Origin of the sequence: Streptomyces sp. NPDC093065 (genome assembly GCF_044754585.1) — a bacterium.
Classification (GTDB): Bacteria; Actinomycetota; Actinomycetes; order Streptomycetales; family Streptomycetaceae; genus Streptomyces.
In genome coordinates this window covers 225938-283608 of record NZ_JBIVPJ010000008.1, presented here as the reverse complement: position 1 = coordinate 283608, position 57671 = coordinate 225938, and the positions used below count along the sequence as shown (strand labels likewise).

The 57671-nt window shown below is 71.5% G+C and carries 48 protein-coding genes (2 of these 48 running past the window's edge); 27 read left to right on the top strand and 21 right to left on the bottom strand.

Going from position 1 to position 57671, the window contains the following annotated elements; all coding sequences use genetic code 11:
- The 6 genes from ACIQFU_RS17180 to ACIQFU_RS17155 all read left to right on the top strand — a co-directional run.
- Positions 1-1593: the 3' portion of a TOMM precursor leader peptide-binding protein gene (locus ACIQFU_RS17180; RefSeq protein WP_402552279.1), read on the top strand. The gene continues 669 nt to the left of window position 1, outside the view; 1593 of the gene's 2262 nt are visible here — the last part of the coding sequence; the start codon falls outside the window, past its left edge; it ends in the stop codon at positions 1591-1593.
- A gap of 188 nt (positions 1594-1781) precedes the next feature.
- Positions 1782-2387, top strand: a complete 606-nt coding sequence (locus ACIQFU_RS17175; RefSeq protein WP_402552277.1) for a DNA-binding response regulator — start codon at positions 1782-1784, stop codon at positions 2385-2387.
- A gap of 151 nt (positions 2388-2538) precedes the next feature.
- Complete coding sequence (locus tag ACIQFU_RS17170) at positions 2539-3312, top strand: BTAD domain-containing putative transcriptional regulator (protein ID WP_402552276.1); 774 nt, start codon at positions 2539-2541, stop codon at positions 3310-3312.
- Positions 3313-3598: 286 nt separating this feature from the next.
- The gene (locus ACIQFU_RS17165; RefSeq protein ID WP_402552275.1) at positions 3599-4660 is read left to right on the top strand and encodes a glycosyltransferase; all 1062 of its coding nucleotides are present in this window, start codon (positions 3599-3601) and stop codon (positions 4658-4660) included.
- A gap of 458 nt (positions 4661-5118) precedes the next feature.
- Positions 5119-6663 carry an acyl-CoA carboxylase subunit beta gene (locus tag ACIQFU_RS17160; RefSeq protein ID WP_402552350.1) on the top strand — a complete coding sequence of 515 codons (1545 nt, stop codon included), beginning with the start codon at positions 5119-5121 and terminating at the stop codon, positions 6661-6663.
- Positions 6660-6947, top strand: coding sequence for an acyl-CoA carboxylase epsilon subunit (locus tag ACIQFU_RS17155; RefSeq protein WP_402552273.1), 288 nt, complete (start codon positions 6660-6662; stop codon positions 6945-6947). Before ACIQFU_RS17160 ends, ACIQFU_RS17155 begins: the two co-directional genes overlap by 4 nt.
- Before the next feature lie 30 nt (positions 6948-6977).
- Here the strand turns inward: ACIQFU_RS17155 and ACIQFU_RS17150 are convergent, their stop codons facing one another.
- Positions 6978-7970 carry an MBL fold metallo-hydrolase gene (locus ACIQFU_RS17150; RefSeq protein ID WP_402552271.1) on the bottom strand — a complete coding sequence of 331 codons (993 nt, stop codon included), beginning with the start codon at positions 7968-7970 and terminating at the stop codon, positions 6978-6980.
- A gap of 71 nt (positions 7971-8041) precedes the next feature.
- Positions 8042-9619, bottom strand: coding sequence for a class I adenylate-forming enzyme family protein (locus ACIQFU_RS17145; RefSeq protein WP_402552270.1), 1578 nt, complete (start codon positions 9617-9619; stop codon positions 8042-8044).
- A gap of 188 nt (positions 9620-9807) precedes the next feature.
- Between ACIQFU_RS17145 and ACIQFU_RS17140 the strand changes: the two genes are divergently transcribed.
- Positions 9808-10284 (top strand): nuclear transport factor 2 family protein, encoded by a 477-nt coding sequence (locus tag ACIQFU_RS17140; protein WP_402552268.1) that lies wholly within the window; start codon positions 9808-9810, stop codon positions 10282-10284.
- An 84-nt stretch (positions 10285-10368) separates the two neighbouring features.
- Here the strand turns inward: ACIQFU_RS17140 and ACIQFU_RS17135 are convergent, their stop codons facing one another.
- Positions 10369-11148, bottom strand: a complete 780-nt coding sequence (locus tag ACIQFU_RS17135; RefSeq protein ID WP_402552267.1) for a cyclase family protein — start codon at positions 11146-11148, stop codon at positions 10369-10371.
- Positions 11149-11376: 228 nt separating this feature from the next.
- Here ACIQFU_RS17135 and ACIQFU_RS17130 point away from each other — a divergent pair, with 228 nt between their 5' ends.
- Complete coding sequence (locus ACIQFU_RS17130) at positions 11377-11847, top strand: nuclear transport factor 2 family protein (protein WP_402552265.1); 471 nt, start codon at positions 11377-11379, stop codon at positions 11845-11847.
- Positions 11848-12018: 171 nt separating this feature from the next.
- On the opposite strand, the gene ACIQFU_RS17125 is transcribed toward ACIQFU_RS17130, so the two are convergent.
- From ACIQFU_RS17125 to ACIQFU_RS17090, 8 genes are all read right to left on the bottom strand, one after another.
- Positions 12019-12282 (bottom strand): acyl carrier protein, encoded by a 264-nt coding sequence (locus tag ACIQFU_RS17125; protein ID WP_402552263.1) that lies wholly within the window; start codon positions 12280-12282, stop codon positions 12019-12021.
- Positions 12283-12308: 26 nt separating this feature from the next.
- Positions 12309-13250 (bottom strand): aromatase/cyclase, encoded by a 942-nt coding sequence (locus ACIQFU_RS17120; RefSeq protein WP_402552261.1) that lies wholly within the window; start codon positions 13248-13250, stop codon positions 12309-12311.
- Positions 13251-13304: 54 nt separating this feature from the next.
- On the bottom strand, positions 13305-14096 hold the full coding sequence (locus ACIQFU_RS17115) for an SDR family NAD(P)-dependent oxidoreductase (protein WP_402552260.1): 792 nt from the start codon (positions 14094-14096) through the stop codon (positions 13305-13307).
- Positions 14066-15199, bottom strand: a complete 1134-nt coding sequence (locus ACIQFU_RS17110) for an acyltransferase domain-containing protein (RefSeq protein WP_402552258.1) — start codon at positions 15197-15199, stop codon at positions 14066-14068. The genes ACIQFU_RS17115 and ACIQFU_RS17110 overlap by 31 nt, the downstream gene beginning before the upstream one ends.
- Positions 15196-16416, bottom strand: a complete 1221-nt coding sequence (locus ACIQFU_RS17105; protein WP_402552257.1) for a ketosynthase chain-length factor — start codon at positions 16414-16416, stop codon at positions 15196-15198. Before ACIQFU_RS17105 ends, ACIQFU_RS17110 begins: the two co-directional genes overlap by 4 nt.
- On the bottom strand, positions 16413-17684 hold the full coding sequence (locus ACIQFU_RS17100; protein ID WP_402552255.1) for a beta-ketoacyl-[acyl-carrier-protein] synthase family protein: 1272 nt from the start codon (positions 17682-17684) through the stop codon (positions 16413-16415). The genes ACIQFU_RS17105 and ACIQFU_RS17100 overlap by 4 nt, the downstream gene beginning before the upstream one ends.
- Before the next feature lie 156 nt (positions 17685-17840).
- Complete coding sequence (locus ACIQFU_RS17095; RefSeq protein WP_402552253.1) at positions 17841-18887, bottom strand: ketoacyl-ACP synthase III family protein; 1047 nt, start codon at positions 18885-18887, stop codon at positions 17841-17843.
- Between the two features lie 667 nt (positions 18888-19554).
- Positions 19555-21099 (bottom strand): DHA2 family efflux MFS transporter permease subunit, encoded by a 1545-nt coding sequence (locus ACIQFU_RS17090; RefSeq protein WP_402552251.1) that lies wholly within the window; start codon positions 21097-21099, stop codon positions 19555-19557.
- Between the two features lie 185 nt (positions 21100-21284).
- Between ACIQFU_RS17090 and ACIQFU_RS17085 the strand changes: the two genes are divergently transcribed.
- The 7 genes from ACIQFU_RS17085 (at position 21285) to ACIQFU_RS17055 (ending at position 29173) form a co-directional block, all read left to right on the top strand.
- Complete coding sequence (locus ACIQFU_RS17085; RefSeq protein WP_402552250.1) at positions 21285-22418, top strand: DUF4190 domain-containing protein; 1134 nt, start codon at positions 21285-21287, stop codon at positions 22416-22418.
- A 147-nt stretch (positions 22419-22565) separates the two neighbouring features.
- Positions 22566-23318 carry a GntR family transcriptional regulator gene (locus ACIQFU_RS17080; protein WP_373902627.1) on the top strand — a complete coding sequence of 251 codons (753 nt, stop codon included), beginning with the start codon at positions 22566-22568 and terminating at the stop codon, positions 23316-23318.
- A gap of 402 nt (positions 23319-23720) precedes the next feature.
- Positions 23721-23912, top strand: a complete 192-nt coding sequence (locus ACIQFU_RS17075; protein ID WP_402552249.1) for an SPOR domain-containing protein — start codon at positions 23721-23723, stop codon at positions 23910-23912.
- A 32-nt stretch (positions 23913-23944) separates the two neighbouring features.
- Positions 23945-24376, top strand: a complete 432-nt coding sequence (locus ACIQFU_RS17070) for a (deoxy)nucleoside triphosphate pyrophosphohydrolase (protein ID WP_402552248.1) — start codon at positions 23945-23947, stop codon at positions 24374-24376.
- 55 nt (positions 24377-24431) lie between these two features.
- Positions 24432-24872 carry an ATP-binding protein gene (locus ACIQFU_RS17065; protein WP_402552246.1) on the top strand — a complete coding sequence of 147 codons (441 nt, stop codon included), beginning with the start codon at positions 24432-24434 and terminating at the stop codon, positions 24870-24872.
- 299 nt (positions 24873-25171) lie between these two features.
- Positions 25172-27802, top strand: a complete 2631-nt coding sequence (locus ACIQFU_RS17060; RefSeq protein WP_402552245.1) for a SpoIIE family protein phosphatase — start codon at positions 25172-25174, stop codon at positions 27800-27802.
- 240 nt (positions 27803-28042) lie between these two features.
- Positions 28043-29173, top strand: a complete 1131-nt coding sequence (locus tag ACIQFU_RS17055) for a glycoside hydrolase family 18 protein (RefSeq protein ID WP_402552243.1) — start codon at positions 28043-28045, stop codon at positions 29171-29173.
- On the opposite strand, the gene ACIQFU_RS17050 is transcribed toward ACIQFU_RS17055, so the two are convergent.
- The 4 genes from ACIQFU_RS17050 to ACIQFU_RS17035 are packed head-to-tail and all read right to left on the bottom strand — an operon-like array spanning position 29170 to position 33079.
- Entirely contained in the window at positions 29170-29949 is a 780-nt protein-coding gene (locus ACIQFU_RS17050) for a succinate dehydrogenase/fumarate reductase iron-sulfur subunit (protein ID WP_402552241.1), read from the bottom strand. The genes ACIQFU_RS17055 and ACIQFU_RS17050 overlap by 4 nt on opposite strands.
- A complete protein-coding gene (locus ACIQFU_RS17045) occupies positions 29946-31895 on the bottom strand; it encodes a fumarate reductase/succinate dehydrogenase flavoprotein subunit (protein ID WP_402552240.1) in 1950 nt (649 codons plus the stop codon). The genes ACIQFU_RS17050 and ACIQFU_RS17045 overlap by 4 nt, the downstream gene beginning before the upstream one ends.
- Positions 31895-32731: a hypothetical protein gene (locus ACIQFU_RS17040; RefSeq protein WP_402552238.1), complete on the bottom strand. Its 837-nt coding sequence runs from the start codon at positions 32729-32731 to the stop codon at positions 31895-31897. The genes ACIQFU_RS17045 and ACIQFU_RS17040 overlap by 1 nt, the downstream gene beginning before the upstream one ends.
- A 57-nt stretch (positions 32732-32788) precedes the next feature.
- Entirely contained in the window at positions 32789-33079 is a 291-nt protein-coding gene (locus ACIQFU_RS17035) for a hypothetical protein (protein WP_007444465.1), read from the bottom strand.
- A gap of 301 nt (positions 33080-33380) precedes the next feature.
- Here ACIQFU_RS17035 and ACIQFU_RS17030 point away from each other — a divergent pair, with 301 nt between their 5' ends.
- The 7 genes from ACIQFU_RS17030 (at position 33381) to ACIQFU_RS17000 (ending at position 44643) form a co-directional block, all read left to right on the top strand.
- Positions 33381-35657, top strand: a complete 2277-nt coding sequence (locus ACIQFU_RS17030; protein ID WP_402552236.1) for an ABC transporter family substrate-binding protein — start codon at positions 33381-33383, stop codon at positions 35655-35657.
- A 143-nt stretch (positions 35658-35800) separates the two neighbouring features.
- Positions 35801-37717, top strand: coding sequence for a translational GTPase TypA (gene typA / locus ACIQFU_RS17025; protein ID WP_402552234.1), 1917 nt, complete (start codon positions 35801-35803; stop codon positions 37715-37717).
- Between the two features lie 693 nt (positions 37718-38410).
- The gene (locus ACIQFU_RS17020; RefSeq protein WP_402552232.1) at positions 38411-39445 is read left to right on the top strand and encodes an ABC transporter permease; all 1035 of its coding nucleotides are present in this window, start codon (positions 38411-38413) and stop codon (positions 39443-39445) included.
- A 101-nt stretch (positions 39446-39546) separates the two neighbouring features.
- Complete coding sequence (locus ACIQFU_RS17015) at positions 39547-41361, top strand: ABC transporter substrate-binding protein (RefSeq protein WP_402552230.1); 1815 nt, start codon at positions 39547-39549, stop codon at positions 41359-41361.
- 105 nt (positions 41362-41466) lie between these two features.
- A complete protein-coding gene (locus ACIQFU_RS17010; protein ID WP_402552228.1) occupies positions 41467-42444 on the top strand; it encodes an ABC transporter permease in 978 nt (325 codons plus the stop codon).
- Between the two features lie 9 nt (positions 42445-42453).
- Positions 42454-43515, top strand: coding sequence for an ABC transporter ATP-binding protein (locus ACIQFU_RS17005; protein ID WP_402552226.1), 1062 nt, complete (start codon positions 42454-42456; stop codon positions 43513-43515).
- A 12-nt stretch (positions 43516-43527) separates the two neighbouring features.
- Complete coding sequence (locus tag ACIQFU_RS17000; RefSeq protein ID WP_402552224.1) at positions 43528-44643, top strand: ABC transporter ATP-binding protein; 1116 nt, start codon at positions 43528-43530, stop codon at positions 44641-44643.
- Positions 44644-44793: 150 nt separating this feature from the next.
- Here ACIQFU_RS17000 and ACIQFU_RS16995 read toward each other — a convergent pair whose 3' ends face one another.
- The 6 genes from ACIQFU_RS16995 to ACIQFU_RS16970 form a co-directional block, all read right to left on the bottom strand.
- Entirely contained in the window at positions 44794-45834 is a 1041-nt protein-coding gene (locus tag ACIQFU_RS16995; protein WP_402552223.1) for an ABC transporter ATP-binding protein, read from the bottom strand.
- Positions 45835-45860: 26 nt separating this feature from the next.
- Positions 45861-46898, bottom strand: coding sequence for an ABC transporter ATP-binding protein (locus ACIQFU_RS16990; RefSeq protein ID WP_402552221.1), 1038 nt, complete (start codon positions 46896-46898; stop codon positions 45861-45863).
- Positions 46899-46971: 73 nt separating this feature from the next.
- A complete protein-coding gene (locus ACIQFU_RS16985; RefSeq protein WP_402552219.1) occupies positions 46972-47952 on the bottom strand; it encodes an ABC transporter permease in 981 nt (326 codons plus the stop codon).
- A 97-nt stretch (positions 47953-48049) separates the two neighbouring features.
- Positions 48050-49813 (bottom strand): ABC transporter substrate-binding protein, encoded by a 1764-nt coding sequence (locus ACIQFU_RS16980; RefSeq protein ID WP_402552217.1) that lies wholly within the window; start codon positions 49811-49813, stop codon positions 48050-48052.
- Between the two features lie 74 nt (positions 49814-49887).
- The gene (locus ACIQFU_RS16975; RefSeq protein ID WP_402552216.1) at positions 49888-50916 is read right to left on the bottom strand and encodes an ABC transporter permease; all 1029 of its coding nucleotides are present in this window, start codon (positions 50914-50916) and stop codon (positions 49888-49890) included.
- Between the two features lie 729 nt (positions 50917-51645).
- Positions 51646-52098, bottom strand: a complete 453-nt coding sequence (locus tag ACIQFU_RS16970; RefSeq protein WP_402552214.1) for a hypothetical protein — start codon at positions 52096-52098, stop codon at positions 51646-51648.
- A 179-nt stretch (positions 52099-52277) separates the two neighbouring features.
- Between ACIQFU_RS16970 and ACIQFU_RS16965 the strand changes: the two genes are divergently transcribed.
- The 5 genes in view from ACIQFU_RS16965 to ACIQFU_RS16945 are tightly spaced (at most 13 nt apart) and all read left to right on the top strand, a layout consistent with a single transcriptional unit that may run on beyond the window.
- Positions 52278-53912 (top strand): ABC transporter substrate-binding protein, encoded by a 1635-nt coding sequence (locus tag ACIQFU_RS16965; protein WP_402552213.1) that lies wholly within the window; start codon positions 52278-52280, stop codon positions 53910-53912.
- 13 nt (positions 53913-53925) lie between these two features.
- Positions 53926-54849, top strand: coding sequence for an ABC transporter permease (locus ACIQFU_RS16960; RefSeq protein WP_402552212.1), 924 nt, complete (start codon positions 53926-53928; stop codon positions 54847-54849).
- Positions 54842-55822, top strand: a complete 981-nt coding sequence (locus ACIQFU_RS16955; RefSeq protein WP_402552210.1) for an ABC transporter permease — start codon at positions 54842-54844, stop codon at positions 55820-55822. The genes ACIQFU_RS16960 and ACIQFU_RS16955 overlap by 8 nt, the downstream gene beginning before the upstream one ends.
- 9 nt (positions 55823-55831) lie before the next feature.
- On the top strand, positions 55832-56815 hold the full coding sequence (locus ACIQFU_RS16950; RefSeq protein WP_402552208.1) for an ABC transporter ATP-binding protein: 984 nt from the start codon (positions 55832-55834) through the stop codon (positions 56813-56815).
- Positions 56808-57671, top strand: partial view of an ABC transporter ATP-binding protein gene (locus tag ACIQFU_RS16945; RefSeq protein ID WP_402552206.1) — the 5' portion only. 264 nt of this gene lie beyond the right edge of the window; the window shows 864 of its 1128 coding nt (coding positions 1-864); its start codon is at positions 56808-56810; the stop codon falls past the right edge of the window. The genes ACIQFU_RS16950 and ACIQFU_RS16945 overlap by 8 nt, the downstream gene beginning before the upstream one ends.

Below are 57671 nucleotides of genomic sequence, written 5' to 3'. Positions count from 1 at the left end.
CGGATGGCAGGCCATCGCACCACCGAGGCCCATCTGCGCGCCCGCCTCGGCCGCGCCGTGCCGCACCCGCCGGCCGAGACCCCCGCGAGCCTGCTGATCGGTCACCAACTGGCTGTCGCCGAGGGCCTGAAGTGGCTGGCCGGTCACCGCTACCCGGGCCAGGACGGCGTGCTGACCTTCGACACCATCGGGTTCACCAGCAGACTGCACCCGCTGCGCGCCCGCCCCCAGTGCCCGGGCTGCGGCGACCCCACCCTGATGTCCCGGCAGGTTCTCCGCCCCGTGGCGGCGGTCTCCCGGCCGAAGGCCGAACGCACCGGCAACGGACACCGGGCCGTCTCCGCGGAACGCACCCTGCGCGCCTACGAGCACCTGATCAGCCCGATCACCGGAGTGGTCAAGGCGGTGGAACGCGACCCGCGCGGCCCCGCCGAGTTCAACTCCTTCCGCGCCGGACACAACCAGGCACACGGCGCACACGGGCTCACCGGCGCCGCCGCCCGGCTGCGCAGCGAGAGCGGCGGCAAGGGGATGACCGAACTCGACGCCCGGGTGGGCGCGTTGTGCGAGTCCCTGGAACGGCACTCCGGCACCTTCGAGGGCGGGGAATCCGTCGTGCGGGCGAGCTGGGACCAGGTGGCGGACCGCGCCGTGCACCCCGCGGCCTGCCTGCTCCACCACCCCCGTCAGGGCGTCGCCCCGTTCGAGGAGTCCGCCCCCGTCGACTGGACGCCGGTGTGGTCCCTGACCGGCGGCGAGCACCGCCTGCTGCCCACGGCCCTGCTGTACTACGACGCCCCGCGCACCCCCGGGCTCGGCGCCGTGCGGGCCGACTCCAACGGCAACGCGGGCGGCACTAGCCTGGAGGACGCCGTCGTCCAGGGCTTCCTGGAACTCGTGGAGCGCGACGCGGTCGCCCTGTGGTGGTACAACCGCACCCGGCAGGCCGGCGTGGACCTCGACTCCTTCCGGGAGCCCTGGATCGACCGCATCCGCGCCGTGCACGCCGGGCTCGGACGCGAGGTGTGGGCCCTCGACGTCACCTCAGACTTCGGCATCCCCGCCTTCGCCGCGATCACCCGGCGCACCGGCGGCGCCGCCGAGGACATCCTCTTCGGCTTCGGCGCCCACTTCGACCCGTCCGTGGCCCTGTGCCGCGCGCTGGCCGAGATGAACCAGATGATGCCGGCCGTCGTGAGCGCGGGGCCCGGCGGAACGGGCTACGGGTGCCCGGACGAGCGGCTGACGCACTGGTGGGGCACCGCGACCGTGGCCGGGCACCCCTATCTGCTGCCGGACCCCGCCGCCGCGCCGCGGACCCGCTCCGACTACCGCTACACGCCGCGCGCCGACCTGCTGGACGACGTCACGGCCATCCGCGCGGCCGTCGCCGAGCGGGGCATGGAACTCCTCGTCCTCGACCAGACCCGGCCGGACGTCGGCCTCCCCGTGGTCAAGACGATCGTGCCGGGCATGCGTCACTTCTGGGCCAGGTTCGCGCCCGGCCGGCTCTACGACGTGCCCGTCGCACTCGGCCGGCTCGCCGAACCGACGCCGTACGAGCGGCTCAACCCGGTGCCGATGTTCCTGTAGCCGGCGGCCGGGCTCCGGCAAATGTTCCACTCGGCCCGGTACGTCCCGCCTACTGTTCAAAATCGCGGTAATTCGCGCAACCCGACGGCTCACGAGTCACTCTCGTCACCGGCTCCGGCACGTAGTGTGGTTTCCGGCCAACTCCGTGCGGGGGCGCGGACGGCCGTGGAGGGGGTGAGAGCGAAGTCGTGGTCAGGATCCTGATTGCGGAAGACATGCGCATGCTGAGACGGGCCCTGGTGGAACTGATCTCCATGCAGCCCGACATCGAGGTCGTCGCCGAACTGGAGTCGGGCGCCGAGATAGTCAGCCGGGTGGCGGACCTCAAGCCGGACGTGGCCGTCCTGGACATCGAACTCCCCGTCCTGGACGGCCTTTCCGCGGCCCAGGAGATGCACGACCGCGGACTGGACACCCGGGTGCTGATCCTCACCAGTCTCGGCCGTCCCAACCATCTGCGCCGCGCCCTGGACGCCGACGTCCGGGGATTCATGCTCAAGGACGCCGGACCGGACCGGCTGGCCGACGCCATCCGCGCCGTCGCCGGCGGCGACCGGGTCTTCGACCCCCAGCTGACGCTCGCCGCGCTCGACCACGCGGAGTGCCCGCTCACGCCGCGCGAGACGGATGTGCTCCGGCTCGCCGCGGCCGGTGACGACGTCGACGAGATCGCGCGGAGCCTGCACCTGTCCGTGGGCACGGTGCGCAACTACCTGACGACGGTGGTCTACAAGCTCGGCGCCCGCAACCGCGTCGACGCGATCCGCATCGCCCGCTCGTCGGGCTGGCTGTGAGCACACCCGGGTGAATCCCTCACGGCGCGGCCATGAGGGATTCACCCGGGATCCGGTTCCCGCTCACTGGCCCGCCGTGCGCGCCGCGTGCGACGGTCGGTTGAACCGGGGACCATCGGTCCGCGGAGCGACCGTCCAGGGAGGGACACCCATGAAGCTCACCGTGCTGGGCCCGTTCTCCGCCGCCATCGACGGTGTCCCGATCGTCCCCACCGCGGCCAAGCCGCGCCAGATCCTCGCCCTGCTCGCGGTCCAGGCCGGCCAGGTCGTCACCGTCCCCTCCGTCATCGAGGAGGTCTGGGGCGCCGCCGCCTCCCCGAAGGCCCACATCAGCGTGCAGACGTACGTCCTGCAGCTGCGTACGTTCATCGGCCAGGCCCTGGGCGACCCGGCCGCCGCCCGTGAGGTGCTGGTGACCCGGCCCGGCGGCTACGCGCTGCTGACCGGACCCGACGCCGTCGACGCGCACGTCTACGACCGGCTGTGCGCCGAGGCGCAGACCGCGGTGGAGCGGGGCGACGACGCCCGCGGGGCCCGGCTGTTCCGCACGGCGCTCGAACTGTGGCACGGCGACGCCTTCGCCGACGTGTGCACCGGTGCCGTGCTGGGCCTGGAGGCCATGCGGCTGCGCCAGAGCCGGACCGGTGTCCTGGAACGCCGCATCGCCGCGGAGCTGCGCCTGGGCGCGCACGAGCGGCTGCTGCCCGAACTGGCCTCGCTCACCGCGCTCCACCCGCACGACGAGGCCCTTCAGGCGCTGTACATGGCGGCGCTGGACCGGTCCGGCCGCCCCGAGGACGCCCTCACCGTCTACGACGCCCTGTGCCGGCGTCTCGACGAGCAGTACGGCCTGCTGCCCTCGCTGGAACTGCGCCGCCTGGCGGCCGGCGTGCGCCCCCGCGCGGCGACGGCCTCCCCGGCCTGAGCGCCCCGCCCGGCACGCCCACGGGGCCGACCGTCCGCTTCGTACACCGGTCCTGTCCGGGCCCGTCCCGTCGCCCGGCGGGGCGGGCGCCCGTGCACCGTCCCGGCTGCCCGCCCGCCGTCCCGGCGTCGCGGCGTCGCGGGCGTCTGCCCGGCCCTTCGTCCCACCCCCGTTCCGGGGAGGGTCTCCAGCGCCTCCCTAACGTCCCTCCAGCGGCCCCGTGTGTGCTGAGCGGTGCCGGCCCTGCGCGGTGAGAGCGCTCGGCCCCTTGCTGCGAGGGGGAGACATGCGTGTGCTGTTCGCCGCACGGCGCTCCCTGCCGCACCTGGCCCCGATGGCGCCGACCGCCCTGGCCTGCGTGGCCGCCGGGCACGAGGTGCGGATCGCGGCGCCGGTGCGGCCGGACGGCTACCTGCTCCGCACCGGGCTGTCCGTGCGGCCGCCCGAACCCGGCTGGCGCCCGCATCTGGTGGTGCGCGCGCAGGACGGGGACGGACCGGCCCCCTGGCCGCAGGACGGCCCGGTGGTGCACTGGACGGCCCTGGACCACCGCGTCGCCGTCCCCCGGCGGGACGGCGACGCCGCACCGTGGTGCGTCGACCCCTGCCCGCCCGCGCTGCGTACCGGCGCCGAGGCCGGAGCGTGGTCGGTGCGGCACGAGGAACCGGCCACGGCGCCTCCCGCGCCCCGCTGGCTCCGGACACCCCCCGCCCGCCTGCGGGTGTGTCTGCGCCCCGGCGCGGGGCACGACACCTGGCCGGTCGGCCGGGTACGCCGGGTCGCCCGCGCGGTGCACGGGCTCGACGCGGAGCTGGTGGTCGTGGTCGGCCCCCGTACGCGGTACGCCTACCGGGACGCCTTCGAGGGGCCCGTGCGGTTCGCCGACCCCCTCCTGACCGGCCCGGTGCTGGCCACCAGCGCGGGCGTCGTCCACGAGGGCGGGCCGGACGTCACCCTGGCCGCCGCGGCCCGCGGAGTCCCGCAACTCGTGCTCACCGGCGTCCGCCCGCCCGGCGACCGGCTGTACCGGATCGGCGCCGGACAGCGCCTCGCGGCGGCCGACGCCGAGGACGCGGCGGACCTGGCGGACGCGCTGCGGCTGCGGCGGCGGCTGGCCGAACTGCTGTACGGCGGCCGGGCCCTGGCCGCCGCGGAACGGATCCGGGCCGGGATCGCGGCGCTGGAGCCGCCGGACGCGCTGGTCGGCCCGCTGGAGGAGTACGCGGCGGGCGCGCGGTACACCGGCCCCCCGCACGTGACGTACCCGCCGGGAGACCGGCCGGGCCGGTACCGCGGAAGGCCCGCGGCGAGCCGCCGACAGGAACAGGAAGGTGAGCGGGCGACATGAGCACCAACGAGGCGAAACGAACCACACCCGCCCCCGCGCCACCCCCGACGCCCGCACCCGTCCCCACAGCGATCGCGGCACCTGCCGCCGTCCCCACGCCCGTCACGACACCCGCGCCCGGTCCCACGGCTCCGCCGGCGTCTGTGTCCGGTCCTGGGGCGGATGTGGCACCCGTGCCCGGTTCCGTGGCGCTGCCGGCGCCTGTGCCCGGTCCTGCGGCGGTCGTGGCGTCTGCCCCCGGTCCCGGGACGGTCATGACGCCCGTGCCCGGTTCCGCGGTTCTGCCGGCCTCCGCGTCCGGTCCTGTGGCGGGTGCGGTGGCGGTGGCTGTGTCCGGTGTTGCGGGGGGCGTGGCGCCCGTGCCCGGCCCCGTGGTTTCAGCGGTGTCCGCGCCGGGCCCCGTGGTGGTCGGGCCGCGCCGGTCCGCGTCCGCCGGTGTCGGGCAGGAGGCACCGCACCTGCGTGAACTCACCGGCAGGCTAGCCGAGTTGCGAGAGCTCGCCGTCGCGGGTCCCGGCGAGGCGGCGACCGAGGCGCAGCACCGGCGGGGGCGGCTCACCGTTCGGGAGCGGCTGGAACTGCTCTTCGACGAGGGGACGTTCCGCGAGATCGAGACCCTGCGCCGGCACCGGGCCACCGGCTTCGGACTGGAGGACCGCAGGCCGTACACCGACGGCGTGGTCACCGGCTGGGGTCTGGTGGAGGGCCGGCGGGTCTTCGCGTACGCCCACGACTTCCGGATCTTCGGCGGCGCCCTCGGCGAGGCCCACGCCCAGAAGATCCACAAGGTGATGGACCTGGCCGAAACGGCCGGCGCCCCGCTGGTGAGCCTCAACGACGGTGCCGGCGCCCGCATCCAGGAGGGCATCTCCGCGCTCGCCGGGTACGGCGGGATCTTCCGGCGCAACGTCCGCGCCTCCGGTGTCGTCCCCCAGATCAGCGTCATGCTCGGCCCGTGCGCCGGCGGTGCCGCCTACTCGCCCTCGCTCACCGACTTCGTGTTCATGGTGCGCTCCACCTCCCAGATGTTCGTGACCGGCCCGGACGTGGTGCGGGCCGTGACCGGGGAAGAGGTCACCCACGAGGAACTGGGCGGCGCCGAGGTGCACGCCGCACGCTCCGGGGTCGCCGCCTTCGTCCACGACGACGAGGAGAGCTGCCTGGCGGAGGTGCGCCACCTGCTGACCCTACTGCCGTCCAACAACCGCGAACTGCCCCCCGAGACGGAGCCCGACGACCCGGTGGACCGGCGCTGCGAGGCTCTGCTCGACCTGGTCCCGGCCGAAGCCCGCCGCAGTTACGACATCCGTCCCGTCATCGCGGAGATCGTCGACGACGGCGACTTCACCGAGGTGCACGAACAGTGGGCGCCGAACGTCGTGTGCGCGCTGGCCCGCCTCGGCGGCCAGACCGTGGGCCTCGTGGCCAACCAGCCCTCGGTGTCCGCCGGCGTCCTGGACATCGACGCCTCCCAGAAAGCGGCCCGCTTCGTGCAGTTCTGCGACGCGTTCAGCATCCCGCTGGTCACGCTCGTGGACGTACCGGGCTTCCTGCCGGGCGTGGACCAGGAGCACGGCGGCATCATCCGGCACGGCGCGAAGCTGCTGTACGCCTACTGCGACGCCACCGTGCCCCGCGTCCAGGTGATCCTGCGCAAGGCGTACGGCGGCGCGTACATCGTGCTCGACTCCCGCTCCATCGGCTGCGACCTGTCCTTCGCCTGGCCCGGCAACGAGATCGCGGTCATGGGCGCGGAGGGCGCCGCAGGCGTGGTCTTCCGCAGGCGGATCGCCGCCGCCGAGGACCCGGAGGCGACCCGGGCACAGCTGGTCGAGGAGTACCGCACCGAACTCATGCACCCCTACTACGCCGCCGAACGCGGCCTCGTGGACGACGTCATCGACCCCGCCGACACCCGCAGGGTGCTCATCGACGCGCTGGCCATGCTGCGCGCCAAGCACCGTGCGGGTCCGGCCCGCAAGCATGGGAACCAACCACAATGACCTCACGGACGACCCCTTCCACGCCTGCGCAGACGCGGGCGCCCTTCCCCCTCCCCCCGGCCGTCGCGGTCGCCGACGCGTCGGCCGTCGCGCAGCCCCCGAAGCCGCTGCTGGTCTTCCACGGCGACCCCACCCCGGACGAGATCGCCGCGGTCACCGCGGCGATCCTGGCGGTCCTGCCCCGCCGTGCCCCCCGGTCCGGGACCACAGCCCACCGCCGCGCCCGCCGGGCACGCTGGAGCCCGCCCGAGGTGCCGACGGCCTCCTGGCAACGGGCGGGGTGACGGCGTGACGCCCCGGTCGAGGACCCCGGCTCAGGGCACGGGACGCGCCGGTCCGTCCGACGCATCCGGTTCGTCCGGCAGCTCGCGGTGCTCGCCGACCGCCGGGGTCCACAGGTCCTCCGCGGCACGTCCGGCCTCCGACCAGGCGGCGCGGGCGCGTTCCACGGGCTCCGTCAGGGGCTCGCCGGAGAGCGCGAAGGTGCCCCAGTGCATCGTCGCCATGCGCGCCGCCCCGGTGTCGGCGCAACCGCGCACGGCCTCCTCCGGACTGACGTGCGCGTGGGAGAGCAGCGCGCGCGGCGCGTAGGCGCCGACCGGCATCAGGGCCAGGGAGATCGTCGGGAAGACCGCGCCGATCCGCGCGAAGTGCGGTCCGTACGCGGTGTCCCCCGCGAAGTACACCCGGGTCCGTCCCGCCGTGAGCACCCAGCCGCCCCACAGGCTCCGGCACAGGTCGAACGGCCCGCGCCGGCTCCAGTGCCTGGCCGGCACGCAGGCCAGCCGCACGCCGTCCAGCACCGCCTCCTGCCACCAGTCCAGCTCCGTGACCCGGACGAAGCCGCGCACCCGGAACCAGCGGCCCAGCCCCGCCGGCACGAACACGGGCGTGGTGCGCGGCAGCCGCCGTACGGTCGCCGCGTCCAGGTGGTCGTAGTGGTTGTGGCTCACCACGACCGCGTCCACCCGGGGCAGCTCCTCCCAGGCCACGCCCGGCGGCGTCAACCGCGCGCCCGCGCCGGGAATGCGCGGCGACCACACGGGGTCGGTGAGCACGGTGAGTCCCCCCAGGCGCACCACGAAGGTGGCGTGCCCCACCCAGGTCACCGAGGCGCCCGCCGTCCCGCCCAAGGACGCCGGCCCCGCGTGCACCGGGATGCGGTGCGCCTCGCTCCGGTCCGGCCGCAGCGCGCCCCGCGCCATGGCGGCCGCGACGTCCAGCGGACTGGGCAGCGGATCGACGAGCCGGTGCCGGTACCCGCCGGGCCGGTCGCAGGCGGCGCCGAGAGGGCGTTGCTCGAGCACGGGCGTTCGCGGCCCGGGGTGGGGTGCGGTCACGGGATCACCGGTTCCGGGGTCGGGGGTGTGCGGTGCGGTCACGGGGCCGTCGCTGCCGCCGGGGCCGGGACGAGGGCGCGGAGTGCGGCCCGGTCCACCTTGCCGTTGGGCAGCCGTGGCAGGGCCTCCAGGTGCTCGGCGCGGTGCACGCGCTCGGCGGCCGGGCGGCCCCGGTCCAGCTCGTCCACCAGGTCCTCCACCCCGGGACCGCCGGGGCGCGTGACGACGAACGCCACCGTCAGCGCCTCCCCGTCCGCGGCACCCTCGGCCGGTATGCCCAGCACCGCGCACTCCCGTACGTCCGGGTGGGCGCCCACGCGCCGCTCGACGCGCCCGGGGGAGACGAGTTCGCCGCCGTGCCGGTACAGGTCGCAGACCCGGTCCAGGACGAACAGCGTGCCGTCCGCGTCGAGCCGTCCGGCGTCGCCCGTGGCGAGCCAGCCGTCCGCGTCGGCGAGCGGGACGACGGCCAGCCCGCCGGCCGCGTCCGCCCGGGCGTATCCGGCCGCGACGTGCGGACCCGCCACCTCGATCGCGCCGACCTCCCCGGGCCCCAGCGGCCGCCCGTCGGCGAGGCCGACCACCCGGGTCCTGGCCCCGGGCAGCGCCGGGCCCACCGAACCGGCGGGCGCGCCCCCGGCGCCCGCGGAGTGGGCGAGCCCCGCCGTCTCGGTCAGTCCGTATCCCTGGACCAGGGGAACGCCGAGGCGTTCGGTCAGCCGCCGGACGGCCGACGGCGGCAGCGGCAGCCCCCCGGTCCCGATCAGCCGCGCCCGCGGCAGGACCAGCGTGTCGAGACGCGGGTCGGCGGACAGGCGGGCCAGCTGGAACGGCAGCGCGTAGAAGTGCGTGGCCTCGGCGGCGGCCCCGGCGCGCACGGCGTCGACTGGGTCGGGGCCGCCCGCCAGTACCTGGGTGGCCCCGGCCCGCACCGCGGCGTTCAGATGCATGGGGTGGTAGATCGGCAGCCCGTTGAGCACCACGGAGTCCGCGCCGACGCCGTGGGCGGCACCGATCTGGCCGGCGCCCGTCACCAGATTGCGGTGGGTCAGCGCGACCGCCTTGGGCCGCCCCGTGCTGCCGCTGGTGAACATGAGCGCCGCGACGTCGTCCTCGGCACCGGTACGCCCACCGCCGGCCGGCCCGGCGTCCGGCGCGGGCCCGTCCGCCGCCGGCAGCTCCTCGAAGGTCAGCACGTGCTCCAGCGTCGCGACCCCGTCCAGCGCCCGCGCCACCCGTGCCCGCACCTCCCCGCCCAGCACCGCCGCACCGGCGCCGACCGACGCGAGCAACCCCTGCCACAGGGGCGGCGGCAGCAGCGGGTTGACCGGGGCCACCACGTGACCGCTGCGCACCACCGCGTAGTACACCGCGGGGAAGTCCGGCCCGAGAACGGAGGAGACGGCCACGACCCGGCGCCGGTCGGTGCCGAGCCGGGCACGCAGGACGGCGGCGGTCGCCTCGATCCAGGCGTCGAGACCGGCGTACGTCAGCTCCGTGCCGTCGGCGGCGCGGATCGCGACCCGGTCACCGGCGCGGCGGGCCGCCGCCCGGGGGAGCGCGTCCAGCAGGACCGGCCGCCCGCTTCCGGCGGCCTGGGTGGGGGCTGTGGTCACGGTGTTCCGTCCCTTCTCGCGTGCGCGGACCCCCATCGGGACGCGCGTGGCCGCACCCTGCGCGGCCAGGCTGGAGGCCCGATCGAGCACCCCTGAACGAGAGCCGCCCGAGTCCGTGCCGAGCGGCCGGCGCCAGCCTGCCGAACTCCGCATCCACGCCCACGCCCACGTCCACGCCAGGAGCCGACATGACCATCACCCCTGACACCATCACCCGGGACACCATCACCCCCGAACACACCACCGCGGCACAGCGGTACCGCTCCCTGCTGGACTTCTACGCCCGTCAGATGCACGCCGCCGACGCGGACGACGCGGACGCCTACGCGCGGACGTTCACCGAGGACACGGTCTTCGTCAGCAACGCCCTGCCCGCCCCCGTCCGGGGCCGGGAGACCGTCCGGGAGTCGACCCGCCGGTTCGGCGCCGCGCGCGCCGCCCGCGGTGTCGTACGCCGGCACCTGCTCACCTCGATGACGGTCGACGACCTGCCGGACGGGGCGCTGGCGACCCGCAGCTACGTCCTGCTCGTCGAGACGCCGCGCGGGGGCGGCCCGCAGGCGTACCTCAGCACGGTCTGCTCGGACGAGGTGGTCGCCGCGGACGGCGGCTGGCAGGTACGGCGCCGGGCCGTGCAGCGCGACGACCTGCCGCCGCTCGACTGACCGGCTTACGCGCAGGTACGCGCACACGTGCCGCGGGGCGGGCCTCCTCACCGGAGACCCGCCCCGCGGCACGCGGACGCCCGCTCACGCCTCCGGCACGTGCGCCACCGCCCGGGTCCAGCCCGCTCCGGCCCGCGCGATCTTGACGGGGAAGCAGCTGACGGTGAAGCCGAAGGGCCGCGGCAGCGCCTCGATCCCCGCCAGCCGCTCGATCTGGCAGTACTCGGTCTCCCGCCCCGCGAAGTGCGCCGGCCACAGCACGCCCGGGTCACCGGTCTCCTGGAAGGTCCGGATGATGTGGCCGAAGGGGGCGTCCAGACTGAACGCGTCGGTGCCGATGACCCGGATGCCCAGGTCGAGCAGGAGGCGCACGGCCGAGCCGTCGAGCCCGGTGAAGTCCGTGAAGTAGCTCTGCGTGCCGACCCGTTCGGCGGCGCCCGTGTCGAGCAGGACGATGTCCAGCGGCTGCGGCACGTAACCGGTGGCCGCGATCGCCTTCTCCAGGAACGCGGCGTCGACGGTGCCGGTCCCGGCGTCGCGCAGGTCGAGGGTGAACGCCGGCCGGTGGAACCAGTCCAGCGGCATCTGGTCGATGGTGCGCGGCTCGGCGCCGCCCGGCCCGCGGGAGCCGTAGTGGGCGGGCGCGTCCACGTGGGTGCCGGTGTGCGCCGTCAGGGTCAGGAAGTCGTTGGTCAGGAACTCGCCGTCGGGCAGCACGGAGGTGTGGAAGTCCACGCCGAACGCCCGGCGCATGCCGTCGGCCATGTGCCGGGCGCCCTCCTGCGCCGACATGACGGTGTGGGTCACCGGGTCCGGCTCCCAGAACGTGCTGTCCACGGGGGACGACAGGTCGATCAGTGCCATGGGTTGCTCCTCGCGGGCGAGAGGGGGCGCCGGTGCGGCGGCGGTGGGTGTCGCGGTGGTGGTGTTCCGGCCATCCTCGGCAGCGCCCCTCGTACCTCCCTGGAGCAGTCGTGAACCCCTGGCGGTCTTCAGCGCGGGCCTAGCCGCCCTCGAGCCCGCACCGCGACCGTCGTACCGGCGGCGCGGCACGCGTGACCGCCGTCCGCCCCACCGATCGGAGGAACCGCCATGCCGACCGCACAGCCGGAGGTCGTCACGCCGGGCACCGACCCGCGACTCCGCCACGAGGTGGAGGAGTTCTACGCCCGCCACTTCCAGGCCGGGGACGGCGGCGACCCGGTCGCCTGGGCCGCCGGGTTCGCCCGCGAGGGCACCTTCAGCTCCAACGCCCGCCCGGAGCCGGTGACCGGCCGGCAGGTCATCGAGGCGGCCGTGACCCGCATGTTCGCGGACCGTGCCGCCCGGGGCGACGTGCACCGCCACATGCTCACCCAACTCACCGTGGAGCAGCGCCCGGACGGCCTGCTGCTCGCCCGTGCGTACGTCCTGGTGGTCTCCACCCGCCGGGGCGCCGACGACGGTGGTCCCACGCTGCTGGCCAGCACCGTGTGCGAGGACGTCCTCACCCGTGAGGACGGCCGGCTGCGCATCCTGTCCCGCCACGTGGACCGCGACGACCTGCCACCGGCCGCCCGTTAGACGGGCCCGCCCCTGGTCGTACGCCCCCAGCCCGTGCCCCGGTCGACGTCCCCCGCGACCGGGGCACGATCACGTCCGCAGGCCGCACCGGCCGCACACGCCACAAGCCGCATGCCGCCGCCCGCCCATCCGAATCCGAACGGTGGGCGGGCGGCGGCATGGGGGGCCGGGTCAGGCGGCGGCCTGCACGGGGCGCGTCGCGTTGACGACGGCCAGCAACTGGTACGGCGTCTCCGCCTCGGCGACGACGTCGTCGGGCAGCGCCGCACCCAGGTCGCGCTCGATGCGCCCGGTGGCCTGGAGCAGGGCCAGCGAGTCGTAGCCGAGGTCCGTGAAGGGCGTGTGCAGCACGTCCCCGGTCAGGTCCACGCCCTCCTCCTCGCCCGCGCAGTCGCGCAGGATGTCCAGCAGCTGGTTCAGGGTCAGGTGTTCCATGACGATCCTTCCGTAGTGTTCGCTGTTCAGCCGCGACGCTGCTCGGCGTACTCCTTCGCGTACCTGAGCGTCGTGGAGCTGTTGGTGCCGAGGGCGTGGCGCACCAGCGTCCTCGCCTGGGCCGTGGTCGTGTCCGCCCCGAGCTGCTCCCGGACTCCGGCCGGGTCCAGGCTCACGGTGTGCCAGGAGGTGGCGGTGACGGTGTCGCCGTGCTGCTCGACCGTCCAGCGGCCGGTGTGGCCGGTCATGACGGGCGGGACCTTGAGCTGCTTGTAGACCAGCAGGCCCCGGTCGGGGAAACTCACCCGCACCGAGCGGGTGTTGTGCACCGAGCCGTCCGGGCCGCGGGTGTCCATGTCCAGTACCTGGATGCCGCCCGGCTCCTCGGTGAAGCGCGCGGCGGCCACGTGCGGCAGCCGCTGCGGCCAGGCGTCGGCGCGGTCGAGGAAGGCGTACACGTCGTCGGCGGACCCCTGGATCTCCGCGCTGTCGCTGAAGGAGAACGTCAGCTCCGGCCGCTGCACGGCGGTCTCGGCGGCGCCGCGCAGGGCGGCCAGCTCGGCCTCGCTGTTGTGCTCCACCGCCCTGGCCACCCAGGCCGCCGCCTCCGGCTCGTCGTCGACGACGCTGTAGTCGTGCAGCAGCACCACCCGGGTCGCGTCGCCGACGGCCTCGACGCGCCACTCGCCGCCCATCCCCGCGACCGGCGGCGAGGAGACCACCTGGCGGAAGGCGACCGTTCCGGCGGACCGGTCCAGGGTGCGGCGCGAGGTCCAGGACCGGACCTCGTCGTTGGCGAACGCCCAGATGCGCAGCAGCTGTTCCCCCTCCTTCCCCTTGGACACCTCGGCGTGCACCGTGGGGCCGAACACCTGGGGCCAGCCGGTCACGTCGGCCACCAGGGCGAAGACGCGGTCCGGCGGAGCACTGGTGAGTACTTCGTGGCGGGTGTGATGGATCGTTTGCACGGGTGTTTCCTTCCAGGGGCAGAACGACGAGGGGAAGCGGCGGGCGCCCGGGGCTCAGTAGTTGCCGAGGCCGCCGCAGACGTTGAGGGCCTGCGCCGTGATGGAGCCCGCGGTGTCCGAGGCGAGGTAGCCGACCAGGCCCGCGACCTCCTGCGGGGTGGAGTAACGGCCGAGCGGGATCTTCGCCTGGAAGCGCTGGAGGACGTCCTGCTCGGTGGTGCCCCAGTGCTCCGCGTACCCGCGGCGCACCCGGTCCGCCATCGGCGTCTCCACGTACCCCGGGCAGACCGCGTTCACGGTGATGCCCGAGCGGGCCTGGGCGAGTTCGAGTCCGAGGGCCTTGGTGAAGCCGACGACGGCGTGCTTCGACGCCGAGTAGGGGGCCGCGAGCACCACGCCCTGCTTGCCGCCGGTGGAGGCGATGCTGACCACGCGACCGGCCCCGCGGTCGAGCATGCCACCGCTGGTGAGCACCTCGCGGGTGACCCGGAAGACGGCGTTCAGGTTGGTCTCGATGACGTCCTCCCACAGCGCGTCGGACAGCTCGGACGTGACGCCGCCCCCGCCGCGGCCGGCGTTGTTCACCAGGACGTGCAGCGGGCCGAACCGGTCGACGGCGGCCCGCACCAGGTCCTTGACGTCCTGCTTCGAGGTCACGTCCGCCCGCGCGCCCGCGGCCTCGTGGCCGTCGGCGCGCAGCTTCTCCACGGCCGTGTCCACGTCCTCCTGGCCGCGGGCGCACAGGAACACCGCGTGTCCCTGCTCGGCCAGCAGCTCGGCGCAGGCCAGGCCGATTCCGCTGGTGCTGCCGGTGATCAGTGCCGCACGGCGTCGGCTGGTGTCCATGACGGGTCCTCTCCTCGAACGGGGGTGGAAGCAACGGGGCGGGCGGGGCGGGCGGAGGCGGCCGGAAGGAGGGCGGGGGCGGCGGCCGGCCGCAGCCGGCGGACGGCCTCGGCCAGCTGGGCGCGGTCGCGTTCCGCTCCCGCCCGCGCCGGGGAGAGCGGGACGACCGTGCCGGCGCCCCGGGCGACGGCGGGATGGCGGCGCGCGACGGTCGACAGGCCCTGCCCCGGCCCGGCCTCCACCAGCACGAACGGTCCGTCTCCCAACGGCCCCCGCGGCCCCAGGAGATGACCGAGTGCCGCGCCGAAGTGCACGGGCCGGGAGGGCTGCATGGCCCAGAACCGCGGTTCGCACACGAGGGGCTCGGCCAGCTCCCGCCCCGTGTACCCGGACACCACCGGGGTGTGCGGCGCACGCAGGGATATCCGCCGGTAGGCGGGTACGGTCGCCGCGCAGGCACCCGCCACCGAGGGGCTGTGGAACCCGGTGGTGGCCTTGGCCGGCATCCACGGCGTCCCGTCCTCGGTGAGCGCCGCGGTGACCTCGCCGAGGTCCGGGTCGGGACCGGCCAGCATCACCTGGGACGGCGCGTTCACGGCGGCCACCACGACCTGCGCGGTGAGCCGGGGCGCGACCTGGGCCGCGCTCGCCGCCACCGCGACCATGCCGCCGGGCGGGGCCCCGGCCAGGGACTCCACCCGCGCGGCCAGCACGTCCACGGCGTCGTCCAGGCTCATGATCCCGGCGAGCACGGCGGCCGCGTACTCACCGGCGCTGTGCCCGAGATAGGCGGCGGGCCGCACCCCCCACGAGGTGAGCAGCGTGCCCAGCGCCACGTCCAGCCCGAACAGCAGGGGCTGGGCCCGGCGCACGTCGTCCAGCGGGACGGCCGGGGTGTCGCCCAGCCAGTCGTCCCTGGTCCGCGCGCCCTCCTCGCCGAGCAGCTCGAACACCTCGTCCAGGGTCCGGGTGAACACCGGCTCGGTCCCGTACAGCCCGCGCAGCATGCCCGGGTACTGCGAGCCCTGGCCCGGCAGCAGGACGGCCACCGAAGGCACGGCGCCGCCTCCCGCTCCCGCGTCGGCTTCCGCGAGGGCGCTCATCGTGCCCCGCCCCCGCACAGCACCACGGCGCTGTTGAAGCCGCCGTCGCCGCGGGCCAGCACCAGCGCCGTGCGCAGCGGCAGCTCCCGGGCGGCGCCCGTGACCAGGTCGAGGCCGTAATCGGGGTCGGCCCGCGACACGTTGGGCGTCGGCGGGACCACCCCGTCGCGCAGGGCGAGCAGCGCGGTCGCCGCGTCCAGCGCCCCGCCACCGGCGAAGAGCCGGCCGGTGCCCGCCTTCGGCGCGGTGACCGGTACGCCGCCCGGCCCGAACACGGCGGCCAGCGCGGCGGCCTCGGCGCGGTCCCGCCCGACGACCCCGGACGCATCGGCGAACACCACGTCCACGTCACCCGGTGCGACACCCGCGTCTGCCAGGGCGGTGCGGATCGCGCGCTCCAGCCCGAGAGGCCGCCCGGAACCCGGACGCGGGTCCAGCGTGGCCGCGTACCCGGCGATCTCCCCGTACACCCGGTGCACCCCGCGGGCGCGGGCCGCCTCGGCGTCCTCGACGACCAGCAGGGCACCGCCCTCGCCGGGCACGTAACCCGGTGCGCCGGGCGCGAACGGCAGGTACGCCCGGCCGGGGTCGTCCACCGTGCTGAGCTGCCCGGTGGACACCTGGGCCACCCAGCCCCAGGGGCACAGCGCCCCGTCGACCCCGCCGGCGACGACCAGCGGTGTCCCGCGGCGCAGATGCCGCCGGGCCTGCCCCAGGGTGTCCAGACCGCCGGCCTGCTCGGTCACCAGCACCCCGCTGGGGCCGCGCAGCCCGTGCCGGATGGAGATCTGGCCGGTATTGACGGCGTAGAACCAGGCGAAGGACTGGTAGGCGCTGACGTACTCCTTGCCCCGGTTCCACAGGTTCTGCAGCTCGCGGTGGCCGAACTCCACGCCACCGCCTGAGGCCGCGGTGACCACACCCATGCCGTACGCGTCCTGCGAGGCGGTGTCCACGCCCGCGTCGCCGAGGGCCTCGTCCGCGGCCACCAGCGCGAGCCGTGTCATGTGGTCCGTCTGGGGCAGCAGCCGGCTGGGCAGGTGCTCGGCGGGCTCGAACCCGTCGACCTGGCCGGCGACCCGGGTGGGGTACGAGTCCGCGGTGAAGCGGGTCACCGGGCCGATTCCGCCGCGCCCGTCGAGCGCGGCCTTCCAGTGGGCCCCGGTGCCGAGGCCGCTCGGCGCGGCGACACCGAGCCCGGTCACGACGGCTCTCACGGCTGCCTCCTGTCCGGTGCGGCGAGCACCATCGCCGTCTGGAACCCGCCGAACCCGCTGCCCACGCTGAGCACCACGTCGGTGTCGTGGTCCCGCGCGGTCAGCGGTACGTAGTCGAGGTCGCAGTCCGGGTCGGGTTCGTGCAGGTTGGCGGTGGGCGGGACGACGTCGTGCTCGATGGCGAGCGCGCAGGCCGCGATCTCAAGGGCGCCGATCGCGCCCAGCGAGTGCCCGATCATCGACTTGACGGAGCTGACCGGCACGTCGTGGGCGTGCGCCCCGAGGCTCCGCTTGAACGCGGCCGTCTCGTGCCGGTCGTTCATCTTGGTGCTGGAGCCGTGCGCGTTGACGTAGTCGACGTCCTCGGGTGCGAGCCGTGCCTCCTGGAGGGCACGGTCGATGGCCTCCGCCATCTCCACGCCGTCCGGCTTCAGGCCCGTCATGTGATAGGCGTTGCAGCGCGAGGCGTACCCGGCGATCTCGGCGTACACGTGCGCGCCGCGGCGGCGCGCGCTCTCCAGCTCCTCCAGGACGAGTACGGCCGCGCCCTCCCCGAGCACCAGTCCGTTGCGGGTGCGGTCGAACGGCCGGGAGGCGTGCTCCGGGTCGTCGTTGCGCGGGGTGGTGGCGTGGATGGCGTCGAAGCAGGCGGCGGTGATGGGGGAGATCGGCGCCTCCGTCGCACCGGCGATCATCACGTCCACGGAACCCTCCCGGACGAGTTCCGCCGCGTGGCCGAGGGCGTCCAGGCCGGAGGTGCAGCCGGTGGAGACGACGGCGGCGGGACCCTCGGCACCGGCCTGCCAGGCCACCTCGGCCGCCATCGAACTGGGCACGAAGTGCCGGTAGAGGGCCGGTACGGCGTACTCGTGGTCGACTTCCCAGGTGCGCCCGCCGTCGCTGACGACGACGTACTCGCGTTCCAGGCTGGTGGTGCAGCCCACCGCGCTGCCCAGCGTGGTGCCGATCCGTCCGGGATCGGGGTACGCGGCCGGGTCGAGACCGCTGTCCTGGAGCGCCTCGCGGGCGCTGACGACCGCGAACTGCGCGGCGCGGTCCAGCCGTCGGATCTCCTGCGGGCCGAGTCCCGCCGCGCGCGGGTCGAAGTCGACCTCGGCGGCGACGCGGGAACGGAACGGCGACGCGTCGAAGTGGGTGATGGTGCGGGTCGCGGAGCGGCCCGCGGTCAGCAGTTCCCAGTAGGCCTTCAGGCCCACGCCGCCCGGCGCGACCGCTCCCATGCCGGTGATCACCACGCGGCGGGTCATCGGCGCACCGCCGTTCGGTGCTGGATCCGTCTCATGTTGCTCAGTCCTTCCGCTGGTGCGGGCGCGCGGAGGCGCGCGTCGTCGGGCCGGCCGCGGCTGCGGCGTGGGGGGAGGTGGCATGAGGGCAGGGTGGGACGCAGTGGGGGAGGAGGGGACTCAGGCCTCGGGAGCGGCCGGTGCGGGCGGGGTGTCGACGATCCGCAGGACGGCACAGGACCAGGTGAACCCGGCTCCCACGCCGACGAGCAGGACCAGTTGCCCGGGGGTCAGCCGGCCCTCGGCGGCCAGGTGGGCGAGCGCGGCGAACTGGTCGGCGGCGCCGAGGTGTCCGACCGTGCCGGCCCAGTCGAGGACGGTGCGCTCCAAGGGAATGCCGAACGGCTGGAAGAAGGCCGCGTCGAGCCGCCGTCGCCCGAGGTGGGGCAGGACGAACAGGTCGATCTGCTCCAGCTCCACGTCGGCCTGTGCGAGGGCGTTCTTCAGCGCGGCGCGCTGTCCCGCGGAGACCCGGATCACGCAGAACGACATGCCGTTGCGGGTGACGTAGGCGCGCTTGAGCGCCTCCAGGTCGACCACGGGGCGCCGGTCGAACGGGGCGACGCCGAAGGAATCGTCGCCCCGGTGCATGCCTTCCAGTTCCGGGTCGGAGACCGTGGCCAGGCTCAGCAGCCGGGCGAATCCGGAACGGCGGGACAGGACGAGGGCGGCGCCGGCGTCGCCGTAGAGCGTGCCGGGGTCGGAGCGCCAGCGGTCGAAGGCCGGGGCGCAGAACCGGTCGCCCGCGGTGAGCAGCGCGGCGGACCGGTCACCGCCGCCGAGCAGGAAGCCGGCGGCCAGCTCCAGCGCGGCCATCCCCCCGTTGGACATCTGCCGGATCTCCATCGCGGGGCAGGCGTCGGCGCGGACCGCCCGCTGCACGTACGAGGCGGGGGGCCACAGGTCGTGGCCCTGGTAGTGCACACTCGCGTGCAGCAGCAGATCGAGGTCGACGGCACCGAGCCCGGCGTGCGCGAGCGCCGCGCGCCCGGCCTCGGCAGCGAGCTCCGGTCCCGCCGCGCCCTGCGACACGGCGACGCTCTCCATCCGCGTCTGGCGTGCCGTCCGCTCGTCGAGCAGGCCCGCCGCCACGGCCTCCCGCACCGGGTGGAGCGGGGGCAGCACACCGGCGACACCGGCGACAAAAACGTCCTGTTCGTACCTCATCCCAACCTCACCTGAACCTCCTCCTCGCACTCGCACAACCCCACCCCTGCCACCCGCCCCGGTCCCGGGAGACCTGGCTCTTCCGGCCCTTCCGGGCCCCGGACTTTCACGGTCCCGGGCTGTGGGACCCCCCCCTTCCGAACCTCGCGTTCTCACCGGTCCCGGGCTGTGGACCTACGGTCCTTCCGGATCCCGGATCCCGGGTCCTTCCGGATCCCGGTGCTTCCGGCCCCCGACCCTCGTGACTCCCGGCCCCCTGCCTCGGGCCCTTTCGGACCTGGGGCTTCTCCGGACCCCGGTTTCTCCGGACCCGGGTTCCTCCGGAATCGCGCCCCTGGGGCTCCGCGACCTCGACCGCCGGGACCTACGGCCCGTACGAACCTCAGGCTTCCGCGCCCCCGGGCTCCTGCGATCCCGGGCCTTTCCGGACCCCGGGTTCTCCAGGGGCACTTGTCGGTGCTCGGGTCTTCTGGAGGCTTCGGTTGCTTCGGTCGCTCCGGGGCCCAGGGGTGTCCCGGGCGGCCTGCCGTAGCCGTCGGGGTGTGCTACCGGAGGCGGGGCGAACTGCCCCGCCGTCGAGTCCGTTCCGTCCGGCGGTCGTGGGTCCGCTTGCCGTGCCCCCGGGGGGGGCACCGCAGGGCCGTGGTCGCCCGGAGGGCTTCCGTGGTCAGCCGCGCAGGCCGACCGGGGACTCCGCCGCGGCGGCGGTGTCGGGCACCGGCCCGGTCGCCGCCGGGGCGGGCGTCGTGGCGGCGCCGCCGGAGAACTCCGCGTCGGTGCCGGCCGGCCCGGAGTCCGCGCCGGTCCCGGACCCGGGCGTGCGTCCGCCCAGCCACAGCGACCACACCGCGGCCGCGGCCACCGCGCCCGCTCCCAGCCAGACCGCCGCCCGCATACCGGTGACGAAGGCGTGCCCGCTCTCGTAGCCGCCCCGCGCGGCGAACACCGCGCTGAGCACGGCCACGCCGAACACGCCGCCGAGTTCCCGGATGGTGTTGTTCACCCCGGACGCGATGCCCTCCTCCGTGCGCCGTACCGCACCCAGCGCGAGATTGGCCGCGGGGCCGAAGTACAGGCCCATGCCGAGGCCGTTGAGGACGAAGGCCGGCAGCAGCGTCAGGAACCCGGAGGACTCCGTGACCGTCAGGGCGATGACCACGAGCCCCGCCGCCTGCAGCACCATGCCGGTCAGCACGATCGGCCGGCCGCCGATCCGGTCGGAGAGCACCCCGCCGATCGGGGCCGCGATCAGGGTCATACCGGTCCAGGCCAGCAGCCGCAGCCCCGCCCCGAGCGGCGACGCGCCCTGGACCGTCTGGACGTACTGCATGACCAGGAAGATGGACCCGAACATGCCGAAGTACATCAGCAGCGACACACCGTTGATCGCGTTGAAGCCCCGGTTGCGGAAGAAGCGCAGCGGCAGCATCGGCGCCGGCGTGCGGTGCTCCCAGCCGAGGAAGGCGAGCAGCGCCACCGCGCCGAGCGTGAGCGCACCCGTGACCCGGACGCTGCCCCAGCCCGCGGAGTTGGCCTCGACCAGGCCGAAGACGAGCCCGAGTACGGCGAGGCAGCCCAGCAGCGTGCCCACGACGTCCAGCGGCTTGCGTTCGCCGCGGCTCTCGGTCAGCCAGCCCGGCGTCAGGGCCAGCAGTGCCACCCCGATCGGCACGTTGAGCCAGAAGATCCACTGCCAGGACAGATAATTGATCACCACGCCGCCCACGACCGGGCCCAGCGCCACGGCGAGACCGCCGACCGCCCCCCAGATGCCGAGGGCCGCACCCCGCTGCTGGGGCGGGTAGGCCGCCGACAGCAGGGTCAGCGTCAGCGGGAGCACGATCGCGGCGCCCACGCCCTGCACCGCCCGCCCGGCGACGAGCAGTTCGATGCCGGGGGCGAGCGCGCAGAGCACGGAGCCGAGCGTGAAGACGCCGATGCCGATCGCGAACAGCCGCTTGCGTCCGAAGCGGTCGGCGACCGCGGCGGCGGACAGCAGCAGCACGGCGAACACGAGGGTGAAGGAGTTGACCGTCCACTCCAGCCCGGCCAGGCTCGCGTCCAGGCTCTCCCGGAGTTTCGGAAGGGCGGTCGTGACCACCAGGTTGTCCAGGGACACCATGAACACGGCCACCGAGGTGACCGTGGCGGTGCGTCCCGGATGGCCGCGGGTCTCCACGGAGCCGGGTGTTGCTGCGTCGGTGGCTGCCATCGCCGTAGGTCCTCTCTCGCTGTGGGGTGCGGGGCGTTCCGCACAGGAGAGTCACGGCAGCGGATAGCGCAGGGGTGGAGAAGCTCTGAAGAACCGGCCGTCCGGGCCGCCGTACGGGCCGCTCACCGCACCTGCCGGACGCGCCCGCGTGCCGCCGCCGCGCGTGCCCCGCTTACCATGAACCCGTGTCCATGCCGCCACCGCCGGGACCCCGGGGGCAGTACCCGCAGGGGCCCTGTCCTCCGCAGTGGGGCCACCCCCTCCCGCCGTATCCCCGGCAGGCTCCCGTCAACGGGCTCGCCATCGCCGCGTTCGTGCTCGGCGTCCTGTGCTTCGTGCCGGCCGTCGGTCTCGTGCTGGGACTCGTCGCGCTGGCCCGGATCCGCAGGCGGGGCGAGCGCGGCAAGGGGTTCGCGGTGGCCGGATCCGTACTGTCCTCCGTGGGGCTGGCCCTGTGGGTGCTGACGCTCTCCACGGGCGCCGCCGGCGACCTCTGGGACGGCTTCCGGGACGCCGCGCGCGGCGAGGACACCGCCTACTCCCTGGAGAAGGGCCAGTGCTTCACCACTCCGGGCGGCTCCCTGCAGGGGGTGACGTACGACGTCGACGAGGTGCCCTGCGAAAAGGCGCACGACGGCGAGGTGTTCGCCTCCTTCGCCCTGCCGGACGGTTCCTACCCGGGCGACCGGGAGATCACGCGGGCCGCCGACGACCGCTGCTACGCCCTCCAGGACGCCTACGCGATGGACCGGTGGGCGCTGTCGGACGACGTCGACGTGTACTACCTGACCCCGACCGCCGCGAGCTGGCGTACCGGCGACCGCGAGATCACCTGTCTGTTCGGGAACACGGACGAGCGGGACACGCTGACCGGCTCGCTGCGCAACGACGGCGCACGGCTCGACCCGGACCAGCACACGTACCTGCTGGCGGAGGGCCACCTGAACCGGGCCATGGACGAGGTGCCCGCGGCGGAGGCCGTCGAGGACGACTTCGCCGGTTACCGGGTCTGGGCGGGGCGGGTCTCGGAGGCGCTCCGGGGAGAGATCGCGGTGCTGGACGGGCACGGCTGGTCCGCCGGCGCCGAGCGCCCGGTCGCCGAGCTGACCGGGGACCTGCGGGCGGCGCGGGAGGAGTGGGGCCTGGCCGCGAAGGCGGCCGACCTCGACGCGTTCTACGAGCACTACGGCAAGGGCTACGACCTCGTGGTGGCCGACACCACCGTCACCGCCCGCAAGGCTCTGGGCCTGGCCACCACGGCGCCGGACCACGAGAGCGGCGGCGACGGCGGGGGAGACGACACCCGCCTTGAGGTGTGAGAGCAGCCATAACGGGGAGAAAGTGCCTGCGTAAAGCCCTCGGGCCCCACAAGTCATCACATCGAGTGATTCTCTGGCCTTTACTTGCCTGGGCAAACCTACGGTTGCCACGCTGTTGCTGTCTGTACAACCTGATGGGAGCGGCCAGTGACATTCGGTGAGCAGCCGGCGTATCTGCGTGTCGCGGGTGATCTCCGCAAGAAGATCGCCGACGGCCTGCTGCCGCCCCATACCCGCCTCCCGTCCCAGGCGCGGATCCGCGAGGAGTACGGCGTCTCGGACACCGTCGCCCTGGAGGCGCGCAAGGTGCTGATGGCCGAGGGCCTGGTCGAGGGCCGCTCCGGCTCCGGAACCTACGTGCGCGAGCGGCCCGTCCCGAGGCGCGTCGCCCGCTCCGGGTACCGGCCGGCCGGTGGCGCCACGCCCTTCCGGCAGGAGCAGGCCGACGGCGACGCGCGCGGCACCTGGGAATCGCGCAGCGAGCAGGCCGAGGCGAGCGGTGCCGTGGCCGAGCGGCTCGGGATCAAGCCCGGTGACCGGGTGATGTGCACCCGGTACGTCTTCCGGGAGGCCGGTGAGGCCGTGATGCTCTCCACCTCCTGGGAGCCGCTGGACCTGACCGGGCGCACGCCGGTGATGCTGCCCGAGGAGGGGCCGCTCGGCGGTATGGGCGTCGTCGAGCGGATGGCCGCCATCGACGTCGTCGTCGACAACGTCACCGAGGAGGTCGGCGCCCGCCCCGGCCTCGCCGAGGAACTGCTGGCGCTGGGCGGCGTACCGGGGCACGTGGTGCTGGTCATCCAGCGCACGTTCTACGCCTCGGGGCGCGCGGTGGAGACGGCCGACGTGGTCGTCCCGGCCGACCGGTACCGGGTGGCGTACCACCTGCCCGTCCGGTAGCCCGTCAAGCGGCGCCCCGCCCGGGGCAGTTCACGCGGCCTCACGGTGTGAGTCGGCGCACGCCCGTCGTGCGCCTCCCGTGCTCGTTTCCTGAGCACGCACACCCGCCCGCACCTCCGCCGGCCCCTGGGCGCCCGCCCTCCGGCGCCGGAATCCGGCCGTTCCCGCAGGTCGCCTCCTCGATCTCGCCATGCCTGTGACCGGAGGCATCGGTGTGCGGAGACGGCGCGTTCCGCATCGTGCGCCCCCTGCGTTCTGGCTGGTTGCGTACCTCTTTGTGCAAAGCCGTATTCGCTCCGTGAAGGTTGGGCGTAGGCTCGGGCATATGCGGACTGCGGTTTCCTTTGCGGGCGGGGCGCGGCGAATGACGTGGGCGGCGGGAACGGGAGGTGGAGGGGCGCGATGAACGACAGCACGGTCACTCTTCCCTGGCTGGTCTTCCGGCAGGACGACAACGGCAATCGCTACCGCGTGGGCAGGTACGCGACCCGGGCCGAGGCCCAGGAGATCGCGGACACCCTCGACGGTCGCGGACACCAGCAGCTCTACTGGGTCGAGAGGCTCGGCGCGGCCGGCCCGGGTACGGCGGACTGACCCGCCCCCGGACACCCCGTAGGCTCCGGCGCATGACGGAACGGATCGTGGTGGGCGCCGCCCTGGTCGACGACGGGCGTCTGCTCGCCGCACGCCGCAGCGCCCCCGCAGAACTGGCCGGGCGGTGGGAGCTGCCCGGCGGCAAGGTCGAGGCGGGCGAGACACCCGAGGCGGCGCTCGTACGCGAACTGCGCGAGGAACTCGGGGTGACGGCCGGGGTCGGTGAGCGCGTCCCGGGTCAGTGGCCCCTGCGGGCGCCGTTCGTCCTCCAGGTGTGGACCGCCCGCCTGCTCCCCGGCTCGGCCGCCCCCGAACCCCTCCAGGACCACGACGACCTGCGCTGGCTGACCCCCGCCCAGGTCTGGGACGTGCCCTGGCTCGAGCAGGACGTACCCGCCGTCGAGGGGGTGCTCGCCCGCCTGGGACCAGACGCGGGAGGCGTGACGCGCGGTACCGCGTCCTGATCGGCGGTACCGAGCCCGGATAAAGGGTATGTGCCCATTAACCCCATGAAAAGGGATGCGATGGGGGTTGCCGGCCGGGGAAGTGATCGGCGTGAGCGACAACCAGGGCGACTGTGCCGAGTGGGTCTTCCCCGCGGCACCGGACGCCGTGCGGACCGCCCGCTCCCTGGTCCGCCGCACACTGGACGAGTGGCGGCTCGACGGCGTCGGGGACATCGCCGCCCTGCTGGTCAGCGAGCTGGTCACCAACGCCCTGCGGCATGCCACCGGGCCCATCGGTCTCCGCCTGGTGCGCGGCGACCCCGCCGGGGACGCCGGCGTCCTGCTGGTGGAGGTGTCCGACCCGCTGCCCGACCCGCCCCGCGAGCGCGTCGCCCGCCCCGAGGACGAGGACGGTCGCGGCCTGCAACTGGTCGCGTCCGCCGCCCACCGCTGGGGGACCCGCCCCGGCGAGGCGGGCAAGACGGTGTGGTTCGAACTCACCCTGCCCCACTGATGCGACGGCCTCGTGACGCACCGTTGCCGCCGCGCCGACCGCCGCCCGGAATGTACCGATATCGACCCTGACTCCGGCCGTCAACCGGTTCAGGCCGGTGGCAGTTGTGGATGAGCGTGATTCGATGCCGTGTCCGCTGGTTAGAAGACTGGAAGTGTTGTCACGGTCCGGACCGAAAACCATCGGGACCGTGCTGTGATCGTGAACACCGTGTCGTGCGGCGCCGTAGTGCTGGATACTGCGGGCAGCCGCCTCCGGTGACCGGTGCCGGACGCGGTGAGCTGGAGGGGACGGTTCGCGTGAGCGAGATACCAGCGAGGGCCGAGGAGCCCACGGAGTCCACGGAGTCCGGGGGCCCGTCGCAAGACGCGCCACTCGGTGACGCGGTGTGGCAGAGCAGCCCGCCCGGCTCCATCTACGACTACATCAAGGTCGCCTCCTTCTCCATCGGTCCCGACGGGCTCGTCGACCAGTGGAGCCTGCGGGCGGAGCAACTGCTCGGCATCCGGGCGGAAGACGCCGTGGGCACCGACCCCATCGAGACCTTCGTCGACCCCGACCTGCGCGAGCGCGGCCAGCGCAAGATGACCGAGATCCTCGACGGCCGGGAGTGGACCGGCGTGGTCCCCTTCCGGACACCGGACGACTTCCGGACGCCGGTCGGCGGCGCCGAACCCGGACCGCGCGCGACCGGACGGCGCCGACAGCGCGGGCTGGCCGAGGTGTACGTCATGCCGACGCGCACCGAGGACGGGGAGAAGGCCGCCGTCTGCATCGTCGTCGACGTCCGCGTCCTGCGCAGCATCGAGACCGACCTCGCCGCCTCGCAGGCCATATTCGGCCAGTCTCCCTTCGGTTTCCTGCTGATCGACCCCGATCTGACGGTGCGCCGCGCCAACCAGCGGTTCGCCTCCATCTTCGGCGGCACCCCCGACGACCACCGCGGCAAGGGCGTCCACGACTACCTGCCGCGCGCCGAGGCCGACCGGGTCTCCGCGACCCTGCGCCGGGTGCTGGAGACCGGCGACTCCATCACCGACATGCACGTCACGGGCTTCGTGCCGGGCTCCGAGGAACGCCGGCACTGGTCCGTCAACCTCTACCGCGTGCACAGCGGTTCCGGTCGGCCCATCGGCGTCGCCTGGCTCGGCACCGACATCACCGCCCGCCGCCAGGCCGCCCGCGAGGCCGCCAACGCCCGGCGCAACCTCGCCCTGCTCAACGACGCCGGCGCCCGCATCGGCAACTCCCTCGACCTGGAGACCACCGCCCGCGAACTGCTCGACGTCGTCGTCCCCGGCTTCTGCGACCTGGCCACCGTCGACCTCTACCAGGGCCTGCTGGCCGGCGACGAGACCCCGCCCGGTCTCGCCGACGGCAGCGCGGAACTGCGCCGTGTCGCCTTCTCCAGCGCCGTCTCCGACGCCCCGTTCCTCGGCACCGGCGAGCGGGTCAAGCTCGGCGCCGTCCACCACTACCCGTTCAACTCGCCCTGCGCCGACGCCCTGCGCACCGCCCGGCCGCGTGCCGTCCCCGCCGAGGACGGCGGCCTCGTGCAGTCCACGCTGGCCGTGCCGATGGTCGCCCACGACACGGTCGTCGGACTCGTCCAGTTCGCCCGCACCAAGGGCAGCGAGCCGTTCGGCGACCGAGACCGCGACCTCGCCGTGGAACTGGCCGCGCGCGCCGCCGTCTGCATCGACAACGCCCGCCTCTACCGGCGCGAACACGAACGCGCGCTGATCCTGCAACGCTCCCTGCTCCCGCCCGGCGACCCGGAGGCCTCCGGACTCGACATCGCCTGCCGCTACCTGCCCGGCGAGGCGGCCACCGGCCGGGCCAGCGAGGTCGGCGGCGACTGGTTCGACGTGATCGAACTCCCCGGGCACCGCACCGCGCTGGTCGTCGGCGACGTCATGGGCCGCGGCCTGCGCGCCGCCGTCGCGATGGGCGAACTGCGCACCGCCGTACGCACCCTGGCCCAGCTCGACCTCGAACCGGCCGAGGTGCTCGCCCAGCTGGACGAGATCGCCCGCGGTCTCGGCGCCCCGGGAGGCGTCCAGCAGGCCACCCGGGCCGCCCGCCGCCCCCGCGAGGCCGACCTGTCCGAGGTCTACCTGGCGACCTGCGTGTACGCCGTCTACGACTCGGTGACCAGGCGCTGCACCTTCGCCAACGCGGGCCACCTGCCGCCCGTCCTGGTCGAGCCCGGCGAGTCCGCGCTGATGCTGGACGTACCGCCGGGCCTGCCGCTCGGCGTGGGCGGGGAGCCCTTCGAGGAAGTGGAGGTCGAACTGCCCGAGGGCGCCCTGCTCGCCCTCTACACCGACGGACTGGTCGAAAGCCGCGACCACCCCCTCGACGAGGGACTCCAGGCCTTCGTCGGTGCCCTCACCGACCCCGCCCAGCCCCTGGAGGACGTCTGCGACCATGTCCTCAACACCCTCGACAGCCACCACGGCGAGGACGACATCGCCCTGCTGATGGCCCGCGTCCAGGGCCTGCCCAGCGACTCGGTCGGCGACTGGACCCTGCCCCGCGAGCCGCGCAGCGTCGGCCGGGCCCGCGAGTACGCCCGCGCCCAGCTGCTCGCCTGGGACATGGAGCCGCTGGTCGACACGACGGAACTGCTCGTCAGCGAACTCGTCACCAACGCGCTCCGCTACGGCGAGGGCGAGATCAGGCTCCGCCTCCTCCTCGACCGCACCCTGGTCTGCGAGGTCTGGGACTCCGGTCTGGTCCAGCCCCGCCGGCGCCGCGCCCGCGACACCGACGAGGGCGGCCGCGGTCTGCAACTGGTCGGCCTGCTCAGCGCGGCCTGGGGCTCACGCCGTACGCCGCGTGGCAAGACCGTCTGGTTCGAACTGCCACTGCCGGGCGCCGACACCCAGCTCACCGACCCGGCGGAGGCGTTGCTGAGCCTGTTCTGACCCGGCCCGGCGTCGTCCGGTTCCGGGTCCGCCGGGTGCGGCGCACATGCCCGTACCCGGCCAGCAGCAGGGCCGCCCCGGCCGTGACCAGGGGCGGCACCAGATCGGCGGAGATCATCGCCACACACCCCTGACCGCAACCGGAACACCGGTTCGACTCGTCCCCGGTGGCAACACGCTCGGAGCGTATGCGTGCCGCCCGGCCACCGCGACCGGGGCGGGCCACAGGGAGGGGACACCGTGGAGGACACGGAGCCGGGAAAGACGGAACGGGTAGCCGCCGACGGCGATCAGCCCCCGCAGGGGCCGGCCGCACCCGGCAACGAAGGCAGCCCGGCTGGTGCGGGTGGGAGGACAAAAAAGAAAGGGCGGCTCCGCCGCACCCGCCGCATCGCCCTCGCCGTCCTCCTCATCCTCCTCGTCCCCCTCCTCGCCGCGGAGACCGCCCTCCGCATCAACTACACGGGCGACCCCGCGGCCGGCACCACCACCCGCGACCGCGACGCGATCTGGCTCGGCCACGCCTGGGTCGACGGCCGCAAGAAGGACGCGGACCTCACGGCCCTGGCCCGGGAGCTGAAGACCACCGGAATCCGCGACCTGTACGTCCACACCGGCCCGATGGAACACGACGGCACGCTGCCCGAGTCCCTCTACCCCAGGGCCCGTTGGCTCATCGACGCCGTGCACCGGGAGCTGCCCGGCGTCCGCGTCCAGGCCTTCCTCGGCGACGTCCTCGCCACCGAGAGCCCCGACGGCATGCGCCTGGAGAAGGCCGCCACCCGCGCCGCCGTCGTCGACTCGGCCCGCCAGGTCCTGGACGCGGGCTACGACGGCGTGCACCTCGACCTGGAGCCGCTGCACTCGGGTGACGACGACTACCTCTCCCTCCTGGACGACGTCCGAGCCGTCACCCGCGCCCACGACGCGCAACTCTCCGTCGCCGCCCACCAGATCGACCCGCTGCCGGGCTTCCACTCCTTCTGGGGCACGGTCGCCGGACACCCCAAGTGGTGGTCCCAGGAGTACTTCGGCCGGGTCGCCCGCCGCGTCGACCAGATCGCCGTCATGTCGTACGACACGATGCAGCCCCTGGAGAGCCTGTACGGCGGCTACGTCGCCCAGCAGACCTCACTGGCCCTGGAGGTCACCCCGCCCACCACCCACCTCCTGATGGGCCTGCCCTTCTACCACGAGAACCGTTTCGGCCACTGGAACCGCGCGGAGACCGTCGCCGCCGCCGTCCGCGGCGTCCGCCTGGGCCTGTCCCGCACGGACGCCGACCGCGAGCGGTTCGGCGTCGCCGCGTACATCGACTTCGCGGCCACGGAGGAGGACTGGACGTCGTACCGGGACGGCTGGGTCGGCTAGGACCCGTCCCGAAACCGGCGTCCGATCTTCGAGCCCAGCCACACCAGCGGGTCGTACTTGCGGTCGACGGCCCGCTCCTTCAGGGGGATCAGCGCGTTGTCCGTGATCCGGATGCCCTCGGGGCAGACCTCCGTGCAGCACTTGGTGATGTTGCAGTAGCCGAGGCCGTGGTCGTCCTGGGCGGCGCGCGACCGGTCCAGGCCGGTGTCACCGGCGGCGTCCAGCGGGTGCATGTCCAGTTCGGCGACGCGCATGAGGAAGCGCGGGCCCGCGAAGGCGGGCTTGTTCTCCTCGTGGTCGCGGACCACATGGCAGGTGTCCTGGCACAGGAAGCACTCGATGCACTTGCGGAACTCCTGCGAGCGGTCCACGTCCTCCTGCATCATCCGGTACTCGCCCGGCCCGAGTTCGGCGGGCGGCACGAAGGCCGGGACCTCGCGGGCCTTGGTGTAGTTGAACCCGACGTCGGTCACCAGGTCCCGGATCACCGGGAAGGCGCGCAGCGGTGTGACGGTGACCGTCTCCTCGCGGGTGAACACGGACATCCGGGTCATGCACAGCAGCCGGGGCCGCCCGTTGATCTCCGCCGAGCACGAACCGCACTTGCCCGCCTTGCAGTTCCAGCGCACCGCGAGGTCGGGGGCCTGGGTGGCCTGGAGGCGGTGGATGATGTCGAGGACCACCTCGCCCTCGTTGACCTCGACCGCGAAGTCCTCCAGGCCGCCGCCCTCCACGTCACCGCGCCACACCTTGAACCGGGCCTCGTAGCCGCTCATTCGGACCGGCCCTCCAGTTCCCCGTCGGCGAGGTACTTCACCAGCTCCTCCTTGTCGAAGAGGGCGAGCAGGTCGGGCCGGATCGGCTCGGTGGTCTGCCGCTCCAGGGCGATCCGGCCGCGCTGCGGGTCCGTCGCCGCGAGGTCGCCGTCCGGGTCGGCCAGCGAGCAGATCAGGTTGGCCGGGCGCCAGCGCCGGTCCATCGACGGATGGTCCTCGCGGGTGTGGCCGCCGCGCGACTCGGTCCGCTCCAGCGCGGCCCGCGCCACGCACTCGCTGACCAGCAGCATGTTGCGCAGGTCCAGGGCCAGGTGCCAGCCCGGGTTGAACTGCCGGTGCCCCTCCACCCCGGCCCGGCGGGCGCGCACCCGCAGCTCCGCCAGCTTCTCCAGGGCCTGCTTCATCTCCGCCTCGCGGCGGATGATGCCGACCAGGTCGTTCATGGTCTGCTGGAGCTCCTGGTGGAGGGTGTACGGGTTCTCCGGGGGCCCGGCGTCGGGCTCCCGCGTCTCGGCGGAGAACGGCCGCAGCGCCTCCGCGGCGGCGGCGTCGACCTGCGCGTCGTCGACCCGGGCACGCGCGTCGTCCTCCGCCTGGCCCGCCGCGTACTCGGCCGCGTACCGTCCCGCCCGGCGCCCGAACACCAGCAGGTCGGACAGCGAGTTGCCGCCCAGCCGGTTGGAGCCGTGCATGCCGCCGGCCACCTCGCCGGCCGCGTACAGTCCGGGCACCCCGCGGGCGGCGGCGGTGTCGGAGTCGACGGCGACACCGCCCATGACGTAGTGGCAGGTGGGCCCGACCTCCATCGCCTCCGCCGTGATGTCCACGTCCGCCAGCTCCTTGAACTGGTGGTACATGGACGGCAGCCGGCGCCGGATCACCTCGGCGGACATCCGGGTCGACACGTCGAGGAACACCCCGCCGTGCGGCGAACCCCGGCCCTCCTTCACCTCGGCGTTGATCGCGCGGGCCACCTCGTCGCGGGGGAGCAGCTCGGGCGGACGCCGGTTGCGGTCCGGGTCGTCGTACCAGCGGTCGCCCTCCTCCTCCGACTCGGCGTACTTCTCCTTGAAGACGTCGGGGACGTAGTCGAACATGAACCGCCTGCCCTCGGAGTTCCTGAGCACCCCGCCGTCGCCGCGCACCGACTCGGTGACGAGGATGCCCTTCACCGAGGGCGGCCAGACCATGCCCGTCGGGTGGAACTGCACGAACTCCATGTTCAGCAGCGGCGCCCCGGCCAGCAGCGCCAGCGCGTGGCCGTCGCCGGTGTACTCCCACGAGTTCGACGTCACCTTGAACGACTTGCCGATGCCGCCGGTGGCGATCACCACCGAGGGCGCCCTGAGGACGAAGAAGCGGCCGGTCTCGCGCTCGTAGCCGAAGACGCCCGAGACCTTCCGGCCCTCCTTGAGCACCCGGGTGACCGTGCACTCCTGGAAGACCTTCAGCCGTGACTCGTGGTCCCCGGTCTCGCGGAAGTCCTCCTGCTGGAGCGAGACGATCTTCTGCTGGAGGGTGCGGATCAGCTCCAGACCCGTGCGGTCGCCGACATGGGCGAGACGCGGGTACTCGTGGCCGCCGAAGTTGCGCTGCGAGATCCGCCCGTCCTTCGTACGGTCGAACAGCGCGCCCCAGGTCTCCAGTTCCCACACGCGCTGCGGCGCCTCCTGGGCGTGCAGCTCGGCCATCCGCCACTGGTTGAGGAACTTGCCGCCGCGCATGGTGTCGCGGAAGTGGACCTGCCAGTCGTCGCCGGAGTTGACGTTGCCCATGGAGGCGGCGATGCCGCCCTCCGCCATCACGGTGTGCGCCTTGCCGAACAGCGACTTGCAGATCACCGCCGTACGGGCGCCGCGCTCACGGGCCTCGATCGCGGCGCGCAGCCCGGCCCCGCCCGCGCCCACCACGACGACGTCCCATTCCTGCCGGTCGACCACGGACATCAGAACAACCTCGGATCGTCGAAGACGCCGGACGCGACGAGATACACGTAGAAGTCGGCGAGCGCCACGCTCACCAGCGACGCCCAGGCGAGCTGCATGTGCCGGGCGTTGAGCCTGCCGACCAGCTGCCACGTCCGGTAGCGCACGGGGTGCCGCGAGAAGTGCTTGAGCTTGCCTCCCACGATGTGCCGGCAGGAGTGGCAGGAGAGGGTGTACGCCCAGATCAGCGCGATGTTGGCGAGGAACACCAGGGTGCCGAGCCCCATGTGGCCCCACGCGTAGTGCTCGTCGCGGAAGGCGAGCACGGTGTCGTAGCTGAGGATGCCGGCGACCAGGAGCGCCGCGTAGAAGAAGTACCGGTGGACGTTCTGCAGGATCAGCGGGAAGCGGGTCTCGCCGGTGTACTTCTTGTGCGGCTCGGCCACCGCGCAGGCCGGCGGGGACGCCCAGAAGCCCCGGTAGTAGGCCTTGCGGTAGTAGTAGCAGGTCAGGCGGAAGCCGAGCGGGAAGATCAGGATGATGATCGCGGGGGAGACGCCCCACCAGGTGCCGAACAGCTCCCAGTTGGGCCCCGAGCGCATCGGCTCGCAGTTCTCCGCCAGACAGGGCGAGTAGAAGGGCGAGACGTAGGGGGCCGCGTAGTAGTCGGCGTTCGCGAAGGCCCGCCAGGTCGAGTAGACGACGAAGGCCAGCAGGCCCGCCGCGGTGGCGGCCGGTGCCAGCCACCAGCGGTCGGTGCGCAGGTGCGGGGCGCGGATGGCGGCGCGCGTCGGGGTGTGGACGCCACCGCCCGGGGGACGGTCTTCGGTGGCTGGAGGTTCGGTACCAGTTGCCACTGGGCGACTCCGGTCGGTCGGGTCGGTTGAGGGCGCCTCGAGTCCGCGGAGCAGGCCCTAGGGGGCGCGGCGGTCGCGGGCGCCGAGCCCCTCGTCGTCCGAGTCCGTCCACAGCGAGCCGTCGTACGGCGTGTCGGGGATCGGGACGAGGTCCGGACGCCTGGGCGCGTCCGGCGCGGCGGCCGCCGCCCGCAGCAGCGCGAGGCTCTCGCGCAGGTGGTCGGCGTCGGTGCGGACCCGGCGGACCTCCAGGTCACCGCTGCCCAGCTGCTGTTCCAGCCGGGTCACCGTCCGGGACAGCTCGTCGAGGCTGCGCTGCACGGATGACAGATCGTCGTGCACGGACAAGACGTGACCTCACTTCCGTCGGACACGGCAGCGGCGGCCGAGTCTGGGAGCGACGCTCATGCGCCTGAGAGTGTCGCGCGTCACACTGGCCGCTGGGAAGGGATGTGCAGCGATTGGCCGGGGCGCGCCGGTGCGTGGCGGGTGGCGTTGAGCCGGACGGGTGAGGTTACGCACCGTCGTCGCCGTGTCTCCCAGTGTGGCCGAACCGTTTCCCCTTCAGTGGCCGCATCCCCGTCCGGATACAAATGATCAACTTGAATACCGCAAATACCGCAAACGCGGCCTTCCGGAGGTAGCAGAGATGTCCCACGTCGGCGTCGGACCGCGCGCGGTCATGCGTTCGGTCGCCTTTCTCACCGCGGGTGTCCTCGCGGTCCCCGCGCTGGCCGGCTGCACCTCCGAGGACCCGGCCGGCAAGCCGCTCGCCGAACAGGACGTCGCCGCCGCGAACCGCGCCCGGATCTCCGACGGCGGCACCCTGCGCTGGGCCGTGGACTCCGTACCGGACACGCTGAACGCCTTCCAGTCGGACGCCGACGCCACGACGACCCGCGTCGCGCAGGCCGTGCTGCCCTCGATGTACCGGACGGACGAGACGGGCAGCCCGGTGCGCAACGCCGACTACCTGGAGTCGGCCGAGGTCGTCGACACCGAGCCCAAGCAGGTCGTCGTCTACAAGCTGAACCAGCAGGCCGTCTGGAGCGACGGCCGGGAGATCGGCGCCGCGGACTTCGCCGCCCAGTGGCGCGCCCTGTCCGGCAAGGACAGCGCCTACTGGACCGCCCGCAACGCCGGCTACGACCGCATCGAGAAGATCGAACGCGGCGCGAACGACCTGGAGGTCAAGGTCACCTTCAGCCGGCCCTACGCCGACTGGAAGGCCCTGTTCTCGCCGCTGTACCCGAAGGACGTCACGGGCACCCCGGACGCCTTCAACGACGGCGCGCGCCGCTCGCTCAAGGTCACCGCCGGGCCCTTCACGGTCAAGAAGGTCGACACCAAGAGCGACCAGGTCGTCCTCACCGGCAACCCGCGCTGGTGGGGCGAGCCGGCGAAGCTGGACGAGATCGTGCTGCGCGCCGTGCCCCGCGACAAGCGGGTCTCCGAGCTCGTCGCCGGCAAGCTCGACCTCGCGGAGATCGACCCGGAGACCGCCGACGAGGTCACCCTGGCCGCGGCGCCGGAGGACCCGGCCACCGGCACCCCGCTCATGGGGCCGCAGGGCTCCCCGGCCGCGGGCCCGCAGGGCAGGTCCGCCGCCGAGGCGCTGCGCTCCTGGGCCGTCGCCAACGGCTCCGACGAGGAGGCCGCCGAGGAGGAGACCACCGCCCGCGAGGAGCGCCGCGAGACGGAGGCGAAGGCCCAGCGCCGGCAGAAGGCGCTGAGCGGCTTCGAGGTCCGCAAGTCGCTGGAGCCCGCCTACACCCAGCTCGCCCTCAACGGCTCCGACGGCCCCCTCGCCGACGAGCGCGTCCGCAGGGCCGTGGCCCGCGCCCTGGACCGCCGGAAGCTGGCCGAGGCGGTGCTGAAGCCGCTCGGCCTGCCCGCCGAGCCCGTGGGCAGCCACCTCGCCCTGTCCGGCCAGCCCGCCTACGCCGACGGCAGCGGCGCGCTGGGGCAGCAGAACGCCAAGGAGGCCCGGGCCCTGCTCGCGGACGCCGGGTGGGTGCCCGGCGGCCCGGTGAAGAAGACCGACGAGGGGGAGAAGGCGGCCGGCGCCGAGAAGGACAAGAAGGCCGAGAAGGACGACGACAAGAAGGACGAGAAGAAGTCCGAGGGCGACGACGGCACCTACATCGTCGGCGAGGACGACAAGAGCGGGGACGACAGGCGCGGGGACGGCAAGAACGACGACGGCGGCGACGCCAAGGACGGCGTCGACCGGGAGAGTGGCGAGAAGCACAGCAGCGGCAAGAACACCGCCCAGGGCGGCGCTCCCGGCGCATACGCCCCGAAGGGCACCGCGGCCCCGGCCGGCTCGGCGGCGGCCCCGCTCGCCAAGGACGGCAAGGCGCTCACCCTGCGCTTCGTGCTTCCCTCGGGCCCCGGCTCCGAGACCCTGCGCACCGTGGCCGACCGCGTCACGGACATGCTGAAGGAGATCGGCATCGGCACCGAGATCACCAAGGTGCCGGACGAGAGCTACTTCAAGGACCACATCGCCGCCGGCGAGTACGACCTGGCGCTCTACTCCTGGCCCGCCTCCGCCTTCCCGGCCACCGACGCCCGCCCCATCTACGCCAAGCCGGTCCCGGCCGCCGACGGCTCGCTGAACGTCGCCCAGAACTACACCCGGGTCGGCACCGACCAGGTCGACCAGCTCTTCGACCGGGCCATGGCCACCCTGGACCGGAAGGAGGCCCGTGACCTGCTGCGCAAGGCCGACTCGCGGATCTGGGCGGCGGCCGGCTCCATCCCGCTCTACCAGCGCCCCCAGCTGACGGCGGCCCGCAAGAACCTCGCCAACGCGGGAGCCTTCGGTTTCGAGACGCCGGTCTACGAGGACATGGGCTTCCTCGAGAAGGGCGCCCAGGGCTCCCGGCCCTCCGCCCCCGCCTCGCCCTCTCCGTCGTCCTGAAGCCGTCCCGAACCCTCCCGGCAAGCCGCAGTCTCCGGAGCCCCGTACCATTGGGTGAGGCCGTGGCATGTACCGCCCGGCAGGCCCGCGTGACACGGACGTCCGCGACGGCCGTCCTCACACCCTCCGGGAGTACGCCTCATATGACCGCGTCCACAACGCGTCACGACATCCGCAACGTCGCCATCGTTGCCCACGTCGACCACGGCAAGACCACGATCGTCGACGGAATGCTCAAGCAGGCCGGTGCCTTCGCCGCGCACCAGCTCGAAGGCGTCGACGACCGCATGATGGACTCGAACGACCTGGAGCGTGAGAAGGGCATCACGATCCTCGCCAAGAACACGGCGGTGAAGTACCACCCGAAGGATGGCGGCGACGTCATCACCATCAACATCATCGACACCCCCGGCCACGCCGACTTCGGCGGCGAGGTCGAGCGTGGTCTGTCGATGGTCGACGGCGTGGTGCTGCTCGTGGACGCCTCCGAGGGCCCGCTGCCGCAGACCCGGTTCGTGCTGCGCAAGGCGCTCAGCCAGCGGCTGCCGATCATCCTCTGCATCAACAAGACGGACCGCCCGGACGCCCGGATCGACGAGGTCGTCAACGAGACCTACGACCTCTTCCTCGACCTGGACGCCGACGAGGAGCAGATCGAGTTCCCGATCGTCTACGCCTGCGGCCGGGACGGCGTCGCCTCCCTCACCAAGCCCGACGACGGCACGGTCCCGAGCGACTCCACCAGCCTGGAGCCGTTCTTCTCGACGATCCTGGACCACATCCCGGCGCCCACCTACGACGAGGACGCCCCGCTCCAGGCGCACGTCACCAACCTGGACGCCGACAACTTCCTCGGCCGCATCGCGCTGCTGCGCGTGCACCAGGGCGAGCTGAAGAAGGGCCAGACCGTCGCCTGGATGAAGCGCGACGGCTCCGTGCAGAGCGTGCGGATCTCCGAGCTGATGATGACCGAGGCGCTCACCCGCAAGCCCGCCGAGAAGGCCGGCCCCGGTGACATCTGCGCGGTCGCCGGCATCCCGGACATCATGATCGGCGAGACCCTGGCCGACGTGGAGAACCCGGTCCCGCTGCCGCTGATCACGGTGGACGAGCCCGCGATCTCCATGACCATCGGCACCAACACCTCCCCGCTGGTCGGCCGCGGCGCCACCGGCAAGGGCGCCGACAACAAGGCGGTCGTCAAGGACCGCAAGGTCACCGCCCGCCAGGTCAAGGACCGCCTGGACCGCGAGCTGATCGGCAACGTCTCGCTCCGCGTCCTGGACACCGAGCGCCCGGACGCCTGGGAGGTGCAGGGCCGCGGCGAGCTGGCGCTGGCCATCCTGGTCGAGCAGATGCGCCGCGAGGGCTTCGAGCTGACGATCGGCAAGCCGCAGGTCGTCACCAAGGAGGTCGAGGGCAAGACGTACGAGCCCGTCGAGCGCATGACGATCGACGTGCCCGAGGAGCACATGGGCGCGGTCACGCAGCTCATGGGCGTGCGCAAGGGCCGGATGGACAACATGTCCAACCACGGCTCGGGCTGGGTCCGCATGGAGTTCGTGGTCCCCTCCCGCGGCCTGATCGGATTCCGGACGGAGTTCCTCACCCAGACCCGCGGCACCGGCATCGCCCACTCCATCCACGAGGGCCACGAGCCCTGGTTCGGCACCCTGACGACCCGTAACAACGGCTCGCTGGTCGCCGACCGCTCCGGCGCCGTCACCGCGTTCGCGATGACGAACCTCCAGGAGCGCGGCGTGCTCTTCACGGACCCCGGCACCGAGGTGTACGAGGGCATGATCGTCGGCGAGAACTCCCGCGCCGACGACATGGACGTGAACATCACCAAGGAGAAGAAGCTCACCAACATGCGGTCGTCCTCGGCCGACTCGTTCGAGGCGATCGTGCCGCCGCGCAAGCTCTCGCTGGAGCAGTCGCTGGAGTTCTGCCGGGACGACGAGTGCGTCGAGGTGACCCCGGAGGCCGTTCGCATCCGCAAGGTGAACCTGGACGCCCGCGAGCGCGCCCGCGCCGCGAGCCGCGCCAAGCACGGCTGACCCGCCTGCCGCCCAGGCGGCACACAGCGGAGCCCGGGTGCCCCCATCATGGGGGCGCCCGGGCTTTTTTCAACCGGTTTTCCGAGTGCCGGACGCCCCTTCGCGACCCTCCGGGCACCCCCTTGTGTCCGAAACGCGGAGATCGCCGCCCGATAGCCATGTAACACGTCCGTTTCGCGGTCTTCTCGTCCCGAACGGTTTGTCCAGATTTTGGAAGATCTACCCCGCAGCTGTGACTGAATTGAGATTTAAAGACGGTGGTCGGTTCTTCTGCTCATGGCAGATAGTTAGCCGCGTAACGCTCGGGTCAATGGGTCAAGCGCTGTGGGGACAGTGCCCGACTCACGAGCACCAGGGGGTGACTGAGCTTCCGTCAGGGGTGTCGGAAGCCAGACGCATGCCCCCTCCTGTCGGTGAACACGTGGAGTCATGAGGAGGAGTCCCATGCGAGGTGTCACGAACACCGGGTGGGTCACACGGTCCGTCGCTTCCGGCTGCGCCCGGATGGACGGCGATCGATTCTGAGGAGCGGGCCGGCCGCTGAAGTCCGGTCTTCCGGCTACGCGCGTCCGGCTGCGGGTTTCCCGCGTTCCCCGGGATGTCCAGACGCTTCTTCGTGATCCGTTCCGCGATCGCGCACACCCTGCGCCGATCGCCGGTCCGGCACACCCACACCTGTGAAATGGGCGAATTGTGACAAGTCCAATCGACATCGAGGGCAGCGGAACGTCGGCCGTCGCCGACGACGCTCCGGAGCCCGTCAAAGCCGTCGAGGCGAAGACCCACGAAGGCCGGTCTCCCGGGCAGCTGATGTGGCTGCGCTTCAAACGCGACCGGACCGGTGTCGTCTCCGCGTGCATCGTGATCCTGTACTTCCTCGTCGCCGCGCTGGCACCGCTCATCGCGAAGGCCTACGGGAAGAACCCCTACACGCTGTACGCCCAGGAGCCCGACTTCCCCTTCCTGCTGGACGACTTCGCCATGCCCACCGGCTCCTTCGGCGGCATGTCCGGCGACTTCTGGTTCGGCGTCGAACCCAAGCTCGGACGCGACGTATTCACGATGCTGCTGTACGGCATCCGGACCTCCCTCTACATGGCCGTGCTCGTCACGACGCTGTGCGTCCTCACCGGCGTGCTCATCGGCATGGTCAGCGGCTTCTTCGGCGGCCGCGTCGACTACTGGCTGGGCCGGGTCACCGACTTCTTCCTGGCCTTCCCGCAACAGCTGTTCTTCATCGCCTTCATGCCCGTCGTGACCGCGATGTTCGTCTCCCCCCAGGACGAGACCCCCACGTACCTCAGAGCCGTGGCCATCACCCTGGTGATGTGGTTCCTCGGCTGGATGGGACTGGCCCGTCTGGTGCGCGGCTCGGTACTGACGCTGCGCGAGCGCGAGTTCGTGGAGGCGGCGAAGGTGTCCGGTGCCTCTCCCTGGCGCATCGTGCGCAAGGAGATCCTGCCGAACATCGTCACGCCGATCCTCGTGCAGGCCACCTACATCCTTCCGAGCACGATCCTGTCCATCGCCTTCCTGTCGTACATCGGCGTCGGCTTCGTCGAACCGACCCCGGACTGGGGCCGCATGTTCGCCATCGGCGCCGACGTCTACGAGCAGGACCCGATGTTCATGTTCTTCCCGGGGGTGGCTCTGGTCGTCTTCGTTCTCTCCTTCAACCTTCTCGGAGATTCCGTCCGGGACGCATTCGACCCCAAGACCGGACGGTAAACGTCCATTGGTGGGTGGGGGAGCTGTCACCCCCGTGCCGGGCTTCCGGACCGTCAGGCAGCACTCGTGGACAACTATCTACAGGCAGGTGGATCGGCATCATGAAGCCCATCAGAACCCGCACCACGCGCACCACGCGCGCCATAGCCGTGGCCATCGTGGCCGGCGCGCTGGTGCTGACCGGCTGCTCCGGCGACAACGACGGGGGCGGCGGCAAGGGCAAGAGCGACGCCAAGAACCAGAAGGACGCCGCCAAGCAGCAGGACCCGGTGGCCTACGGCGACTCCGCGGCGTCCAACGGTCCGGCCGAGGAAGTCCCCGGGGCGAAGCCCGGCGGGTTCATCAACGTCTACATGCAGTCGGACCTGACCCACATGGACCCGGGCCAGATCTACGTCAGCGACGCCGGCCAGTTCGCCAACCTGATCCACCGCGGTCTGACGAACTTCCAGGAGGACGACGAGGGCAATCTGACCGTCGTCGGCGACATCGCCACCGACTCGGGTCAGTCCTCCGAGGACGGCAAGACCTGGACGTACAAGCTCAAGGACGGCATCAAGGACGACCAGGGCAACCCGATCACGGCGAAGGACGTCCGCCACACCATCGAGCGCCTGTACTCCAAGGTCATCTTCGACGGGCCGACCTTCGTGCAGTCCTGGCTCTCGGGCAACGACTACCGCAAGGCGCTGCCCGACGGCCCGTACAAGGGCAAGCACCTGCCGGACTCGGTGCTGGAGACGCCGGACGACAAGACGGTCGTCTTCCACTTCTCGCAGCCCCGCCCGGACCTCCCGCAGGCCCTCGCGATGGCCGGCTACGCCGTCGTGCCCGAGAAGCGGGACACCAAGGAGAAGTACGACACCGCCCCCGCGTCCCTCGGTCCCTACAAGATCGCCGAGTACAAGCCCGGCAAGTCCATGAAGCTGGTCAAGAACGACCAGTGGGACGCCAAGACGGACTCGGTGCGTCACCAGTACGTCGACGGCTACAACTTCACCAGCACCATCGACCAGGCCAGCCAGACCAAGCGTCTGATCGCCGACCAGGGCGAGGCCAAGAACGCCATCCAGTTCACGGACCCGGTCGACCCGTCCCAGATGTCGACCGTCATCGGCGACCCGGCGGCGAAGAAGCGGACCATCCAGGGCTACCAGATCTACGTCTGGCAGCTGACCTTCAACCTCGACCGCATCAAGGACAAGAAGGTCCGCGACGCGATCACCTACGCGCTCCCCAACCAGTCCATGGTCCAGGCGGACGGCGGACGCTACGGCGGAGAGGTCGCCGGTGGTCTCCTCGGACCGACCCTGCCCAACTTCGACCCGAAGTACGACCCGTTCGGCAAGCTGAAGAAGCCCAACGGAGACCCGGAGAAGGCCAAGGCGCTGCTGAAGGAGGCGGGAGTCAAGGAGGGCACGAAGCTCACCTACGCCTACTCCAACACCCCGCGCGGCCAGGCCCAGATGGTCATCATCAAGGACGCTCTGGCGAAGATCGGCTTCGACGTCCAGGCCAAGGAGATCGACCGGGCCAGCTTCTACGAGCAGGTCGGCAAGCTGAAGAACCCGTACGACCTCTACATGACCGGCTGGGGCCAGGACTGGCCGTCCGCCTCCACGGTCATCACCCCGGTCTACGACGGTGAACTGGTCGCCGACGGCGGGTCCAACTACTCGCACATCAACGACAAGCAGGTCAACGAGCTGATCAAGAAGGCTCTGAGGCAGGAGCCGGAGGAGGCCGCCGCGACCTGGAAGCAGGCCCACGAGCGCATCGTGGAGGAGATCAACCCGGCCGCCCCGGTCTACTACTCGAAGCAGATGCAGCTCTACGGCTCGAACATCGGTGGCGCGCGGTACAGCACCGAGTCGAACTACATCGACATCAACGACCTGTACCTGAAGCAGCCGTAGCCCTCCGGCCCGGCTGACCGTGGGGGTGCGCGCCAGGCGGAGCGCACCCCCACCGACGCCCTCCCCTTCCTGCCGCCGCGTTCCCGAAGAGAGCATCCACCTGCCATGCTTCAGTTCCTCGTTCGCAGGTTGATCGGCGCCTTCGTGATCATCTTCCTGATCGGCGCCTTCACCTTCTTCCTGTTCTACACGATCCCCCAGGACTTCGCCGAGCTGTCCTGCGGCAAGAACTGCACCCCCGAGAACATCGCGGTGATCCGTGAGAACCTCGGCCTGGACAAACCCATCACCGCCCAGTTCTGGGAGTTCATGTCGGGCATCGTGACCGGTCGTGACTTCGCCCAGGGGCACTGCTCCGCACCGTGCCTGGGCATGTCCTTCGACAGCGGCCAGTTCGTCTGGGACTCGATCATGGACCGGTTCCCGCTGACGCTCTCGCTGACGATCGGAGGCCTGGTCATCTTCCTGATCCTGGGCCTCGGCTCGGGTCTGCTCGCCGCCTGGAAGCGCGGCACCGCCGCGGACAAGGTCGTCAGCGGTGCCTCCATCGTCCTCAGCTCGTTCCAGATCTACTTCCTCGGCCCGATCGTCCTCGGTGTCCTCGTGTACCAGTCCGGGATCATGGACAACCCGAGGTACGAGCCGTTCACCGAGAACCCGTTCGCCTGGATGGCCGGGCTGCTCATCCCCTGGGCGGTGATGGCCACCATCTTCACCGCGCAGTACACCCGTATGGCGCGCTCGACCATGATCGAGCAGCTCCAGGAGGAGCACGTCCGCACCGCACGGGCCAAGGGCATGAGGCAGCGCTACGTCTTCTTCCGCTACGCCTGGCGCGGTTCGCTCATCCCGATCGTCACCATTCTCGGCATGGACCTCAGCGCGCTGCTGTCCGGGGCGGTCGTCACGGAGTTCACCTTCGACCTGGCCGGCATCGGCCGTCTCGCGGTCGACTCGTCGCTGACCAAGGACCTGCCGGTGACGATGGGGGTCATGCTGTTCGGGGCCTTCTTCATCCTCCTCCTGAACATCGTCGTGGACCTCGCCTACGCATACATCGACCCGCGCGTGCGGCTCAGCTAGGAGAACACCGTGAGTACTCTGACCAAGACCGAAGGCGAGACGGCCCCGAACGGGCCGGAGTCCTTCCTCTCGGTCCGCGACCTCCGGGTGCGGTTCTCCACCGAGGACGGCATCGTCAAGGCGGTCGACGGCCTGTCCTTCGACGTCGAGCGCGGACGGACCCTGGGCATCGTGGGGGAGTCGGGCTCGGGCAAGTCCGTCACCAACCTCACCGTGCTCGGCCTGCACAACCCCAAGACGACCACGGTCGACGGCGAGATCGTCCTCGACGGCAAGGAACTGGTCACGGCGACCGAGAAGGAGCTGGAGCGGCTCCGCGGCAACAAGGTCGCCATGATCTTCCAGGACCCGCTGACCGCGCTGTCGCCGTACTACACGGTGGGCCGGCAGATCGCCGAGCCGTACATGAAGCACACCGGCGCCTCGAAGAGGGAAGCGCGGGCACGGGCGATCGAGATGCTGACCAAGGTCGGCATCCCGCAGCCGAAGTCCCGCGTGGACGACTACCCGCACCAGTTCTCCGGCGGTATGCGCCAGCGCGCGATGATCGCCATGGCCCTGGTCTGCGACCCCGACCTCCTGATCGCCGACGAGCCGACCACCGCCCTGGACGTGACCGTCCAGGCACAGATCCTGGACCTGCTCAAGGACCTCCAGCAGGAGTTCGGCTCGGCCATCGTCTTCATCACCCACGACCTCGGCGTCATCTCGGACATGGCCGACGACCTGCTCGTGATGTACGCGGGACGGGCCGTGGAGCGGGGCAGCGCCGCCGAGGTGCTGCGCGGCCCGCGACACCCCTACACCTGGGGCCTGCTCAGCTCGATGCCACGCCTCGGCGGCAGCCTCGACCAGCCGCTCAGCCCGATCCCGGGGTCGCCGCCCAGCATGCTCAACCCGCCCTCCGGCTGCCCCTTCCACCCGCGCTGTGCGTTCACGGACGAGGTGGGCGGCGACCGGTGCGCCACCGAGCGCCCGCCGCTCGGCGAGGGGCGCGCCGCAGCCTGCCATCTGACGGCGGGGCAGAAGCAGACCCTCTTCATCGACAAGATCCAGCCCCGGCTGCGCTAGGGAGACCGAGACATGAGCGACGAACTCCCCCTTCCCGTACAGCAGGGCCCGGTCTCCGCGTCCTCCGAGGTGCTGCTCAAGGTCCAGAGCCTGACCAAGCACTTCCCCATCTACGGCGGCTTCCCCATCAAACGCAAGGTCGGCGCCGTCCAGGCCGTGGACGACGTCGACCTGACCGTCGGCACCGGTGAGAGCGTCGGCCTGGTGGGCGAGTCGGGCTGTGGCAAGTCCACCACGGGCCGGCTCATCACCCGGCTCCTGGAACCGACCGGCGGGAAGATCGAGTACGCGGGCCGGGACATCACCCACGCCTCACGCAGGCAACTGGCGCCCGTCCGGTCCGAGATCCAGATGATCTTCCAGGACCCGTACTCCTCGCTGAATCCCCGGCAGACCGTCGGCACGATCATCAAGTCGCCCATGGAGGTCAACGGGATCGCCCCCAAGGGCGGCCGGGACAACAAGGTCCGCGAGCTGCTCGAACTCGTGGGCCTCAACCCCGAGCACTTCAACCGCTTCCCGCACGAGTTCTCCGGCGGTCAGCGCCAGCGCATCGGCGTGGCCCGCGCCCTGGCCCTCAACCCGAAGCTGATCGTGGCCGACGAGCCGGTATCCGCCCTCGACGTCTCGATCCAGGCGCAGGTGGTGAACCTGCTCCAGAAGGTGCAGCAGGAACTCGGCATCGCCTTCCTCTTCATCGCCCACGACCTCGCCGTGGTGCGGCACTTCTCGCAGCGCGTCGCGGTCATGTACCTCGGCAAGGTGGTCGAGGTCGGCGACCGGGTCTCCATCTACAACCGGCCCCGGCACCCCTACACCCACGCGCTGCTGTCGGCGGTCCCCGAGGTGTCGACGGTCGACGAGCCCGAGGACCGCGAGCGCATCCGCCTCGCCGGCGACGTCCCGTCACCGATCATGCCGCCCTCCGGCTGCCGCTTCCGCACCCGCTGCTGGAAGGCGCAGGACAAGTGCGCGAGCGAGGTCCCTCCCCTGGTCCGCATCGGCGGCAACCACGAGGGCCACCTGACCGCCTGCCACTTCCCGGAGGAGCCGACGACCGCGGCCCGCGACGAGGACATCGTCCTGGACCCGGCGCTGACCGCGCTGGAGGACGCCGGGAAGGACTGAACCCGGCACACCGCCGAGGAGACAGACCGAGGGCCCGTGCCTGGGGAGGCGCGGGCCCTCGGTTTCCCTGGAAGCGGACGAGTCCGGGCTCGGGTCAATGGGCCTTGGACGGTCCCTTCCGCAGGCGGTGCCGACAGAAAAGGGGTGTTGTCAGGCGGCCGCCTCGGGGCTCTTGGTGAGACGGGGCGAGGGTACGTCATCCGTCTCGGGGTAGTGGCACGCGGTCAGGTGCCCGGCCTTGTTGCCCTCCACCTGGACCAGCGGCGGCGCCTCGGAGGCGCACTTCTCCGTCGCCTTCCAGCAGCGGGTGCGGAAGCGGCAGCCCGAGGGCGGGTTGATCGGCGAGGGCACGTCGCCGACGAGCCGGATGCGCTCGCGGGGCGTGTCCTCCACCGTCGCCTCGGGCACGGCGGAGAGGAGGGCGCGCGTGTAGGGATGACGCGGGTTGTCGTACAGGTCGTCGCGGTCGGCGATCTCCATGATCTTACCCAGGTACATGACCGCGACGCGCTGCGAGAAGTGCCGCACCACTGCGAGGTCGTGGGCGATGAAGACGAACGCGATGCCCAGCTCGCGCTGCACCTTCTGGAGCAGGTTGACGACCTGGGCCTGGATGGACACGTCGAGGGCGGAGACCGGCTCGTCGGCCACGATCAGCTCCGGCTCCAGGGCCAGGGCACGGGCCACGCCGATGCGCTGGCGCTGACCGCCGGAGAACTCGTGCGGGAAGCGGTTGAAGTGCTCGGGGTTGAGACCCACGATCTCCAGCAGCTCGCGCACCCGGTTCTCCCGGCCGCCGGCCGGGTTGATGCCGTTGATCTCCATCGGACCGGCGATGATCTTGCCGACCGTCTGCCGCGGGTTGAGGGACGCGTACGGGTCCTGGAAGATCATCTGGATCTCGGACCGGATCGGCGCGAGCGCCCGGCGCCCCGCGTGCGTGATGTCCTGGCCCTTGTAGAGGACCTTGCCGCCCGTGGGCTCCAGCAGGCGGGTGATCAGGCGGCCGGTCGTCGACTTGCCGCACCCGGACTCGCCGACCAGACCCAGGCTCTCGCCCGCGCCGACCGTGAAGTCGAGCCCGTCCACGGCCCGGACCGCACCTACCGTGCGCGGGATCGGGAAGCCGCCCTTGATCGGAAAGTGCTTGGTCAGGCCGCTGACGTCCAGGAGCGTTTCCGCGTTGCTCATGATGGTGAAGTCCTGTCTCTTGTACGTCAGTTGTGCCGCAGTGCGACGGAGTCGGCGAACAGCTCCCGGCGCTGCTCCTTGGGGAGGTGGCAGGCGGACCCGCGGCCCTCGACCACCGTGAGCACCGGCTGCTCGGAGGAGCACAGCCCGCCCTCGACCTTCTCGGCGAAGGCGCACCGCGGGTGGAACCGGCAGCCGGTGGGCGGGTTGAGCAGCGAGGGCGGCGAGCCCGGGATCGGCTCAAGCGGCACGTCGACCGGTCCGTCCAGGCTCGGCATGGAGCTCATCAGGCCCAGCGTGTACGGGTGCTGCGGGTCGCGCAGCACCTCCTCCTTGGTGCCGCGCTCCACGCACCGGCCGCCGTACATCACCAGGACGTCGTCCGCGATGTCGGCGATGACGCCGAGGTCGTGCGTGATGAAGACGATGGCCGTGCCGAACTCCTGCTGGAGGTCCTTGAGCAGGTCCATGATCTGCGCCTGGACCGTCACGTCCAGGGCCGTGGTCGGCTCGTCCGCGATGAGCAGCTCCGGGTCGCAGGCCAGGGCCATGGCGATCATCGCGCGCTGGCGCATACCGCCGGAGAACTGGTGCGGGTAGTCGTCCACCCGGACCTCCGGCTGCGGGATGCCCACCCGGCGCAGCATCTCGATCGCGCGTGCGCGCGCCTCCTTCTTGGAGGCGCCGGTGTGCTTGCGGTACGTCTCGCCGATCTGCTTGCCGATGGTGTGGTACGGCGACAGCGAGGCCAGCGCGTCCTGGAAGATCATGGACATCTTGTTGCCGCGCAGCCGCTCCAGCTCCCGCTCGGTGGCGGTGAGCAGATCCTTGTCGTCGAGGAGGATCTCGCCGTCGATCGCGGTGCGGTCCCGGTCGTGCAGGCCCAGGATCGTCAGGTTGGTGACCGACTTGCCCGAGCCCGATTCGCCGACGATGCCGAGCGTCTTGCCCTTGGCGAGGTCGAAGGAGAGCCCGTCGACGGCCTTGACGATGCCGTCCTCGGTGGAGAAGTGGACCTTCAGGTCCCTGACGGAGAGGAAGGGCTGCTGTTCGGTGCTCGTCACGGGGACGCTCCAGGAGGTGATGCGGGGGGTAGCCGGGTGGGGCGGTGGGAGGGGGCGCCTTTGGCGACGGAGGTCAGGCGAGCCGGATGCGCGGGTCGATGAGGGCGTAGACGGCGTCGACGACGATGTTGAAGAAGACGATCGCGCCGGCCGACAGTACGGTCACACCGAGCAGCATGGGCAGGTCACTCTGGTCGACGGACTGGATCGCGAGCCGGCCGATGCCCTGGAGGCTGAAGACGGACTCCGTGATGATCGCGCCGCCGATCAGGGTGCCCAGGTCGATGCCGAAGACGGTGACGATCGGGCCCATGGCGCCGCGCCAGGCGAACCGGAAGAACACGTTGGCCCGGGACAGGCCCTTGGCTCGCGCCGTGCGGACGTAGTCCTCGCTCAGCTGCTCCACCATCTGGGAGCGGGTCATACGGGTGTAGTTGGCGGTGAAGATGATCGACAGCACCAGCCACGGCAGCAGCAGCCCGGAGAACCAGGAGGCCGGATTGTCGGTGAGCGGGGTGTACGAGGGCTGGCTCAGGATGCCGAGCTGGGCGACGAGGAAGAACATCGCGATGTAGCCGACGAAGTAGATCTGCAGCGAGGAGCCGAGGAGCGAGACCGAGCTGGCGAACTTGTCCAGGAACTTGCCCTGCTTGAGCGCGGCGAGCATGCCCGCGCCGATGCCGACGACGAGGAAGACGATGGACGCGCCGAAGGCGAGCGACAGCGTCAGCGGCAGCCGGTCCATGATCGTGCCGAAGACAGGCTCGCGGTTGGCGAAGGAATAGCCGAGGCACGGGGCGTCGCAGTAGCCGTAGCCGCCGTAGTCGCGGCCCGTGAAGATGCCGGCCAGCCAGTGCCAGTACTGCATGACGATCGGCTCGTCGATGCCCAGGTTCTTCCGGATCTGCTCCAGGTTCTCCGGCGTGCAGTTCTTGCCGCAGGACATCATGGCGGGGTCACGCGGGATGGCGTAAAAGAGCCAGAAGGTGACGGCGCTGATGATCAGGAGGATGACCAGCGCGCCGATGACTCGGCGGACGAGGAAGCGGGGCATGGGGCGTGACTTTCCGGACGGGGCGCCGTCGCCGGGGGTGTTGGGGGGTGGGCTGTGGGGCGGCCCTGAGATGTGGGCCGCCCCGTGGGTCGCTTGCCTACTTCTTGGCGTAGACCTTGCAGAGCGCGACGCAGGTGTTGCCGGCGTCGTACACGACGTTGCCGACCTTGGAGCCGTACATCCAGTTGCGGATGGGGTGGTAGTCGGGCACGACTGCCGCCAGCTCCATGACCTGGCGGTCGATGGCGCCCCAGGCCTTGTTGGCTTCTTCCGAATCGGTGATCTTGGAGGCGGCCTCGATAGCCTTGTTGACGCTGGTGTCGTTCAACTGGGCGTAGTTGCTGCGGCCGTTGCCGATGTTCTCACCGCTCCAGCAGGTGTAGAAGACCGAGTAGCCGTTCGGCCAGTCCGGGCTCCAGCCGGCGGCCATCAGGTCGAAGCCGTTGTCGATCTTGCCGATCTGCGTGTAGAAGGTCGACTTGTCGACCTGCTTGTTGACGACCTTGAAGCCCGCCTCTTCCAACGCCTTCTTGATCGCGACGGCCTGCTTCACCGCGTTGTCCGACTGCTGGTAGGCGATGACCAGCTTCTGGCCGACCTTGCCGGCCTCCTTGAGCAGCGCCTTGGCCTTGGCCGGGTCGCCGCCGGGCTTCTTGGTCGTGCCGTAGAGGTCGAACTTCGTGTATCCGGGCGTCACCGGGCTGAAGATCGTGGTGGCGATCTCGGTGATCGAGGCACCACCGCGGATGGTCTGAAGCTGCTGGTGCGGCCAGGCGTAGTTGATGGCCTGGCGGACCTTGACGTCCGTGATCCGGGTGGTGTTGATCGGCCAGTAGTAGGTGGCCGTGTCGACCGCGGTGAGGACGCGCTTCTTCATCTCCGCGTTGGTGAGCACCTGGGCGACGCGCTCGGCAGCGACCTCGTTGAAGATCGGCACCGCGTACTGGTCGTTGCCCTTGTCCGCGATGTAGCGGTCGGTGGCCGCCAGCGGCTGGAAGCCGAAGGTGAACTCGAACGTGTCCGGGTAGGCGTTGCGGATCGGGTCCGTCTTCGGGTCCCAGTGCTCGTTGCGCACGAAGGTCATGGACTTGCCGATGCTGCGGCTCTTGATCCGGTAGGGGCCGCTGGACACGGGCTGCTTGTCGTACTTCTCCTTGGTGTCCTTCTTCTTGGGCACCAGGGCGTAGCCGCGCATCGCGAGCGTGAAGTTGAAGTCACCGCGGGGCTCGTTGAGGCGGAAGGTGACGGTCTTGCCGTCGATCTCGATGGAGTCGAGGGACTTCCCCTCGTAGGGCCCCTTGTACTTGTCGCCACCCTCCAGGAACTGCTGGACGAAGCGCGGGCCCTCGGTGACGAACGAGGCGAAGGTGCGCTCGAAGGTGTGGCGGACGTCGTCCATGGTGATGTCGGCGCCGTCCTCCCACTTCAGACCGTCCTTCAGGGTGAAGGACCAGGACTTGCCGCCGTCCTTCGTGGTGCCGGCGTCGGTGGCGAGGTCGCCGACCAGGGTGACGCCACCCTTGCCGTCGAGCTTGTATCCGGTCAGACCGCGCAGGATCGGCACGGTGATGGCGGCCTCGGTCGAGACGTAGATCTGGGCCGGGTCCATGTGGTCCATGTCGAACTGCTCGAGCGAGTAGATCGTCCCGCCCTTGACCGCGCCCTCGACCTCGGGGGCCGGACCGGTGGAGTCGGCCTTGGTGCCGACCGGGATCTCCGTGGTCTTGGAGCCGCTGACCTTGGGAGCGTCGTTCGAGGCGGAACCGCCACCGCCGCCGCCACCGCCGCAGGCGGTCAGCACGGAGGAGGAGGCCGCGACCACACCGGTGGCTATGAGGAAGTTTCTGCGGGAGAAAGCCATGAGTCTACCTACCAGTAAGGGAGCAGAAGGGACGGCCGGCCGGACGGCGTTGAACGAGCCGGTTGGAGCTTGGGTCAGCGCTTGGACTTCGGGTCGAGTGCGTCGCGCACCGAGTCGCCCAGCAGGTTGAAGGCGAGGACGAAGATCACCATGGAGAGGCCCGGGAAGAGCATGAAGGTGATGTCCTCGGTGTAGAACTGGGCACCGCGCTGGATCATGACGCCCCAGTCGGGGGTCGGGTCGATGATGCCGACACCGAGGAAGGCCAGGCCCGCCTCGGCGGTCACGAACGCCGGGAGCATCAGCGTGGACTGGATGATGATAGGCGTCCACAGGTTGGGCAGCAGTTCCTTGAACACGATGCGCCACGGGGAGGCGCCGGTCACCTTGGCCGCCTCGACGAACTCCCGCTCGCGCAGACCGAGGACCTGGCCGCGCAGCAGTCGCGCGAGCGAGGCCCAGCCGAATCCCGCCAGGACGAGGATGAGGGAGACGGCCCGCAGGGAGGTCGGGATGTTCTCGTCGTCGGCCACGAACAGGGCGTAGACGACCGGCATGAACGCGATGAAGAACAGGGTCGACGGGAAGGACAGCAGGATGTCGATGACCCGGCCGATGAAGTAGTCCGTCCTGCCGCCGAGGTACCCCGCGACGGTGCCTATGATCACTCCGAGCAGCGTCGTCAGCAGCGTGGCCGCCAGCGCGATCCCCAGCGAGGTGCGGATGCCGTACAGCAGGAACGTGAAGACGTCGCGACCGAGCTGCGGCTCGATGCCGAACCAGAACTCCCCGCTCATGCCGCCGTTGGGGCCGGCCGGGTAGGCGAACGGGTTCAGCAGTTCCGGGCGGTCACTGGCGTAGGTGGTGTACGGGTCCTTGCCGTAGAGCTTGGCGATCAAGGGGGCCAAGATCGCGATCGCAAAGAAGAAGATCACGATGCCCGCCGATATGACGCCCGTCCTGTCCCGCTTGAAGCGGATCCAGGCCAGGCGCCCGGGGGAACGGCTTTCGCTGCCCTTTGGGGTGGCGGGCATGGGTGACTTGTCGACGATTTCGTCGGTCACCTCGAGCGGGGCGGCCGCTGATGGAGTTGGGGGGGTCATGGTGCTCCTGGCCCAAGGGAGGGTCTGATGACTCCGCAGGGCGTCCCCCTACGGGCTACGCCGGACTTTTTCAACGCAATTCGTTCAAGGTCAATAAAATCTGACCTGAGTTGACCTTGTCTTTAACTTCTTTACCTTTTTTTGGTCGATCCGTAGTTACGCGTGTAGCGCGTCGTGATCGATCCGTGCCTTACATTGGGCCAATTGGGCCAATCGGGCAAGGTGTTCGTTATGTGGACGCTGGATCGTCGGAATGCGTACACCTGGAGGTCGCGAAGTAACGACTTCGCATCGCATTGCGGTGATCCATTGCGTGGCCGTCGGGAGAAATCTGCGCCGCCCGTGCGTGATCCATGCAGAACCCGAACGTCCGGTCCGCACAGTGGGGGGGTGCTGCCGACACCGGACCGCCGAAGACCTTCAGGGACCGCGTGAACCTGGCGACCCGGCTGCGCAAGGCGCTGCAGGCGGTCGCTGCGCCGGGCACCTCGTGCGACGTCGTCCGGCGGGCCAGGAACGCGCGGTGCCGGGGAGAGGAGGAGGCGGCCCTGGAGTTCTACGAGCGGGCCCCGCCCTGTCCCACGGCCGGCCCCTGTCCGGTGTCCGGACGGTATGGGCGCAGGCCGCGCGCGTGACTTTCGGCCAGGGGCTGCGGACCGCGAGGATCGACAGCGCGGAAGCAGGGAAGAGGTCGTGCCCGGCGGCCGGCCGGTGTGGGCGGCCATGGCGTCATAGTGCTCGGCTCCCCGTGAGCCCGTCCTCCGTGAGCCCGCCGTGCGTGAGGCCGAAGCGGCCGGCGCGGTAGTAACCGAAGCGCTCCTCCGCGTCGTCCGGCAGCGGAGGGCGCACCCCCTGGGCGGCGCGGCTCCGGTCCGGCCGGGCGGCACGGGGACGGGGTGCCGACACGGCGTCGAACAAGGTCTCCGCCTCGCTCCGGTGGTCCGCGGCGGACGGGACGTCACCGACGGTCTCGCAGACGTCAGAGAGGACGGTGAGCGCACGCGCCAGCATCAGGCGCCGACCCGAGTGCCGTGCCTGGTCGACCGCCTCCCGCGCCGCGTGCAGCGCGGCGACGGTGTCACCGGTCTCCCGGAGCTCCGTCGTGACGGCGGCCGGCTTCTCGTCGTGCTGCGCGACGTGCTTGCGCTCCGGCGTGTTCGCGTTCCTCTCCCCCAGGGACATCAGGCGCGTGCCTGACCTCGGTGACCGGATTCCTCCGGCGGGCTTTCCGTCGTCCTTCAGCGGCCTTTCCGAGGGGTGATCCACCCCGGATGGCGGGACTGGATGTGCGAAGAGTCAACCGTCAATCGATATTGGCTGAAATGGGGCAACAGGAGAACCAGGGCACGAGGAGGCACTCCATGCGCGGAGCCACGCACGCCAAATGGGCCGCTTGCGCGGCGGCGGTAGCCCTCGCGGCGACGGGCTGTGGCGGCGGGGGCGGGGACGGCGGCAGCGGTGGGGACGGCGGCGGAGTGCTCAGCTCCTCCTGGGGCGACCCGCAGAACCCGCTGGAGCCGGCCAACACCAACGAGGTGCAGGGCGGCAAGGTCCTCGACATGGTCTTCCGCGGGCTGAAGAAGTACGACCCGAAGACCGGCGAGGCCAAGGACATGCTCGCCGAGAAGATCGAGACCTCCGACTCGCAGAACTTCACCGTCACCGTCAAGGACGGCTGGACCTTCAGCAACGGCGAGAAGGTCACCGCCCAGTCCTTCGTGGACGCCTGGAACTACGGCGCGAGCCTGAAGAACAACCAGCGCAACGCCTACTTCTTCGCGTACATCGACGGCTACGACAAGGCGCACCCCGAAAGCGGCTCGCAGAGCGCCGACACGCTCTCCGGACTGAAGGTGACCGGCCCGCGCACCTTCACCGTCAAGCTCAACCAGAAGTTCTCCAGCTTCCCCGACACCCTCGGCTACGCCGCCTTCGCACCGCTGCCCAAGGCGTTCTTCGACGACCACGACGCCTGGCTGAAGAAGCCGGTCGGCAACGGTCCGTACAAGGTCGACAACTACACCCGCGGCTCGCAGATGTCCCTGCGCAAGTGGGCGGACTACCCCGGCCCGGACAAGGCGCAGAACGGCGGTGTGGACCTCAAGGTCTACACCGACAACAACACCGCCTACACCGACCTGATCGCGGGCAACCTCGACCTCGTCGACGACGTCCCGGCCTCCCAGCTCAAGAACGTCAAGAACGACCTCGGCGACCGGTACATCAACACCCCCGCCGGCATCATCCAGACCCTCGCCTTCCCGTTCTACGACAACGACTGGAACAAGTCCGGCTCCGACAAGGTCCGTCAGGGCCTGTCCATGGCCATCGACCGCAAGCAGATCACCGACACGATCTTCCAGCAGACCCGCACCCCGGCCACGGACTGGACCTCACCGGTCCTCGGCGAGGACGGCGGCTACAAGCCGGGCCTGTGCGGCGACGCCTGCGAGTACAACCCCGAGGAAGCCAAGAAGCTGGTCAAGGAGGGCGGCGGGCTGCCCGGCGGACAGGTCAAGATCACCTACAACGCCGACACCGGCTCCCACAAGCAGTGGGTCGACGCGGTCTGCAACTCCATCAACAACGCCCTGGACAACGACCGCGCCTGCGCCGGCAACCCGGTCGGCACCTTCGCCGACTTCCGCAACCAGATCACCGACAAGAAGATGAGCGGCCCCTTCCGCGCCGGCTGGCAGATGGACTACCCGCTCATCCAGAACTTCCTCCAGCCGCTCTACTACACCAACGCCTCGTCCAACGACGGCAAGTGGTCGAACCAGAAGTTCGACGACCTGGTCGACAAGGCCAACGGCCAGACCGACACCGCCGAGGCCGTCAAGACCTTCCAGCAGGCCGAGGAGGTACTGAGGGACGAGATGGGGGCCATTCCGCTCTGGTACCAGAACGGCAGTGCCGGCTACTCGGACCGGCTCTCCGACGTCGAGCTCAACCCGTTCAGCGTCCCGGTCTACAACGAGATCAAGGTCGGCTGAGGGGGCGGTCTCCATGGGACGCTACGTCGTCCGGCGGCTGCTCCAGATGATCCCGGTCTTCATCGGGGCCACGCTGCTGATCTTCCTGATGGTCAACGTGATGGGCGACCCCATCGCGGGCCTGTGCGGCGACCGGGAGTGCGATCCGGCGACGGCCGCGCAACTGCGGCACGAGTTCGGCCTCGACCAGCCCGTGTGGCGGCAGTACGCCACCTACATGGGCAACGTCTTCACCGGCGACTTCGGCACCGCCTTCAACGGCCAGCCGGTCACCGAGCTGATGGGCACGGCGTTCCCCGTCACCATCCGGCTCACCATCGTCGCGATCCTCTTCGAGATCGTCGTCGGCATCGTGCTCGGCGTCGTCACCGGCCTGCGCCGCGGCCGCCCCGTCGACACCGGGGTGCTGCTGCTGACCCTCGTCGTCATCTCCGTCCCCACCTTCGTCACCGGCCTGCTGCTCCAGCTGCTGCTCGGCGTCAAGTGGGGCTGGATCGATCCGGCCGTCTCCTCCGAGGCGGCCTTCGGCGAGCTGATCGTCCCCGGCCTGGTCCTCGCCTCGGTCTCGCTGGCCTACGTCACCCGCCTGACCCGCACCTCCATCGCCGAGAACCGGCGCTCCGACTACGTCCGCACGGCCATCGCCAAGGGCCTGCCGCGCCGCCGGGTCATCACCCGGCACCTGCTGCGCAACTCCCTCATCCCCGTCGTCACCTTCATCGGCACCGACATCGGCGCGCTGATGGGCGGCGCCATCGTCACCGAGCGGATCTTCAACATCCACGGCGTCGGCTACCAGCTCTACCAGGGCATCCTGCGCCAGAACACGCAGACCGTGGTCGGCTTCGTCACCGTCCTGGTCCTCGTCTTCCTCGTCGCCAACCTCGTCGTCGACCTCCTGTACGCCGTACTCGACCCGAGGATCCGCTATGCCTGAACAGGAGCCGTACGAACCCGAGCGCGCCGTCGCCGGCACCGGCATGGGCGGCACGATGGACCTCGGCACCAGCGAGGCGGTCACGCTGGAGCAGCCCCCGGGGCCGGACGGGGCGGACCCGCGCGACAAGCCCCGCAGCCTCTGGTCCGACGCCTGGCACGACCTGCGCCGCAACCCCGTCTTCATCATCTCGGCCCTGGTGATCCTCTTCCTCGTCGTCATCTCCATCTGGCCGTCCCTGATCGCCTCCGGCAGCCCCCTCAAGTGCGACCTGGCCAAGGCCCAGGAGGGCTCCCAGCCCGGTCACCCCTTCGGCTTCAACGGCCAGGGCTGCGACGTCTACACCCGCACCGTCTACGGCGCCCGCACCTCCGTCGCGGTCGGCATCCTCGCCACGCTCGGCGTCGCGATCCTCGGCAGCGTCCTCGGCGGACTCGCCGGATTCTTCGGCGGCGCGGGGGACGCGGTCCTGTCCCGCATCACCGACATCTTCTTCGCGATCCCCGTCGTCCTCGGCGGTCTCGTCCTGCTCTCCGTCATCACCAGCAACACCGTCTGGCCGGTCATCGGCTTCATCGTGCTGCTGGGCTGGCCGCAGATCTCCCGCATCGCCCGAGGCTCGGTCATCACCGCCAAGCAGAACGACTACGTCCAGGCGGCCCGCGCCCTGGGCGCCTCCAACTCCCGCCTCCTGCTGCGGCACATCGCGCCCAACGCCGTCGCCCCGGTCATCGTCGTGGCGACCATCGCGCTCGGCACCTACATCTCCCTGGAGGCGACCCTGTCCTTCCTCGGTGTCGGCCTCAAGCCGCCCAGCGTCTCCTGGGGCATCGACATCTCCGCCGCCGCCCCCTACGTACGCAACGCCCCGCACGCCCTGCTCTGGCCCTCCGGAGCGCTCGCCGTCACCGTCCTCGCGTTCATCATGCTCGGCGACGCGGTGCGCGACGCCCTCGACCCGAAGCTGAGGTGAGCCGCCGCCATGCTGCTTGAAGTGCGCGACCTGCACGTCGAGTTCCACACCCGGGACGGGGTCGCCAAGGCCGTCAACGGTGTCAGCTACGGCGTGGACGCGGGCGAGACCCTCGCGGTGCTCGGCGAGTCCGGGTCCGGCAAGTCCGTCACCGCGCAGACCGTCATGGGCATCCTCGACATCCCGCCGGGCCGGGTCACCGCGGGGGAGATCCTCTTCGAGGGCCGGGACCTGCTGAAACTCAAGGAGGAGGAGCGCCGGAAGGTCCGCGGTGCCGAGATGGCGATGATCTTCCAGGACGCGCTTTCCTCGCTGAACCCCGTCCTGACCGTCGGCGCCCAGCTCGCCGAGATGTTCACCGTGCACCGCGGCATGTCCCGCAAGGACGCCCACGCCAGGGCCGTCGAGCTGATGGACCGGGTCCGCATCCCGGCCGCGAAGGAGCGGGTGCGGCAGTACCCGCACCAGTTCTCCGGGGGCATGCGTCAGCGCATCATGATCGCGATGGCGATGGCTCTGGAACCCAAGCTGATCATCGCCGACGAGCCGACCACCGCCCTGGACGTCACCGTCCAGGCCCAGGTCATGGACCTGCTCGCGGAACTCCAGCGCGAACTGCACATGGGCCTGATCCTCATCACCCACGACCTCGGCGTCGTCGCCGACGTCGCCGACAAGATCGCCGTCATGTACGCGGGCCGCATCGTCGAGACCGCCCCGGTCCACGACATCTACAAGGCCCCGGCCCACCCCTACACCCGCGGCCTGCTGGAGTCGATCCCGCGCCTGGACCAGAAGGGCCAGGAGCTGTACGCCATCAAGGGCCTGCCGCCCAACCTCACCCGCATCCCGCCCGGCTGCGCCTTCCACCCCCGCTGCCCGATGGCCCAGGACGTCTGCCGCACCGACGTACCGCCCCTGTACGACGTCACGGAGTCCGACGCCGGGCGGGGCAGCGCCTGCCACTTCTGGAGGGAGTGCCTGCATGGCTGAGACCACGGAGCCGATCCTCGAAGTCCGCGGCCTGGTCAAGCACTACCCGCTGACCTCCGGCATCCTGTTCAAGAAGCAGGTCGGCGCGGTGAAGGCGGTCGACGGCGTGGACTTCGAACTGGCCCGGGGCGAGACGCTGGGCATCGTCGGGGAGTCCGGCTGCGGCAAGTCCACGGTCGCCAAGATGCTGGTCAACCTGGAACGTCCGACGGCCGGCGAGATCCGCTACAAGGGCGAGGACATCACCCGCCTGTCGGGCAGGGCCCTCAAGTCCGTCCGCCGCAACATCCAGATGGTCTTCCAGGACCCCTACACCTCCCTCAACCCCCGCATGACCGTCGGCGACATCATCGGCGAGGCGTACGACATCCACCCCGAGGTCGCCCCGAAGGGCGACCGGCGCAGCCGCGTCCAGGACCTCCTGGACGTGGTCGGCCTCAACCCCGAGTACATCAACCGCTACCCCCACCAGTTCTCCGGCGGCCAGCGCCAGCGCATCGGCATCGCCCGCGGCCTGGCCCTGCGCCCGGAGATCATCGTCGCCGACGAACCGGTCTCCGCCCTCGACGTCTCCGTGCAGGCCCAGGTGATCAACCTGATGGCCCGCCTCCAGGACGAGTTCGACCTCTCCTACATCTTCATCGCCCACGACCTGTCCATCGTCCGCCACATCTCCGACCGGGTCGGCGTGATGTACCTGGGCCGCATCGTGGAAACCGGCCGCGACGCCGAGATCTACGACCACCCCACCCACCCCTACACCCAGGCCCTGCTCTCCGCCGTCCCCGTCCCCGACCCGGAAGCCCGCGAACACCGCGAACGCATCATCCTCACCGGCGACGTCCCCTCCCCGACC

Coding starts and splice junctions, on each gene's coding strand:
- ACIQFU_RS17170 (WP_402552276.1), top strand. CDS start 2,539: ATGAAGCTCACCGTGCTGGGCCCGTTCTCCGCCGCCATCGACGGTGTC.
- ACIQFU_RS17165 (WP_402552275.1), top strand. CDS start 3,599: ATGCGTGTGCTGTTCGCCGCACGGCGCTCCCTGCCGCACCTGGCCCCG.
- ACIQFU_RS17155 (WP_402552273.1), top strand. CDS start 6,660: ATGACCTCACGGACGACCCCTTCCACGCCTGCGCAGACGCGGGCGCCC.
- ACIQFU_RS17140 (WP_402552268.1), top strand. CDS start 9,808: ATGACCATCACCCCTGACACCATCACCCGGGACACCATCACCCCCGAA.
- ACIQFU_RS17135 (WP_402552267.1), bottom strand. CDS start 11,148: ATGGCACTGATCGACCTGTCGTCCCCCGTGGACAGCACGTTCTGGGAG.
- ACIQFU_RS17130 (WP_402552265.1), top strand. CDS start 11,377: ATGCCGACCGCACAGCCGGAGGTCGTCACGCCGGGCACCGACCCGCGA.
- ACIQFU_RS17125 (WP_402552263.1), bottom strand. CDS start 12,282: ATGGAACACCTGACCCTGAACCAGCTGCTGGACATCCTGCGCGACTGC.
- ACIQFU_RS17115 (WP_402552260.1), bottom strand. CDS start 14,096: ATGGACACCAGCCGACGCCGTGCGGCACTGATCACCGGCAGCACCAGC.
- ACIQFU_RS17110 (WP_402552258.1), bottom strand. CDS start 15,199: ATGAGCGCCCTCGCGGAAGCCGACGCGGGAGCGGGAGGCGGCGCCGTG.
- ACIQFU_RS17100 (WP_402552255.1), bottom strand. CDS start 17,684: ATGACCCGCCGCGTGGTGATCACCGGCATGGGAGCGGTCGCGCCGGGC.
- ACIQFU_RS17095 (WP_402552253.1), bottom strand. CDS start 18,887: ATGAGGTACGAACAGGACGTTTTTGTCGCCGGTGTCGCCGGTGTGCTG.
- ACIQFU_RS17090 (WP_402552251.1), bottom strand. CDS start 21,099: ATGGCAGCCACCGACGCAGCAACACCCGGCTCCGTGGAGACCCGCGGC.
- ACIQFU_RS17075 (WP_402552249.1), top strand. CDS start 23,721: ATGAACGACAGCACGGTCACTCTTCCCTGGCTGGTCTTCCGGCAGGAC.
- ACIQFU_RS17070 (WP_402552248.1), top strand. CDS start 23,945: ATGACGGAACGGATCGTGGTGGGCGCCGCCCTGGTCGACGACGGGCGT.
- ACIQFU_RS17065 (WP_402552246.1), top strand. CDS start 24,432: ATGCGATGGGGGTTGCCGGCCGGGGAAGTGATCGGCGTGAGCGACAAC.
- ACIQFU_RS17050 (WP_402552241.1), bottom strand. CDS start 29,949: ATGAGCGGCTACGAGGCCCGGTTCAAGGTGTGGCGCGGTGACGTGGAG.
- ACIQFU_RS17045 (WP_402552240.1), bottom strand. CDS start 31,895: ATGTCCGTGGTCGACCGGCAGGAATGGGACGTCGTCGTGGTGGGCGCG.
- ACIQFU_RS17030 (WP_402552236.1), top strand. CDS start 33,381: ATGTCCCACGTCGGCGTCGGACCGCGCGCGGTCATGCGTTCGGTCGCC.
- typA (WP_402552234.1), top strand. CDS start 35,801: ATGACCGCGTCCACAACGCGTCACGACATCCGCAACGTCGCCATCGTT.
- ACIQFU_RS17015 (WP_402552230.1), top strand. CDS start 39,547: ATGAAGCCCATCAGAACCCGCACCACGCGCACCACGCGCGCCATAGCC.
- ACIQFU_RS17010 (WP_402552228.1), top strand. CDS start 41,467: ATGCTTCAGTTCCTCGTTCGCAGGTTGATCGGCGCCTTCGTGATCATC.
- ACIQFU_RS17000 (WP_402552224.1), top strand. CDS start 43,528: ATGAGCGACGAACTCCCCCTTCCCGTACAGCAGGGCCCGGTCTCCGCG.
- ACIQFU_RS16995 (WP_402552223.1), bottom strand. CDS start 45,834: ATGAGCAACGCGGAAACGCTCCTGGACGTCAGCGGCCTGACCAAGCAC.
- ACIQFU_RS16985 (WP_402552219.1), bottom strand. CDS start 47,952: ATGCCCCGCTTCCTCGTCCGCCGAGTCATCGGCGCGCTGGTCATCCTC.
- ACIQFU_RS16980 (WP_402552217.1), bottom strand. CDS start 49,813: ATGGCTTTCTCCCGCAGAAACTTCCTCATAGCCACCGGTGTGGTCGCG.
- ACIQFU_RS16975 (WP_402552216.1), bottom strand. CDS start 50,916: ATGACCCCCCCAACTCCATCAGCGGCCGCCCCGCTCGAGGTGACCGAC.
- ACIQFU_RS16970 (WP_402552214.1), bottom strand. CDS start 52,098: ATGTCCCTGGGGGAGAGGAACGCGAACACGCCGGAGCGCAAGCACGTC.
- ACIQFU_RS16965 (WP_402552213.1), top strand. CDS start 52,278: ATGCGCGGAGCCACGCACGCCAAATGGGCCGCTTGCGCGGCGGCGGTA.
- ACIQFU_RS16960 (WP_402552212.1), top strand. CDS start 53,926: ATGGGACGCTACGTCGTCCGGCGGCTGCTCCAGATGATCCCGGTCTTC.
- ACIQFU_RS16955 (WP_402552210.1), top strand. CDS start 54,842: ATGCCTGAACAGGAGCCGTACGAACCCGAGCGCGCCGTCGCCGGCACC.
- ACIQFU_RS16950 (WP_402552208.1), top strand. CDS start 55,832: ATGCTGCTTGAAGTGCGCGACCTGCACGTCGAGTTCCACACCCGGGAC.